52 protein-coding genes are annotated in these 55,723 nt (G+C 42.5%); 27 read left to right on the plus strand and 25 right to left on the minus strand.

Going from position 1 to position 55,723, the window contains the following annotated elements:
• Positions 1–152 precede the first annotated feature (152 nt).
• A complete protein-coding gene (purD, locus tag BCU91_RS01310; RefSeq protein WP_102530732.1) occupies positions 153–1,454 on the plus strand; it encodes a phosphoribosylamine--glycine ligase in 1,302 nt (433 codons plus the stop codon).
• A gap of 122 nt (positions 1,455–1,576) precedes the next feature.
• Here purD and BCU91_RS01315 read toward each other — a convergent pair whose 3' ends face one another.
• Together BCU91_RS01315 and BCU91_RS01320 are read right to left on the minus strand one after the other, a co-directional pair.
• Positions 1,577–2,584: a DUF2955 domain-containing protein gene (locus BCU91_RS01315; protein WP_102436944.1), complete on the minus strand. Its 1,008-nt coding sequence runs from the start codon at positions 2,582–2,584 to the stop codon at positions 1,577–1,579.
• Positions 2,574–3,638 carry an HlyD family secretion protein gene (locus BCU91_RS01320; protein ID WP_102436946.1) on the minus strand — a complete coding sequence of 355 codons (1,065 nt, stop codon included), beginning with the start codon at positions 3,636–3,638 and terminating at the stop codon, positions 2,574–2,576. The genes BCU91_RS01315 and BCU91_RS01320 overlap by 11 nt, the downstream gene beginning before the upstream one ends.
• 461 nt (positions 3,639–4,099) lie before the next feature.
• Here BCU91_RS01320 and nhaC point away from each other — a divergent pair, with 461 nt between their 5' ends.
• Positions 4,100–5,581: a Na+/H+ antiporter NhaC gene (gene nhaC, locus BCU91_RS01325; RefSeq protein WP_102530733.1), complete on the plus strand. Its 1,482-nt coding sequence runs from the start codon at positions 4,100–4,102 to the stop codon at positions 5,579–5,581.
• A gap of 64 nt (positions 5,582–5,645) precedes the next feature.
• Here the strand turns inward: nhaC and BCU91_RS01330 are convergent, their stop codons facing one another.
• Positions 5,646–7,037, minus strand: a complete 1,392-nt coding sequence (locus BCU91_RS01330; RefSeq protein WP_102530734.1) for an FAD-binding oxidoreductase — start codon at positions 7,035–7,037, stop codon at positions 5,646–5,648.
• A 105-nt stretch (positions 7,038–7,142) separates the two neighbouring features.
• Positions 7,143–7,733 carry a GNAT family N-acetyltransferase gene (locus BCU91_RS01335; protein WP_102436952.1) on the minus strand — a complete coding sequence of 197 codons (591 nt, stop codon included), beginning with the start codon at positions 7,731–7,733 and terminating at the stop codon, positions 7,143–7,145.
• A gap of 234 nt (positions 7,734–7,967) precedes the next feature.
• On the opposite strand from BCU91_RS01335, the gene BCU91_RS01340 reads away from it, so the two are divergent.
• From BCU91_RS01340 to BCU91_RS01355, 4 genes are all read left to right on the plus strand, one after another.
• Complete coding sequence (locus tag BCU91_RS01340) at positions 7,968–8,618, plus strand: spondin domain-containing protein (protein ID WP_241904015.1); 651 nt, start codon at positions 7,968–7,970, stop codon at positions 8,616–8,618.
• 10 nt (positions 8,619–8,628) lie between these two features.
• Positions 8,629–9,366, plus strand: a complete 738-nt coding sequence (locus BCU91_RS01345; RefSeq protein ID WP_198589304.1) for a spondin domain-containing protein — start codon at positions 8,629–8,631, stop codon at positions 9,364–9,366.
• 96 nt (positions 9,367–9,462) lie between these two features.
• Positions 9,463–10,191, plus strand: a complete 729-nt coding sequence (locus BCU91_RS01350; protein ID WP_102436956.1) for a response regulator transcription factor — start codon at positions 9,463–9,465, stop codon at positions 10,189–10,191.
• Positions 10,192–10,240: 49 nt separating this feature from the next.
• A complete protein-coding gene (locus tag BCU91_RS01355; RefSeq protein WP_102519942.1) occupies positions 10,241–11,695 on the plus strand; it encodes a HAMP domain-containing sensor histidine kinase in 1,455 nt (484 codons plus the stop codon).
• A gap of 119 nt (positions 11,696–11,814) precedes the next feature.
• Here the strand turns inward: BCU91_RS01355 and BCU91_RS01360 are convergent, their stop codons facing one another.
• Positions 11,815–12,024 carry a hypothetical protein gene (locus BCU91_RS01360; RefSeq protein WP_102519941.1) on the minus strand — a complete coding sequence of 70 codons (210 nt, stop codon included), beginning with the start codon at positions 12,022–12,024 and terminating at the stop codon, positions 11,815–11,817.
• Positions 12,025–12,314: 290 nt separating this feature from the next.
• On the minus strand, positions 12,315–13,379 hold the full coding sequence (gene hemE, locus BCU91_RS01365) for a uroporphyrinogen decarboxylase (protein WP_102436964.1): 1,065 nt from the start codon (positions 13,377–13,379) through the stop codon (positions 12,315–12,317).
• A gap of 468 nt (positions 13,380–13,847) precedes the next feature.
• Between hemE and rsd the strand changes: the two genes are divergently transcribed.
• A complete protein-coding gene (rsd, locus tag BCU91_RS01370) occupies positions 13,848–14,324 on the plus strand; it encodes a sigma D regulator (RefSeq protein ID WP_198590413.1) in 477 nt (158 codons plus the stop codon).
• Between the two features lie 110 nt (positions 14,325–14,434).
• Here the strand turns inward: rsd and BCU91_RS01375 are convergent, their stop codons facing one another.
• Both BCU91_RS01375 and BCU91_RS01380 read right to left on the minus strand, forming a co-directional pair.
• Positions 14,435–15,478 carry an MJ1255/VC2487 family glycosyltransferase gene (locus tag BCU91_RS01375; RefSeq protein ID WP_102530737.1) on the minus strand — a complete coding sequence of 348 codons (1,044 nt, stop codon included), beginning with the start codon at positions 15,476–15,478 and terminating at the stop codon, positions 14,435–14,437.
• 41 nt (positions 15,479–15,519) lie between these two features.
• Positions 15,520–16,032 carry a phosphatase PAP2 family protein gene (locus BCU91_RS01380; protein WP_102436970.1) on the minus strand — a complete coding sequence of 171 codons (513 nt, stop codon included), beginning with the start codon at positions 16,030–16,032 and terminating at the stop codon, positions 15,520–15,522.
• Between the two features lie 371 nt (positions 16,033–16,403).
• On the opposite strand from BCU91_RS01380, the gene rraA reads away from it, so the two are divergent.
• The 13 genes from rraA (at position 16,404) to BCU91_RS01445 (ending at position 28,078) form a co-directional block, all read left to right on the plus strand.
• A complete protein-coding gene (gene rraA / locus BCU91_RS01385) occupies positions 16,404–16,889 on the plus strand; it encodes a ribonuclease E activity regulator RraA (protein WP_076539310.1) in 486 nt (161 codons plus the stop codon).
• Between the two features lie 171 nt (positions 16,890–17,060).
• Positions 17,061–18,092, plus strand: coding sequence for a formimidoylglutamase (locus BCU91_RS01390; RefSeq protein ID WP_102436972.1), 1,032 nt, complete (start codon positions 17,061–17,063; stop codon positions 18,090–18,092).
• 279 nt (positions 18,093–18,371) lie between these two features.
• Positions 18,372–19,127 carry a bifunctional demethylmenaquinone methyltransferase/2-methoxy-6-polyprenyl-1,4-benzoquinol methylase UbiE gene (gene ubiE / locus BCU91_RS01395; protein WP_102436973.1) on the plus strand — a complete coding sequence of 252 codons (756 nt, stop codon included), beginning with the start codon at positions 18,372–18,374 and terminating at the stop codon, positions 19,125–19,127.
• Positions 19,127–19,747, plus strand: a complete 621-nt coding sequence (locus tag BCU91_RS01400; protein ID WP_102476025.1) for an SCP2 sterol-binding domain-containing protein — start codon at positions 19,127–19,129, stop codon at positions 19,745–19,747. Before ubiE ends, BCU91_RS01400 begins: the two co-directional genes overlap by 1 nt.
• On the plus strand, positions 19,744–21,393 hold the full coding sequence (ubiB, locus tag BCU91_RS01405) for a ubiquinone biosynthesis regulatory protein kinase UbiB (protein WP_102476026.1): 1,650 nt from the start codon (positions 19,744–19,746) through the stop codon (positions 21,391–21,393). Before BCU91_RS01400 ends, ubiB begins: the two co-directional genes overlap by 4 nt.
• Before the next feature lie 105 nt (positions 21,394–21,498).
• Complete coding sequence (gene tatA, locus BCU91_RS01410; protein WP_076539319.1) at positions 21,499–21,732, plus strand: Sec-independent protein translocase subunit TatA; 234 nt, start codon at positions 21,499–21,501, stop codon at positions 21,730–21,732.
• A gap of 6 nt (positions 21,733–21,738) precedes the next feature.
• On the plus strand, positions 21,739–22,137 hold the full coding sequence (gene tatB, locus BCU91_RS01415; RefSeq protein ID WP_102530738.1) for a Sec-independent protein translocase protein TatB: 399 nt from the start codon (positions 21,739–21,741) through the stop codon (positions 22,135–22,137).
• A gap of 12 nt (positions 22,138–22,149) precedes the next feature.
• A complete protein-coding gene (tatC, locus tag BCU91_RS01420; protein WP_076539321.1) occupies positions 22,150–22,908 on the plus strand; it encodes a twin-arginine translocase subunit TatC in 759 nt (252 codons plus the stop codon).
• Between the two features lie 52 nt (positions 22,909–22,960).
• Positions 22,961–23,479 (plus strand): hypothetical protein, encoded by a 519-nt coding sequence (locus BCU91_RS01425; protein ID WP_102476028.1) that lies wholly within the window; start codon positions 22,961–22,963, stop codon positions 23,477–23,479.
• A 3-nt stretch (positions 23,480–23,482) separates the two neighbouring features.
• A complete protein-coding gene (locus BCU91_RS01430; protein ID WP_102530739.1) occupies positions 23,483–24,280 on the plus strand; it encodes a TatD family hydrolase in 798 nt (265 codons plus the stop codon).
• The gene (locus BCU91_RS01435) at positions 24,280–26,184 is read left to right on the plus strand and encodes a diguanylate cyclase (protein ID WP_102436985.1); all 1,905 of its coding nucleotides are present in this window, start codon (positions 24,280–24,282) and stop codon (positions 26,182–26,184) included. Before BCU91_RS01430 ends, BCU91_RS01435 begins: the two co-directional genes overlap by 1 nt.
• Positions 26,185–26,210: 26 nt before the next feature.
• Positions 26,211–27,221, plus strand: a complete 1,011-nt coding sequence (hemB, locus tag BCU91_RS01440; protein WP_102436987.1) for a porphobilinogen synthase — start codon at positions 26,211–26,213, stop codon at positions 27,219–27,221.
• 305 nt (positions 27,222–27,526) lie between these two features.
• Positions 27,527–28,078 (plus strand): thioredoxin family protein, encoded by a 552-nt coding sequence (locus BCU91_RS01445; protein WP_102476031.1) that lies wholly within the window; start codon positions 27,527–27,529, stop codon positions 28,076–28,078.
• A gap of 101 nt (positions 28,079–28,179) precedes the next feature.
• Here the strand turns inward: BCU91_RS01445 and BCU91_RS01450 are convergent, their stop codons facing one another.
• Both BCU91_RS01450 and rhlB read right to left on the minus strand, forming a co-directional pair.
• Positions 28,180–29,106, minus strand: coding sequence for an exopolyphosphatase (locus tag BCU91_RS01450; RefSeq protein ID WP_241904014.1), 927 nt, complete (start codon positions 29,104–29,106; stop codon positions 28,180–28,182).
• Positions 29,107–30,402 (minus strand): ATP-dependent RNA helicase RhlB, encoded by a 1,296-nt coding sequence (gene rhlB, locus BCU91_RS01455; RefSeq protein ID WP_102436991.1) that lies wholly within the window; start codon positions 30,400–30,402, stop codon positions 29,107–29,109.
• A 153-nt stretch (positions 30,403–30,555) separates the two neighbouring features.
• Here rhlB and trxA point away from each other — a divergent pair, with 153 nt between their 5' ends.
• Both trxA and rho read left to right on the plus strand, forming a co-directional pair.
• Entirely contained in the window at positions 30,556–30,882 is a 327-nt protein-coding gene (trxA, locus tag BCU91_RS01460; RefSeq protein WP_055023577.1) for a thioredoxin TrxA, read from the plus strand.
• A gap of 345 nt (positions 30,883–31,227) precedes the next feature.
• Positions 31,228–32,493 (plus strand): transcription termination factor Rho, encoded by a 1,266-nt coding sequence (gene rho / locus BCU91_RS01465; RefSeq protein WP_076539336.1) that lies wholly within the window; start codon positions 31,228–31,230, stop codon positions 32,491–32,493.
• A gap of 99 nt (positions 32,494–32,592) precedes the next feature.
• Here rho and BCU91_RS01470 read toward each other — a convergent pair whose 3' ends face one another.
• From BCU91_RS01470 to BCU91_RS01485, 4 genes are all read right to left on the minus strand, one after another.
• Positions 32,593–33,330 (minus strand): fumarate reductase iron-sulfur subunit, encoded by a 738-nt coding sequence (locus tag BCU91_RS01470; RefSeq protein WP_102437003.1) that lies wholly within the window; start codon positions 33,328–33,330, stop codon positions 32,593–32,595.
• A complete protein-coding gene (locus BCU91_RS01475) occupies positions 33,330–35,321 on the minus strand; it encodes a fumarate reductase flavoprotein subunit (RefSeq protein WP_102437005.1) in 1,992 nt (663 codons plus the stop codon). The genes BCU91_RS01470 and BCU91_RS01475 overlap by 1 nt, the downstream gene beginning before the upstream one ends.
• A gap of 84 nt (positions 35,322–35,405) precedes the next feature.
• The gene (locus tag BCU91_RS01480; protein ID WP_102437007.1) at positions 35,406–36,146 is read right to left on the minus strand and encodes a fumarate reductase cytochrome b subunit; all 741 of its coding nucleotides are present in this window, start codon (positions 36,144–36,146) and stop codon (positions 35,406–35,408) included.
• Positions 36,147–36,358: 212 nt separating this feature from the next.
• On the minus strand, positions 36,359–37,264 hold the full coding sequence (locus tag BCU91_RS01485) for a LysR family transcriptional regulator (RefSeq protein WP_102437009.1): 906 nt from the start codon (positions 37,262–37,264) through the stop codon (positions 36,359–36,361).
• Between the two features lie 317 nt (positions 37,265–37,581).
• Between BCU91_RS01485 and prmA the strand changes: the two genes are divergently transcribed.
• From prmA to fis, 3 genes are all read left to right on the plus strand, one after another.
• Positions 37,582–38,463, plus strand: coding sequence for a 50S ribosomal protein L11 methyltransferase (prmA, locus tag BCU91_RS01490; RefSeq protein WP_102437011.1), 882 nt, complete (start codon positions 37,582–37,584; stop codon positions 38,461–38,463).
• A gap of 173 nt (positions 38,464–38,636) precedes the next feature.
• Positions 38,637–39,605, plus strand: coding sequence for a tRNA dihydrouridine synthase DusB (dusB, locus tag BCU91_RS01495; protein WP_102437013.1), 969 nt, complete (start codon positions 38,637–38,639; stop codon positions 39,603–39,605).
• Positions 39,606–39,623: 18 nt separating this feature from the next.
• Complete coding sequence (gene fis / locus BCU91_RS01500; RefSeq protein WP_011494902.1) at positions 39,624–39,929, plus strand: DNA-binding transcriptional regulator Fis; 306 nt, start codon at positions 39,624–39,626, stop codon at positions 39,927–39,929.
• Positions 39,930–40,058: 129 nt separating this feature from the next.
• Here fis and BCU91_RS01505 read toward each other — a convergent pair whose 3' ends face one another.
• The 7 genes from BCU91_RS01505 to BCU91_RS01540 all read right to left on the minus strand — a co-directional run bounded on the left by BCU91_RS01505 (position 40,059) and on the right by BCU91_RS01540 (position 44,979).
• Positions 40,059–40,403: a hypothetical protein gene (locus BCU91_RS01505; RefSeq protein WP_102530740.1), complete on the minus strand. Its 345-nt coding sequence runs from the start codon at positions 40,401–40,403 to the stop codon at positions 40,059–40,061.
• Positions 40,400–40,723: a hypothetical protein gene (locus tag BCU91_RS01510; RefSeq protein WP_102530741.1), complete on the minus strand. Its 324-nt coding sequence runs from the start codon at positions 40,721–40,723 to the stop codon at positions 40,400–40,402. Before BCU91_RS01510 ends, BCU91_RS01505 begins: the two co-directional genes overlap by 4 nt.
• An 861-nt stretch (positions 40,724–41,584) precedes the next feature.
• Positions 41,585–42,151: an inovirus-type Gp2 protein gene (locus tag BCU91_RS01520; protein ID WP_102530743.1), complete on the minus strand. Its 567-nt coding sequence runs from the start codon at positions 42,149–42,151 to the stop codon at positions 41,585–41,587.
• 254 nt (positions 42,152–42,405) lie between these two features.
• A complete protein-coding gene (locus BCU91_RS01525; RefSeq protein ID WP_102530744.1) occupies positions 42,406–42,834 on the minus strand; it encodes a hypothetical protein in 429 nt (142 codons plus the stop codon).
• 43 nt (positions 42,835–42,877) lie between these two features.
• Positions 42,878–43,054: an AlpA family transcriptional regulator gene (locus BCU91_RS01530; protein ID WP_102530745.1), complete on the minus strand. Its 177-nt coding sequence runs from the start codon at positions 43,052–43,054 to the stop codon at positions 42,878–42,880.
• An 88-nt stretch (positions 43,055–43,142) separates the two neighbouring features.
• Positions 43,143–43,745, minus strand: coding sequence for a hypothetical protein (locus tag BCU91_RS01535; protein WP_102530746.1), 603 nt, complete (start codon positions 43,743–43,745; stop codon positions 43,143–43,145).
• On the minus strand, positions 43,738–44,979 hold the full coding sequence (locus BCU91_RS01540; RefSeq protein WP_102530747.1) for a site-specific integrase: 1,242 nt from the start codon (positions 44,977–44,979) through the stop codon (positions 43,738–43,740). The genes BCU91_RS01535 and BCU91_RS01540 overlap by 8 nt, the downstream gene beginning before the upstream one ends.
• A 437-nt stretch (positions 44,980–45,416) precedes the next feature.
• Between BCU91_RS01540 and BCU91_RS01545 the strand changes: the two genes are divergently transcribed.
• Together BCU91_RS01545 and ftsZ are read left to right on the plus strand one after the other, a co-directional pair.
• On the plus strand, positions 45,417–46,424 hold the full coding sequence (locus BCU91_RS01545) for a WYL domain-containing protein (RefSeq protein ID WP_102530748.1): 1,008 nt from the start codon (positions 45,417–45,419) through the stop codon (positions 46,422–46,424).
• A 53-nt stretch (positions 46,425–46,477) separates the two neighbouring features.
• On the plus strand, positions 46,478–47,635 hold the full coding sequence (ftsZ, locus tag BCU91_RS01550) for a cell division protein FtsZ (RefSeq protein WP_102530749.1): 1,158 nt from the start codon (positions 46,478–46,480) through the stop codon (positions 47,633–47,635).
• A 49-nt stretch (positions 47,636–47,684) separates the two neighbouring features.
• On the opposite strand, the gene BCU91_RS01555 is transcribed toward ftsZ, so the two are convergent.
• The 4 genes from BCU91_RS01555 to BCU91_RS01570 form a co-directional block, all read right to left on the minus strand.
• Positions 47,685–50,735, minus strand: a complete 3,051-nt coding sequence (locus BCU91_RS01555; RefSeq protein ID WP_102530750.1) for a UvrD-helicase domain-containing protein — start codon at positions 50,733–50,735, stop codon at positions 47,685–47,687.
• A gap of 198 nt (positions 50,736–50,933) precedes the next feature.
• The gene (locus BCU91_RS01560; protein ID WP_102437021.1) at positions 50,934–53,333 is read right to left on the minus strand and encodes an ATP-binding protein; all 2,400 of its coding nucleotides are present in this window, start codon (positions 53,331–53,333) and stop codon (positions 50,934–50,936) included.
• A gap of 21 nt (positions 53,334–53,354) precedes the next feature.
• Complete coding sequence (locus BCU91_RS01565) at positions 53,355–54,557, minus strand: ABC transporter substrate-binding protein (protein ID WP_102476036.1); 1,203 nt, start codon at positions 54,555–54,557, stop codon at positions 53,355–53,357.
• A gap of 164 nt (positions 54,558–54,721) precedes the next feature.
• Positions 54,722–55,675 carry a LysR family transcriptional regulator gene (locus BCU91_RS01570; protein ID WP_102519929.1) on the minus strand — a complete coding sequence of 318 codons (954 nt, stop codon included), beginning with the start codon at positions 55,673–55,675 and terminating at the stop codon, positions 54,722–54,724.
• Positions 55,676–55,723 lie beyond the last annotated feature (48 nt).

Here is a 55,723-nt window from a genome sequence, read left to right on the forward strand (position 1 = left end):
TTTGAAGCAGAAATTGAGACCATGGACTTTTTAAGCATATTAGAGCAAGCCATTGTTTCAAGTTCAATGAAAACACGCGGAGCTTATAAGCATAAGTGAGCATGTTTGAAGCAGAAATTGAGACCATGGCGCAGCTATAAGAGGATTAAAAGATGCAAGTATTTGTTATTGGTGGCGGCGGACGCGAACATGCGTTAGCTTGGAAAGCAGCACAATCAGCTCAAGTTGAAACAGTTTTTGTTGCACCAGGTAATGCTGGTACAGCCTTAGAGCCAAAACTAGAAAACATCGACATTAAGGTTGAAGCAATTTCAGAGCTGGTTAAATTTGCTCAAGATAATAAAATTGAACTCACCATTGTTGGCCCAGAAGTACCATTAGCACTTGGCGTAGTGGATGCCTTTAACGAAGCAGGTTTGCCTATCTTTGGTCCAACTCAAGGCGCTGCACAGCTTGAATCTTCAAAAGCCTTCACTAAAGACTTTTTAGCACGTCATAACATCCCAACAGCTGACTACTCAAACTTCACTGAAATTGAAGCAGCAAAAACTTACTCAGTTGAGTTAACCAACAAAACAGGTTTCCCTGTGGTGATTAAAGCTGACGGCTTAGCAGCGGGTAAAGGCGTGATTATCGCGGCAGACCAAGCTGAAGCTGACGCAGCAATCGAAGACATGCTAGCAGGTAACAAGTTTGGTGAAGCAGGTTCACGGGTTGTTATCGAAGAATTTTTAAAAGGTGAAGAAGCCAGCTTTATCGTAATGGTAGATGGTAAAAACATTTTAGCAATGGCCACCAGCCAAGACCATAAAGCCCGTGATAACGGCGATAACGGCCCTAACACTGGCGGCATGGGTGCATATTCACCTGCACCAGTAGTGACCCAAGTTGTTCACGACTGGACCATTGCTAATGTTATCCGCCCAACGGTCGACGGCATGGCAGCAGAAGGCAATGTTTACACCGGCTTCTTATACGCAGGCTTAATGATTTCTCCAGATGGCAGCGCAAAAGTACTTGAGTACAACTGCCGCTTTGGCGACCCAGAAACGCAGCCAATCATGATGCGTCTGCAATCAGACTTAGTTGAGCTTTGTCTAGCCGCTACCCGGGGTGAGTTAGATAAAGTGACTGCTGAATTTGATTCACGCGCAGCAGTCGGTGTTGTACTTGCAGCAGGCGGATACCCAGATGCTTACCGTAAAGCTGACGTGATTGACGGTTTATCATTAGGTGATAACAACGCCAAAGTATTCCACGCTGGCACCGCCATGAAAGACGGCCATGTTGTCACTGCAGGCGGCCGCGTTTTATGTGCCACAGCACTAGGTAACACTGTGACAGAAGCACAAGCTAGCGCATACAAGCTAGTCGATGCTATCCACTGGGATGACGTCTACTTCCGCACTGATATTGCCTACCGCGCTATCGCACGTGAGCAAGATAAAGGTTAATTTTTTTAGCCTAATGCTGAATTAAAAAAATCCCTGTGATGGCAACTAATGCCAAAAGTCACAGGGATTTTTGTTTTAGCGTTCAAAATTCAATTCCATTAAAGTATTAGGAGCTTATTAAACTATTTATCTTCCTTTACTAAAGGCACCGCCGAGTGTTTGCTTAAATTCAAAATCAACACCCCAACCAGTATGGCAATAACAATCGAGATTAAACGGGTAAATTCAGACGACAGTGAATCTGCCGCTTGGTGCTTAATGATTTGATACGTTAATACGATAAAATTAGTAAACAATAACTGGTAAATACTAAAGCGACATTGTCGACGAATGCCAAAGCAAGCTAACTGCAGCCCGCAAAATAACGTCACCCCAATTAACATCCAAGTTGAAACCCCAAAGGCAAACAGTAGCATCACAGGTAAGGTAAATAAGATCCCAGTGGCGGTGGTGACAATTTTATTCTGGCTATAAATACGATGATCATTCGAGATAGGAATTTTAATCAAACTGCCAATGGTGATGGCAATCAGCATGGTTTGCGTACTGCCAATACTGATAAGTACCACCAGCGTAATACACATGGCGGTGGCTTTAAACATGATAAGCCCAATGTTAGTTTGCGCCCCTTCTTTAACGGTTTCATCCATTAAAATATCTTGCTCATCACCTGGGAATAATAAAAAACTGATGTAGGTGATAACGATGGCAATTAAAAAGGCTTCAAACATCAACCAAGGTAACACGTCCACTGGCGCACCCATTTGGAAATTCATCACTGTCATGATAATCACCACCATTAAGGCTAAGGTGGCAAGCATATCTTTAGGATCGTGATGACTGCGGTAAAAGCACCAAAAAAATAATCCCCAGCAAAATAGCGCATAACCTGTGGGAGTGTCTTTTAACACCCCAGCAAGAAACACCAATATAAAGCTAAGAAAGAATAATATGATAAGCAGTTTAAGTAACATACTCATAGGCGGCTTTGATGGCATGATGGTTAAAAATATCACCACAAACATCGGCGCTAAAATAGGCATAGCCGCCCCAGAGTATTGCAAATAAAACAGCAAAAAGACCGGGAAAAATACCAGCCTGATGATCGGATTCACCGCATTACGAAACATAGGTCCACACGCTCACAACTCGGATCCAAATTTTAGCTAACCATTCGCCAAAGCTGCTTTGCTCTGTAAAAAAGGCAACGGTAGCTTGGGAGCCATAACGAATGTTTTGCGGTATATCATCGTTTTCAAAAACAATGTTAACCGGATAACGCTGGGCATTTAACGAAGTGGTATCTGCGGTTAAAAAGCCTGTTGCTTGGTCAATATTATTACTGCCACCAGTCCCCCAACCTATGCTATCGACTTTGCCATTCAACACCCTCCCTGGCAGTGCATCGAGCACAATTTCAACTCGTTGCCCCTCACGAATATGCTCTAGAGAGTTTTCTCTAACCAGTGCTGAAATCCAAATACCGCGGGGATCAATAAAGGTCAGCATCGGCGTGCCAACCGTGGCTCTTTGCCCTAGAGTAAGTTGTAAATTGGTCACGACACCTTGTGAAGGCGCAATCACTTCGGTGCGCTGTAAGTCTAGCTGCGCTTGCTCAAGGTTGGCCATGGCCGCCAATAACTGCGGGTTATTTTCACCCTGTGGGCCTAAATTTTGTTTGGCTTGTACTAATGAGGCTTCTGCGGCGTTATAACTGGCTTGGGTTCGATCTCGAGACTCAATTGCATTGTCTAAATCAGATTGGCTTAATACCCCCTGCGCTGCTAACTCGGTGATCCTTACCGCTTGCTCTTTGGCGTTATTGCGGGCTGCTAACGCATCAATCACATTCGCTTGAGCAACTTCAACTGCTGCAGTATTGGCGCCAATACTTTGCCCTGTGATAGCAAGGTTAGCTTGGGCTGACTGTAAGGCAATTTGATAGTTGCGTGGGTCGATTTTAAACAGCACCTCACCCGCTTCTACCACTTGGTTATTTTTGACATTAACATCAACGATATTACCAGCCACTTGGCTGGCAACTCTCACCAAATAGGAATGGACTCTCGCATCGCCTGTCATAGGGGTGACTCTATCGGCCCATAGGCTATACAACCACACAAACAGGATCACGCCGATAATATAAAAACTTAACTTACGAGATGATTTTTCCGCTGCGGACATGATATTAACTCTCTAACTGATGATGAAATAGTGATGAAATAGTGCTGAAACTGAACTCTAAGCTCTCAATAATACAGTCTAGGATATAAGTGAAAATATACATACAAGTATTTGTAAGAGTGATAAAAGTTTATTCAAACAAAGACTATTTATTCAAACAAAGGCTAAGGTTTCGATAATAACTACATTATAAATATTACATAGTTATTCACTTTTATTAGCCTAAGCGAATAGCTATTTTACTCAGTTAACTTAATAGTCACAATCGCCTCATCAGCTCCAAAGAGCCACATTTTTTATCACTGCTGGTCATTGCCATAAAACATCGACTTACCCCTTAGACCTATGGCAGGATGTCACCCTGTCACAAGTTAATAACAAATAATACTGACAGCGCAACAGCCAGCATAAATATAAAAAATCTCATCACATCCCAAAAAAATAATAATAGAGATCACTCAATGTCTGATAAGCAAAAGCTAAACAAACACAAACAGCCCAGTTTGCTCGATGCCCTTGCACCCGTCTTTGCCCTCATCGCAATGCTAGGCACTGCGGTGTATCTTTTCTCTTCAGATAGTTCTTCTGGTGCAAATCAAATTGCCCTCATCCTAGCGGCCTGTATTGCCATTCTTATCGGTTATAAAAATGGTTATAGCTGGAATGAAATGGAGCGCGGCATCATTAAAAGTATTGGTGTTGCCACTGGCGCCTTGTTAATTCTATTTACCGTGGGCTCGCTTATCGGTACTTGGATACTTGCGGGTACTGTGCCGACAATGATTTATTACGGTATGCAGATCCTGCATCCACAATACTTTTATGCCGCTAGTTGTATTTTATGTGCTGTGGTGGCTATCAGTATTGGTAGCTCTTGGACTGTAGCGGGCACGCTCGGTATTGCCTTAATTGGTATAGCTTCCGCTATGGGATTAGATATTAATATCACCGCTGGCGCGATTATTAGCGGCGCCTATTTTGGCGATAAAATGTCACCATTATCAGACACAACCAACCTAGCGCCAGCGGTTGCAGGCTCTGATATTTTCAGCCACATCAAATACATGACTTGGACTACCGTCCCCAGCATTATCATTGCGCTAATTGTCTTCACTGTTTTAGGGCTATCAGCCGATGTTGCTAGCTTCAATTCAGATCTTGATAGCACCCTGTTGCTCCTCGAAGCAACTTATCAACCTGGCCTGCATCTGCTTATTCCTTTATTAGTGGTGTTATTTTTTGCTAACAAAAAAATACCAGCCTTTCCTACCGTAATTCTAGGGACAATTGCTGGGGCTATTTGTGCGGCGATTTTCCAATTTGATAATGTGCTCAGCTACGTTAATGAGGACAACTTATTACCGATAGTAGCACTCATTAAAGGTATTTGGATTGCGATGTTTGATGGTTATGTGGCCACCACAGGTGACACGGTTTTAGATAACTTATTAAGCCGCGGCGGCATGAGCAGCATGGTCACCACGGTTTGGTTAATCCTCTGCGCCATGACATTTGGCGGCGTGATGGAAGTGACAGGATCATTATCGCGCTTACTGGAAAGTATCTTAAGTTTAGTGACGGGGACTAGCAGCTTAATTATCACCACTTTGGGGGTTTGTATCGGCGCAAATATTATTACTGCCGATCAATATATTGCCATTGTACTGCCCGGTAGAATGCTAAAAATTGAATATCAAAAACGCAAACTAGCGCCAGTTAATCTAAGCCGTACTCTAGAAGATTCAGCTACAGTAACTAGCCCACTTATCCCGTGGAATACCTGCGGCGCTTTCATGGCCAGTACCTTAGGCGTAGCGACCATTGCTTATTTGCCTTATGCGATCTTTAACCTAGTTTGCCCATTCATCAGTGCATCCTATGCGTATTTCAATATCAAAATACAACCGCTAGATGAATCACTGCAACTCACAGAAGGTTTATAAATTTCAAAAATACGGACTTAGCCTGCTGCTATATAAGTGACTATATAAATGACTATATAAGCTGTTATCCAAAACGGTCTTTCAACCAGCCATAATGATAGTAACCCCATTGCCCTATTCGCCTTGCTTTAGCAAAGGGCAAACGGTGTAATGGGTTTTGATAAAGTGGTAAATTAGCTATTTCAGTTGGTGTTTCACCGGCAATACTTTGGGCTAATCGAAAAGCCGCTTGTGCACTAAAAGACACCCCAGCGCCGCAATAACCTAAGCTGTAACCCACGCCGTTTTTCTCAACTACATGGGGCATATCATCCATTGATGCCGCTATCCAGCCCGTCCAGTTATAGGCCACTTTTTTAGTCGCTAATGCAGGAAAGCATTTATTCATGGCCAGCTTGAGTCGCTGACCATAAATCGGATCTGCAGCGTCTTTTCCCCACACAGCGCCACGGCCGCCAAACAGTAATCGATTATCAGGCAGTAACCTGAAGTAATATTTTAAAATGCGGGTGTCCATGGTTACTTGATGGCTAAATAGACCAGCGGCTTGCAGCTCATCAGCACTAAGTGGCTCAGTGACGATAATATTACTGAGTATTGGCAAAAACTTTTCATCAATGCGGTGATTAAACGCTTTGGGCGTATAGCCATTGGCGGCCACTATCACTTTATTTGCACTTAACTCACCATGCTCAGTGAACAGACGGTGCTTGCCATTTTCCTCGATCCAGTCAAGCACGCATGAGCTTTCAGATAGGGTGACATCTTGATGCTCAACCATTGATTTATAGCCCAGCAATAACTTTAGCGGGTTTACCCCAAAGCCATCACTTAATCGCAGTGCGCCATAGGCTTGGTGATGATTTAAATAATCTCGGCGAAAGTCTGCAGCATTAATAAATTGCGCATGCTGATCCATATTTGCAGAGCCTGCTGACGAGGGTGATTTACTGTCTAATGGTGAAGGTATTAAATGCTGCTGAATAAAGTCAGCGGCTGTTTTAAGCTGCTGCAACGCCTTAGGGTTATGCGCCACCTTTAAGTAGCCTTTCTCCTGCGGATCACACTCTATATTGTATTTATGAATTAGTGATTCAACGCGCTCGACAGCTTGGCTAAACTCGCCATAAATGGCTTTAGTGGTGGCTAAATCCCAACGTTTTGCCATAGCGGCATAGCCCAATCTGCCCGAGCCCTTTAATACAAAACCTGCATTACGGGCGCTGGCACCAAAACCCACTTGGTTTGCCTCTAATACATGGCAATCTATATGGTATTTACTGGCGAGATAATATGCCGTCAGTAATCCTGTATAACCGCCGCCAATTATCGCGACATCCGTTTGCTGATGACCACTTAGGTGAGGTAAGCGTGGCGGCAAAGCTTGGGTACTTGCCCAATAGCTATTGGCCAGTGGTTGTGAAGCAGCATTCGGGGTTATTAAAGGATCATACATAGCAGCGGCTCTTTTTATTTTGGTTATATGAGTGCAAATGCGGGCACTAAAATCTGCAATAAAGCCTTTTAGTAAAGCCTTTTGATAACGTCTCTCTATAAATGGTTAGCTAAATTCAATCACCATTTCACAAGCTGTGCAGTGGCAATCATCGCCGCAAAGCACACAAAGATAATCGCTACCGTCTACTTTTTGGTTCCAACGGCTCGGATGTTGTTTAATTAATTGCCCACCAGCATGAGTAAAGTAACCTACCGCCGAGTTATTTGGGCTTTGTTGCCATAAGTGACTCACCCCCGCTTTGGCGCCCTGTTGCTTAACAGCCGCAATAGACGCTTGCAGTAATTTAGAACCAATCCCCTGACCGCGATATGCTTCTGCTACTGTATTACATTTGAAATAACACATGTTTTCAGCAGTAACAGGCCACTTTTCAGGAGTACACCATTGATCAACTGGCCACTTCCCAGCGGCATAAGTCAGCCTAAAACCGACAATATTAGCCGTCGAATTATGGGTATTTTTAGTTGGTGATAATTGTTCACTTTCTGCGATGAAGTGAGCATTGATATTATTTTTTATACCCATTCGATAAATTTTTTCAAGCGAAGATAGATTTAAATACCCTTCACCATGAACCAAGTTTCCGAGTTCAATAACTTGTTGAAAATCATCAGGAGTTAAGCTTCTTATCATTATTATATTGACTCCAGGTTGTCTTAATATATCGCCAAGATAGCACAATTATTTAGCAAAAATAACGATGTTAAACTTTTGTGATAATTTGGCGATAACACAGTGAGATCCCTTTGGCAGAATCGATTGCAATTAAACAAAAGGAGCTCCGTTATGAAATCATCTGTATTAAAACCTATCGCACAAAAAGCAAGCTTACTGACTTGTGGACTCATCGCCGCTGGCCTGTTCAGTATGTCAGCTAATGCTGCTGAAGTTGAAATCAGTGTTGTTAACCTAACCCACGGTAATCACTTCACGCCATTGTTTATTGCAGCACACGATGCTGACAGTCACCTATTCCAAGTAGGCGAAATGGCTACACCAGCATTACAAAAAATGGCCGAGGGCGGTGATATTGCTGATTTAGATGCCGCAGTTATGGGCGCAGGTGGCGTGACTGTTACCAACCCAGCCATGGGTTTATTAGCCCCCGGTGCTAATGTCAGTGATGTCATGCTTGATTCAATGGAAATGACGCACCTTTCTATCGTTGCTATGGTACTACCAACCAATGATGCCTTTATGGGGTTAGATGGCTGGGAGATCCCGACTGAGGCGGGTACTTACACAGTTTATGTAAACGCCTATGATGCGGGTACTGAAGCCAATGATGAAGTGGTTAATGGCGGCGGAATGTCCGGCGTTGCAGGTATTCCAGCAGCGCCAGGTGGTGACGGAGGTATGAATGGTACTGGTGTTATGGATGGTGCTACTAATGGTTATGTCCACACTCACCCAGGTGTGCTTGGTGATACTGATCCAGCCGGCGGCGCCAGTGATTTAGACAGCCGAATTCATCGCTGGTTAAACCCTGTTGCGAAAGTTGTTGTTACCGTTAAATAAGGGGCATGTGATGAAATATCCAATCAAAAATATCAATAAATATAGCCTGAGTGCTGCAGCATTAATTGCTGTGCTGGGCTTAAGTGGCTGTTCAGACAATAACAACTCACCGTCTCCTGAGCCGACTCCAACCCCAACGCCCGATACGGTAATGCAAACCTATAGCGTCACAGTGACAAACTTAACGGCTAATCAACCCATGTCACCGATTGCAATTGCCGTTCATAGCAATGATGTGATGTTATGGCAAGCAGGCGAAAGCGCAAATGTCGCCCTAGAGAAAATTGCTGAAGGCGGCGATTCAAGTGATGTAGCGGCTATTGAGGGTATCGAGGTTACGGCCAGTGGCGCTGGTATATTGATGCCAGGCATGTCAGAAACCATCACAATTACTTTAGATGAAGCCGATGTTGCCAACCTTACCGTAGCAACCATGCTGGTAAACACCAACGATGCCTTTACTGGATTAAACAGTTACGACATTTCGATGTTAGCAGTCGACACTATGGTCGCTATGAAAGGCATGGTTTACGACGCTGGCACTGAAGCTAATACAGAAGAAAAAGGTACCATGCCCGGACCTGCTGATGGCGGAGAGGGGTTTAATGCAACCCGTGATGATGTTGATTTTGTTCATATTCATCCAGGCGTGATCACCATGTATGACGGTTTAATGGACTCAGTCCTAACGCCATCACACCGTTTTGATAATCCGGCAATAGCCATATCAATCAGCCGCACACAATAGCAAGCATCAGCCTTTATGATTAAAAACCAAACAAGCTGAAAGTTTATCCGCCCATCTCAGGTCTGCTGGATAAGGACCTGAAATGGGAAATTCTGGATGAATGATTCTAATAAGCACCATCAGCACCAAATCAAGCCACATATTTTGTTGGTTGAAGATGAGCAAGATTTGGCAAGGCTCATCATGCTAAATCTAACCGCACTAAATTATGAGGTGTTTCATGCCACCACATTAAGCCAAGCGCTTAACATCATTAAATCTAGTGTAATAGATTTGATTTTGATGGACCGTATGCTACCAGATGGCGATGGCATTATGTTGTGCCAGCAACTTCGTGAAGCTGACAACTCGGTTGCTGTGATGATGCTAACTGCCAAAGATTCAGAAGCCGATATTGTATTGGGCCTTGAAGCCGGTGCTGATGATTACTTAGTCAAACCCTTTAGTGTGCTGGAGCTACGAGCGCGAGTAAAAGCCATGCTTAGGCGTAGTAAAACTCAACAAATCAGCTCTGAGCAACTGCAGTTTAATGGCGTTACCATTAACGCAGCAACCCGTGAGGTCATTACCAATGACTGCCCGCTGGAATTAACCGCTAGAGAATTTGATCTGTTGCTGTTTATGGCCAAGCATCCACTACAAGTATTTAGCCGAATGCAATTATTAGAGGCAGTGTGGGGTTACAACTATGACGGTTATGAGCATACGATTAACAGTCACATTAATCGCTTACGCAATAAACTCGCCCACAGCCCTGGGCATCCAGAATTAGTCAAAACCGTTTGGGGTGTAGGCTATAAGTTCTCTCCACCATCAGCAACTTAGCTGATATTCGTTTTAAGCATGTTATTTTTAAAGTGTATATGGGTCTCTAATGAACCGCTTATTTAACCGACTATTCTTATCTGCCACTTTAATGGTGTTGCTACTTTTTGTAGCCCTGTGGCAATGGTTACAACTCAACCATGAATTTAGCCGTAATCAAATTCAGCAATCATTACACTTACAACTTGCTGAACATATGGCGCACATTAATCCGTTATTGTCACAAGGGATTACCTCAGATGCAGCGCTAAAAGAAGCATTTCACGACTTTATGCTGCTGGGCCCAAGTTTTGAAATTTATACCTTAGATCCACAAGGTCGTGTCATTGCTTACGATGCCAAAGAAGAGAAAATCAAAACCACTCGAGTAAATTTAGCCAAGATAAAGCAATTTATTGCAGGTCGAGACCTACCGATTTTAGGCACAGATCCCCGCTCAAAAAAAACAGAAAAAATCTTTTCCGTCAGCCCGCTCATCACTACTGACGGGCTTCACAGTGGATACTTATATGTCATCATCGGCGGCGAAGATTATGATAGCTGGCAAGCACTAATAAACTCAGAAAATCAGCCCAAGCTTTGGGGCGCTACCATTGGCTTTTGGATTATTTTTGCACTGATGTTATTTGTGCTATTGCTGGGCTTTTTTACCCAACCAATTAAAAAATTAGCTAGCGATCTCAACCAATTAAAAGATTCGCCATTAAGCGGCACACTGGCTTTGCCTAACCGTTACAATGGCAGCGAAGAAATCAGAGTCCTCAGTGACAATATTAATCATTTACTGCATAAAATCAGCCAACAACACCAACAAGTCAAACGCCAACAACAAGCCAAACATGACTTCTTACTGCATTTGTCCCATGACTTAAAAACCCCACTCACCTCTTTGCTGGGATATATCGATACCTGGCTACTATTACCGCCAGCAGAGCGCCAACCAGAATTAATTGAGTACGCCGCTAATTCAGGGCAAAACTTACAGCAGTTACTGGCACAATTACTTGAATTAGCAGCACTGGAAAATGGTCAAATCAGTGCCCAAATAAGTCAAATTAATTTGCGAGAGGTATTACTGGATTTAAAACAAACTTTTGCACCCAGAGCGCAAAAACTTGGAATACTCTTAGACTTTAATATTGCCGATGAGCTGCAAGTGTATACCGACCCACAATTAATGCGTCGAATATTAAATAATCTTGTAGATAATGCCCTGAGATACACCCCAAAAGGTGGCACCATCAAGGTATACAGCGAAAGCTTAAATGGTCAAAGCTGGTTAGCCGTTAAAGATACTGGCGCAGGCATGCATAAGCATGAAGTCGAAGCCTTAAAACAATTATCCATGCAGCAGTTATCATTTGAGCCCAATCAAACATTGCCACAGTTGGGTGTTGGTTTAGCCATAGTGCGCCAATTGCTTGGACTCCTAAAGTGCCGTATTGATATTAAAAGCACTCCCGGCAAAGGAAGCCGTTTTATGATTGAACTAGCCACACACTAAATTAGACAAACACTAAAAATAACAAAGCCACCTATAATTAAGGTGACTTTGAGGGTCATAACTGAACACGCCCCTTTAGAGGGAGCGCCTATATTCAGCTACAGAAATAGCTATTAACTTTAGATAGATTGATAAAGTTTTTTAATTTTGTGGAAGAAAAGACTCACAAAACCAGCAAATAGACTTCCCCACATTAATAATACTGCCGCAACAGTCACAAATTGCCCCATATAATAATCGGCATTAGCCACATAAATGTAATGGGTACCTGGTAGTAGCGCAGCAAATACAGCAAAGAACATTAAAGCAACAATAATTTGAATTTTCATAATTAACTCTTTTTGGCAAAGGCTACTAGTTTTTGCCTCTGTTTCATCATGAAACAAAGCTAGTTAGCTAAATAATACTTAATTCTCAGAATGACGATAAAGTATCAAATAAACCCCACTAAGAGTTTTGTTAAGATCACAATTTAGAATATTCAATTGTCACTTTGTGATAGAGAGCACTCATTACCATTAAAACTATGATGAATAAAATATGGTAAAGCTCAGAGGTCGAAAACGAATTAAAAAAAAGACGAGCATTGCTCGTCTTTTTTTGTGCGCATCATTATCAATTACTTATGATATTTCGCTGATAGCTCATGTACTGAGTTAATGAATGAACCAGCATGTTCTGGGTTAACATGTTGATGGATACCATGACCCAAGTTAAATACATGGCCAGTACCTTCACCGTAAGAAGATAAGATTTGATCCACTTCTTGATGAATACGCTCTGGTGAAGCATAAAGTACAGATGGGTCCATGTTGCCTTGCAGCGCCACTTTATGACCAACACGGCGACGTGCATCACCGATATCAACAGTCCAATCTAAACCGAGCGCATCACAACCAGTTTCAGCCATAGACTCTAACCATAATCCGCCACCTTTAGTGAACAAGGTAACAGGAACTTGGCGACCGTCAGCATGGCGAGTTAGGCCATCAACGATTTTTTGCATGTAACGTAATGAGAACTCACGGTAAGCGTGGTGAGATAACGCACCGCCCCATGAATCAAAGATCATTAACGACTGAGCACCGTTAGCAACTTGTGCATTTAGGTACAAGATAACTGAATCAGCTAACTTGTCTAAAAGCATGTGTAATGCTGCTGGCTCTTCGTAAGCCATTTTCTTAATTTTTTCGAATGTTTTGCTTGAACCACCTTCAACCATATAAGTGGCTAGCGTCCAAGGAGAACCAGAGAAACCAATTAACGGTACTTCACCTTTTAGCTCGCGACGAATCGTGCTTACTGCACGCATCACGTAACCAAGTTCATCTTCTGGATCTGGAATGCAAAGCTTTTTAATCGAGTCAACGGTATCAGCTCGACGTTCAAAACGTGGACCCTCACCAGTTTCAAAGTATAAGCCTAAGCCCATTGCATCTGGAATGGTTAGAATGTCTGAAAATAAAATAGCTGCATCTAAATCATAACGACGTAATGGCTGTAAAGTCACTTCACAAGCCAAGTCTTGGTCTTTACAAAGCGACATGAAATCACCGGCTTGAGCACGGGTTGCTTTGTATTCTGGAAGGTAACGACCAGCTTGACGCATCATCCATACAGGCGTTCTGTCAACAGGCTGTTTTAGTAAAGCGCGTAAATAACGATCATTCTTTAATTCTGCCATTGGGCTTGATTCCTAAACATATATTGATATCCGCTGAACCGTAGTTTAGCGACTTAAGGTATTAATGTAACCAGTTCTGCTAAATTTATGTGAGCTGCCCCTCCTACTAGTATCAAAATTGCTAATATAAACGTTAATATGCTCACAAAAAGGGTGATTTTTGACTAGGTGTGAAGCTAACTCGACAAAAAAGTTGCACCTTCGCTGCACCTTTGATATAAAAAGTCTGCGCTAGCAAGAACAATCAAGAAGCACGATAAATCGAGCCCTTAAAAATCTATTTGCCCAGCGGTAGCATGCTATCGCTGGGCATTTTTCTTTAGATTACAATAACAAAGAATATTTCCCTCGTAACTCAGCCCATTCCTCTGGTCAATCCATTGCTTCTTTTGCAGAAAAGAGTTGATTAATCACTACTTTCTCTCATACATTAAGTGTTATGTATTGGTTACTAAATTGAGAATGATAATGCTGACAAAACTAGAAAAAGCCGAACAAAAATGGGGTGGCTCCAATAAGCTGGTTGATCAATGGCTGCAGCACCGCAGAGCATTACTGATCCAATACTTCAAAATTGCTGGCCTCGCCCCTTACTCAGTCCCAGCAAAAAGCTTACCTGAACTAGATACCGTTAAGCAGTTTTGCGCTCAATTAGTTGATTATGTCTCTGAAGGTCATTTTGAGGTATACGATCAATTGGTTAATGAGTGTGAAAAATCAGGTGAACAAAGTAAAGCCCGAGCACAACTGTTATTACCACAAATCAGTGAATCAACTGATGCCGCATTAGACTTCAATGACAAATATACTGAAGCAGATAGCGATTCTATGTTGCTAGAATTAGATAGCGATCTCTCTAATTTAGCTCAAGCAATGGAAGCGCGCTTTGCTTTGGAAGATGAGTTACTCGAGCAACTTCATCAGCATCATTCAAAAGTCAGCTAATGTGACTTATTACTTATTACTTATTACTTACCAAAGTAATTAGCAAAGCTAGCGGCTAACTGATTGATCTTGAGTCACAGACAAAGAAAGGCTCGATTTACTGATGCCATTTACTTGCGCCAGTTATCAGGTAGATCGACTTGGGACCATAAATCATGGCAAAGCGCTTGATGTTGATGCCAATTACCTTGTAGTAACCACCCCACCAAGGCATCACCAACTTGCGGATATGCAATAGGCTTGGGCGACGCCGCCTTTAACCATCGGGCTAACATTTTACTATCTAAGCTATCCATACTTTGTCCTGCAGCCAACAGCTCTAATGCTGCTACGTTTGATGATTGCTCAAATTGCCCCTGAAGCGGTTTAACCAGTAGCTTCTTACCTAATGTCATCGCCTCGCTGGCAAGCTCAAAACCTGCATTACCTATTACCCCACCACATTGCGACATGTGTTGTTTAAACCCACAGCGATCAAAGCTGAACCAATTAATATGATCTGGTAATGACTGCTTTGGCTTATTGCCATGGTAAACAAAAAATTGATAGTCAGGAAAAGGCCTTAAAAAAGCTGCTATCGCGTCGGCACTTTCAAAGGGTAAATACACCAAAATTTGATGACTGTGAGCACCACAACTTGGCTCAACTTCTACAAAGGGAGGTAAAATAGCAAAACCGAAATGATGCCAATGACAGCCTAATTTGATATCTGCAGGTGCAAAGTTGTTTAACAGTATTTCATCAAACCAGCTCATTCCCTGTTTAGGTACTGAGTATTGTAAGGACGCTTGATGACTGATCGCAATTGCGGTCACGCCCTGTTTTTTAGCAGCCCAAGCACTCACTGGCTCAAAGTCGTTTAACACTAAATCATAGCCGCTCAAATCAAGTTGTCTCACTTCAGACACAATGGGTGAAGTGATATTTCTTTTAATGGTTTTGCCAATGCTGACTCGCCCGTCTTCGGTAATAAAAGACATGCCCGTTCTAACTTGATAGTCGCCAAAACATTGCATATCAAAGTACTCATCTTTGGCGCGACCACTAAATAAAAAATCAACCTCGATATCAGTTTTACTTAACGCCTTTGCCATGACTCTGGCACGGCTAATATGGCCATTTCCCGTCCCTTGAACACCGTATAATATTTTCATGATTTACCTTGTTTAATGACCAATTTCAGCGCTATGACAAGCTAAATCAACGGCTCGGCTAAGATAACCACACCGACCCCCAACCCAATACCAGCAACAATATCCAATGGATAATGCACCCCAAGCGCTATTCGAGATAATCCAATCGCCACAGCCCAGGTCATTGCGATTGGCCACAATGCAGGAAAAGTCGAAGTGATAGCCATCGCCATAATAAAGGCCGCTGCAGTATGCCCCGATGGCAAACTAAATTTGTCTGATGCCTGAAAGCTGCTATCAAACCCTGCAAAAGCGGCGCAAGGCCTAGTGCGGCGAATGGCATTTTTAAAGACAAAATATAACGGCAGTTCAATGATAAAACTCACTAACATCAAATTAAAAAACTGACTGCCTTGAGGATGTAAAAACAATAAACCTACCGCCATATACACGTAATAATGGCCATCCCCACTTGCTGAGATTCTTTTCGCTAAAGGGGTTAACTCATGAGTTCGACAAAAAGTAATAATGTGGCAAAACACAAACTTATCCAGTGCGCTAATCGTCATAGCCATACAAAATCCTTATAGTTCAATTGTTCAACCTTAATAAGAACTGTAAATAGGGCTAATGACGCTTAGATGACAAGCTATCGAAACTTTTATGACAATCATAACTTACTCAAAGGAGTCACCACAGACAGGGCAACAATGCAGTTAATCATATAAAAACAAGAACTAAGGCTAATAAAGGGCTTATCACAGCGATAAACAACAGCCGTTTAAGTCATCCCGCCTTAAGACCAAAGACTGAACAACTAACTGATTATCTTTATCAAGTGATGAATATCGCTGTTATTTTCATAAAAAGCTCATATAATTCATATATTATTGCTTTGATAACTGGCGAAAACCTCTGTGAATCGCTAACCCCAAGGAGTGTCACTATGGAATACAACACCTCAGAATTGTGTGATATGTATTTAGATGTCGTTGATGTAGTAGAACCAATGTTCAGTAATTACGGCGGTTGTAGCTCTTTTGGTGGTTCGATTAGTACCATCAAATGTTTTGAAGATAACGGCTTAATTGCTGATGCGCTGCAAGCAGAAGGCGAAGGTAAAGTCTTGTTAGTAGATGGTGGCGGTTCAATGCGCCGTGCATTAATTGATGCCTCGATTGCTGAAATCGCAGTGGCTAACAAGTGGGAAGGCATTATTGTTTACGGCTCAGTACGTGACGTTGACACCCTTGAAGAAATGGATATTGGTATTCAAGCATTAGCTTCAATCCCGATTGGCGCTGACACTAATGGCGTTGGTGAAGTTGAAATCCCAGTTAACTTTGGTGGGGTAACATTCCTGCCATGCGACCATATCTATGCTGACAATACTGGCGTTATCTTATCGCCAGAGCCATTAGATATCGAATAATCGATTGATATTGCTGGTTACATATTACCAGTTTAAATATCGACTAAAGCCAGCTATGCTGGCTTTTTTATGGCCTATTTTTAAGTCATAAGCTCTAAGTATTTGACTCTAGATATGTGGCTCGACATATTAGCCTTAAAGCTAACCCCAATTGAATGAAATAGGTTCTTAATGTTGCAGATAATGACCCGCAGTGAAGTTAATCAATACCTCTCCAGCAGAGATGGCGAAAGCAAACTGGGCCAAACCGTCAAGCTTATCTCCGAATCAGCCCCCTCTTTAGCGGATCTTAAACAGGCACTTTGTGAGGCTAAAACCAATGGGGTGCAATTTGTTATTGTCGGAATTACCGAAGATGCAGGTCCAAGGGCTAACTTAGGCCGCGGCGGCTCATCTGCAGCCTTTAGTGCCACTATGCAACAATGGCTTAATTTGCAGTCCAACCGCTACCTTGATGGTAAACAGTGTCTTATTTTAGGGGAAATATCTCAGGCCCCACTGCCAGAAGCGGCATCCCTAGAAGAGTTAAGGCAAGCGACTAAAGAACTTGATAACCAAGTCATTAGTGTGATCAGCCAAATTATGGCAGCAGAGCTTGAGCCCATAGTGATCGGCGGCGGTCATAACAATGCATATGGCATGCTAATGGCGACTAAGGCTCACTTTAATCAGGCGGCTGCGGCAGTAAACCTTGATCCCCATAGCGATTTTCGCCCACGGGAAGGGCGCCACAGTGGCAACGGATTTAGCTATGCTGCAGCCAATGGCGCACTGGCTTATTACCATGTGCTAGGTTTACATGAGCTAAAAAACACTGAAGCCACCTTAGAGCAATTAAGCTTATTTGGCGGTCATTGGCACAGCTTTCAGCAAATTTGGGTCAGACGAGAAATCGACTTAAGCCAAGCGCTGCAACAAATCGCCAGCAATCTTAATCAAACTCAACTGCCAGTGGCCTTAGAAATTGATGTAGATGCCATCGCCAAAATGCCCAGCAGCGCATCCACTTTTGCCGGTGTGCCCTTGTTAGATGCCTGCCACTATATTCATCACATCGCTAAACACTGCCCTTGTGCTTATCTGCATATTGCTGAAGCCGCGCCTCAATGTCACGATGCGGGTGATATGGCTGGTAAGCGTGATGTAGGCCAAAGTGTCTGTGAATTAATGTACAGTTATATCCAGGCAAGAAAAGTAAGCTAGCTTAAGCAAGGGATATTTGAACTTCTCTCGCTTAAGGATCGTACAAACTTAAGCTGTTAAATTTATTGCACGCTATTACCTAATACTTTCACTATTCAATAACTGTGAATTTTATGCTCTAATGCAGGGCAATTTTGATGAGATAGAATAATACGCTGTCTTAACGCATTCTTAGCTATTTCAAGTAAACTTGATCACATTCTGGCTGATTGAAGTTTCTGCAAAGCAAGCAATGACATACACTCGCTGTTAATTACCGCACATTATAGGAATACACAGATGTCTGAGGGCGACCCAAAGAACACCCATTTTGGTTACAAAACCGTTGATTCAGAGAAAAAAGCGGATTTAGTTGCTGACGTATTTCATTCGGTTGCTGCTAAATACGACATCATGAATGATGTTATGTCATTCGGTGTACACCGTTTTTGGAAACGTCACACGATTGCGACCGCAGGCGCAAGACCGGGCATGAAAGTACTTGACCTTGCTGGCGGCACCGGTGATTTAACCGCTAAATTCTCACACCTTGTGGGTGAGCGCGGCCAGGTTATTCTTGCTGACATTAATGATTCAATGCTTAAAGTTGGCCGTACTAAATTGCGCGACAAAGGCATTGTTAGCAATGTCAGTTACGTACAAGCTAATGCTGAAGCACTGCCGTTTCCTGACAATCATTTTGATATTATTACCATTGCGTTTGGTTTACGTAATGTGACCGATAAAGACGCAGCATTACGCTCGATGCGCCGGGTACTAAAACCTGGCGGAAAGTTATTAGTGCTTGAGTTCTCAAAACCTCAACACGAAGTCATGCGTAAAGTTTATGACCTTTATAGCTTTAAAGTGTTGCCTAAAATGGGCGCACTAATTACCCAAGATGCTGACAGCTATGAATACCTAGCTGAATCAATTCGCATGCATCCAGATCAAGAAACCTTAAAGCAAATGATGCTTGATGCCGGTCTTGAACAAGTTGACTACACCAATATGACTGATGGTGTTGTCGCCTTACATCGCGGTTATAAATTCTAATGCTGCCGAACCACTGTTCATTACTTGCTTGTGCTGCAATGGAAACTGCTCTCGGGCAGTTACAAGCACAAGATCAGGGTGAATATGCGCGACTAAAGCCGTTGCACGGTAAAGTATTCAAAATTCAGTTAACCCAAGTTAGTTGGCCAATATACCTTATTTTTGCACCGCAAATTCAAGTCATGAGCGCTTATGAAGCCACTGTTGACGTCAGTATTACTGCTGATGTCACTACGCTTTATAAGGTGACTGAAGGGGCTAACCTTACCGAGCTCATTAAGCAAGATAAGCTGATCCTCGATGGCGATATCAACTTATTGCAAAGCTTTAGTCATTACTTAAAGCACATTGAGTTAGATTTTGCCGAGCCATTATCAAAGTATATTGGTGATGCCCCGACTCATATGTTGCTGACTAATACCAAACACTTAGCCAGTTCAATGAAGCAAGTGTTTGAAAAGTCGCTCTCTCATGTGGGTCAATTAACCACTGAAGAATATCGACTCGCCCCTCATCAAATCGACTTCATTCATTTTCGTGATAATCTGGAACAGCTTGTTGATAGAACAACAAGCATTGAGTCCAAGATAGCAAAATTAAGAGAAAAAATTACCCCATGACAATTGCAAGTATCAGGCGTGGTTACCAAGTCATAAAAACTGTACTCCATTACGGCTTAGATGATGTTTTACCCAAAAATAAAACTCCCTGGTACTTTTCACTTCTGCGAAATTGTTTCTTTTGGATCCGCAACCAACACAAAGACAAATCTTCTGCTGAACGTTTAAAGCTGGCGATGCAAGATTTAGGACCGGTTTACATCAAGCTGGGACAAATGCTGTCAACTCGCCGTGACTTACTCAATGATGAGTGGGCCAGTGAGCTGGCGATGTTGCAAGACCGCGTACCACCTTTTGATTCAACCCTTGCCCGCCAAGCTATTGAAGCAGAACTAAAAGCGCCGATAGACTCATTATTTGACAACTTTGAAGACATTCCCTTAGCGTCAGCATCCATATCTCAAGTTCACACTGCTAACTTGAAAGAAAATGGCGCAGAGGTGGTGTTAAAAGTTTTACGTCCCAACGTTGAAGCGCAAGTTAATGCTGATTTACAACTGATGTGCCAAGCGGCCAATTTACTTGAAAAGCTATTAGGTGAAGGCAATCGTCTGCGCCCTGCTGAAGTCATTGATGATTATCGCACCACCATTTTAGGCGAGCTAAACCTTAAACTAGAGGCGCTCAATGCCATCAAGCTACGTAACAATTTTTTAGACTCTGATAGCTTGTATGTGCCTTATGTTTATGAAGATTATTGCTACCCTCGCCTAATGGTAATGGAGCGTGTTTACGGCATTCCTGTTTCAGATATTGAAGCCTTAAAAGCCCAAGGGACTAATTTAAAGCTTTTGGCTGAACGCGGTGTTGAGCTGTTTTTCACCCAAGTATTTCGTGATAATTTTTTCCATGCTGACATGCACCCTGGCAATATTTTTATAAGCCGTGAACACCCTGACAATCCATTTTATATCGGCATGGATTGCGGCATTATGGGCACCCTTAATGATGTCGACAAACGCTATTTAGCAGAAAATTTCTTAGCCTTTTTTAATCGTGATTATCAGCGTATTGCCCAGCTTTATATTGAATCGGGTTGGGTATCAGAAAACACTGACGTACTGGCATTTGAGCAAGCGGTTAAAGTGGTTTGCGAACCCATGTTTAATAAGCCATTAGACGAAATCTCATTTGGCCATGTGTTACTGGAGTTATTTCGCACTGCCCGCCGATTCGATATCGTCGTGCAACCACAACTTGTTTTACTCGAAAAAACATTACTTTACATTGAAGGCTTAGGTCGTCAGCTGTACCCACAGCTAGACTTATGGTCAACAGCTAAACCGTTTTTAGAGCAGTGGATGTCTGAACAAGTCGGCCCGAAAGCCATTTTTGATAAAGTTAAAATGAAGAGCCCTTATTGGGCTGAAAAGCTGCCAGAATTTCCAGAACTTATCTATGACAATTTAAAAATGGGTCGAAAACTACTGGGCACCCAACAACAAATGCTTGATAAGTACCTAAAATTTCAACATAAAGCCCATAAAAGTAATTACTTATTAATAACAGCTGCTGTAATGTTGATCTGTGGCACAATATTATTAAACCAATACGCTACACTATGGCCTGCTTACATTTGTATCACATCAGGTATAGTGCTTTGGTTCACAGGATGGCGATCCAGACCAAAAAACCGTAAATTTTAACTAGCACTTATACATTAGAGGTTCATAATACTCTATGTATAAAGGTTACAATTGTGAATGTAAAAATTCCAACATCATGTTTTTATTCTTATAGAGGAAATGTTCATGGGCGGCATCAGTATTTGGCAGCTTCTAATTATTGCGTTAATTGTTGTGTTGTTATTCGGAACTAAAAAATTACGTTCTTTAGGTGGCGATTTAGGTGGGGCTGTTAAGGGCTTCAAAAATGCAATGAATCCTGAAGATGAAGAAAAGAAGTCTCTAGAAGACAGCACTGCGAAAAAGTCTGAACAGGCAACTGAGCAGAAATCCGAGTCAAAGGATAAAGAACAGGCGTAATTCATTATGTTTGACGGTATTGGCTTTATGGAGCTACTGCTGATTGGAATTTTGGGGCTTGTGGTTCTCGGCCCCGAAAGACTTCCGGTTGCAGTACGTTCAATATCTGAGTGGATCCGCTCATTAAAGCGGATGGCAAACTCAGTCAAAGATGAATTAGAGCAAGAGCTTAAAATTGATCAGCTTCATGCTGACCTTAAAAAAGCAGAAAGCAAAGGTTTGTCGAACCTATCACCTGAACTACAAGAGTCCATTGAACAGCTAAAAGATGCTGCAAAATCGGTTAATCGTCCCTATCAAGTTGACGAAGTAGCCAAAGATACCTCTGCAGCTACACCCGCTGAAAGTTCTACTGCCAAAAGTGAACAAGCAAACGACTCTGACAGTTCAAATACCAAAAGCTAACACGGGTAACCAATGTCACAACAGCTACCTCTTATCAGTCATTTGCTTGAGTTACGAAATAAGTTACTTAGAGCTATCGGCAGCGTATTGCTGGTATTTATCTGCTTAGTTTATTGGGCAAATGACATTTACCATTATATGGCAATCCCATTAATGCAATCACTGCCAGAGACCGGCAGTATGATTGCAACGGATGTAGCCGCGCCCTTTTTTGCGCCATTTAAATTAACCTTAGTGTTATCATTTTTTGTGGCGATCCCCTACGTACTATTTCAAGTATGGTCATTTGTGGCGCCCGGTTTATACAAACACGAAAAGCGCATGATTATGCCGCTGCTATTTAGCAGTACGGTATTATTTTACCTCGGTATTGCTTTCGCCTATTACGTGGTATTTCCGGTGGTATTTGCGTTTTTCACCAGTGTCGCACCAGAAGGAGTGCAAGTAGCAACCGACATTAGTAGCTATTTAAGTTTTATCTTAAAGCTATTTTTTGCTTTTGGTTTAGCCTTTGAAATCCCTGTAGCCGTAGTATTAATGTGCTGGGCTGGCGTGACAACACCAGATGAGCTTAAACAAAAACGCCCTTACATTGTTGTAGGTGCATTTGTGGTTGGCATGATGCTAACGCCACCTGATATTATTTCACAAACAATGTTAGCGATTCCTATGTTAATATTATTTGAAGGTGGTTTATTAGCAGCTAGGCTATATACCCCAAAAGAAGATACAGATAACGAAGAGCCAGAGAACGAGAAAGCTGATAGTTAAATTGCGCATCGCACTCATGGACTAGTTAACCAATAAAAAGAAGGATTCTGTAATGCGTTTAACTTTGATTGCCACTTTTGCTTTGGCTATCTCTTCTCAAGCACAGGCCAGTGTTGAGCAACAACTGGCGAGCTGTGCAGCTCAAACTGACAAACTTGACCGGCTAATGTGTTACGACACATTAGCCGCGTCAGTTAACACCTCCCTCACTTCAGCGACAACAGAGACTGCTACTGCGGTATCGACGCCAGCAGTAGTAACTGCATCTGCCGTAACAAAGGCTGCAGTTGCAACGTCTAACAATCCTACTGCAGAACAAGAGTTTGGTCTTAAAAAGAAGGTCGATGAGGATGTCACTCGCCTTTATGCTGACGTTGTATCGGTAAAAAAAGATCCTTACGGCTCATTAATTATTACCCTGTCTAATAATCAAACTTGGAAGCAATCAGGTACTGACCGCTATAAAGTGAAAAAAGATCAAACCGTCTTTGTTGAAAAAGGCGCTCTCGGTTCATTCCTACTGGGCAGCGATGATCGTAACTCCACTATTCGAGTGAAGCGTTTAAAATAAATCATGCCGCAGCATATCGACATAGCCGTTAATTTGCTTAGCAGCAGGTTAATCGCTGATATTGACAACATAGTGACTCAAGCGGCGCAACATCATGTTTCGCCGTTAATTGTTATTGGCAGTGATATTACTGAAAGTAGCGACAGCGCCTCGCTGTGCGCAAAATACCCTCAGCAACTCTATAGCACTGCAGGGGTTCACCCTCACCACGCCAGTAGCTGGAATGCTGCCAGTGCTGATGAGATAAAAACCTTAGCAGCATTAAAGCAAGTGGTTGCTATTGGTGAATGCGGTTTAGATTATAATCGCGACTTTTCTCCCCGTAATGCCCAGCGCCTTGCCTTTCACGCCCAACTTGAATTGGCAGTTGCATTACAAATGCCGGTACTGATGCACTGTCGTGACGCTCACGAGGACTTTATTGCAATAGTAAGTCAATATCGCCACAAGCTCCCTGCAGCGCTGCTGCATTGCTTTACGGGCAGCAAAGATGAGTTACTTGCTTGTCTTGAATTAGATTTACATATCGGCATAACTGGCTGGGTATGCGATGAACGTCGCGGCGCTGAGCTGGCGAGCATAGTGCCATTGGTCCCAAACAACCGCTTAATGGTTGAAACTGACAGCCCTTATTTATTACCTCGCAGCATGCGCCCTAAACCCAAATCTAGCAAAAATTTGCCACAATACTTGCCCTATATTGCCGAGTATATTGCTAATCTTCGTCAGCAACCCTATGCAGAGCTGGCAGCCCATTGCTACACCAACAGCCAGCGTTTTTTTAACCTAGGGCAGGATTAATGCAGCAAGTGCATTGGGCGTTTAAAGCATTTACTTTGTTTTTTATTATATTGCTAACTCAATTACAAGCAGCCCACGCGCTTGCCGTTGAGCACGCCAATACCCCGCTAAGATTAACCGCCTCATCCATTACAAAAATCAAATTAACGGATTGGATGTATATCAATCAGTCTCAAGATATTGAAGAGCTTGCCAGCTTAACACTGCTAAAAAATAGCCAACAAGATTGGCGCAAGTTAAGCCGCGGCGATATGCGTAAAATTGGCGCTAAAAATACTTGGTTGAGTTTTAGTATTTTTAGCCCTAATGACCATCTATCACGCATGATAGCGCTGAATAACCCACTGCTAGATAGCATGAAACTATATCATTTAGTCAATAACAAATTAGTAAAAGTGGAGCTAATGGGTGATAGCTATCCGTTTAAACAGCGCCCACTGCAAAGTAATTTATTTCTTTACCCCTTTGAATTACAGCCAAACGAAACACATACCTTTTACTTAAAAATCGATAATCGCGGCAGCTTAAATTTTCCATTGGTACTATGGAGTAAAAATGATTACAGCCATGCCATTGAGTCTCAAAGCCTTGCTAATGGCTTTCAAATTGGGATATTGATTGCCATTGGGCTATTTAGTTTGTTTATTGCCCTCGCATCAGGGTCTTTTAGTTATAGTTACTATAGTGGCTATGTACTCAGTTTAACTCTACTTGTGGCCACTATTCATGGTATTGCCTTTCAATATTTATGGCCCACACTGCCGGTGGTGCAAAACTTAGCCATTCCAATATTAATCCCGATAGCCTTAGCTTTTGCGCTGATGTTTACCGAAAAAGTGATGCTACTTAAATATCATAATAAACCGATGCTATTAGTCGGTCGTTACCTTGCGGTTTACTGCGTTTTACTGAGTCTGGTTATCTCGTTTATTGATTTTAAATTCAGCTTATATTTGCTCACTTTCTCGGTAATCGCCATTAGCTGTGTACTGATTACAGTATCTTTAATACAAGTAATTAAAGGCAGTAAAAATGCACGTTTATATGCTATTGCCCGTATCGGGCTATTTATTGGTGCCATTCTCAGCGGGCTCATTTATCTGGGCTATTTACAGTGGTATATGCCAGCGCATACTCCAATGATGATCGGACTGACCTTTGAAGTCATTGTCATGGCTGCAGTGCTAGCTGTGCGCTATAACGATGAACGAAAAGCCAAACTTCAAATGCAAAAAAAGGCCCTAGAGCAAGCCCAAAAACTACAACAAAACCGTGATGAAGCTTTAAAAGCAGAAGCGAGAACCAATGAACGTCTCGAACAAATGGTCGCTGAGCGGACTCTTGAGCTCGAAGTCACCTTACGTGAGCTAAATGATGCTAATCAAAAGCTGCAGCAACAAAGCACCACTGACAGTTTAACTGGGGTAAAAAATAGAAACGCCTTTGATAAACGCCTAACCGCAGAAGGACGCATTAGTCGTCGTCAGCAAACCTCACTTGCTATCCTAATGGTTGATATTGATAAATTTAAACAGATTAATGATCAATTTGGTCACCTTGCTGGCGACCTTGCAATTAAAGTGATTGCGACAACAATTTCTGAGTTTTTAAAACGACCAACCGATCTGGTGTCACGTTTTGGAGGTGAAGAGTTTGCTATTATATTACCAAATACTGATAGTGTAGGAGCGATGCTATTGGCTGAAAGAATTCGCCAAGCAATCTCCAATTTATCAATCGATTGGGATAATAACCCTATTTCCCTTTTCGTAAGTATCGGTGTGAGCGCTGCCATTATCGAAACCAATGAACAGCCAACTCAGTTACTTGAACAAGCAGATAAAGCGCTTTACCAAGCTAAGCGCAGTGGACGAAATCAGGTTTGTCTGTTTTCGTCTGATTAAGATCAGTCTAATTTCAGGAGTCGAATGTGAATATAATTACTAGTGCTTTTCCACAGCGCAGAATGCGCCGCATGCGTAAACATGATTTCAGCCGCCGTTTAATGTCAGAAAACAAACTGTCGGTGAATGACCTTATCTACCCAATGTTTGTTCTTGAAGGCAACAATCGCACCGAAAAAGTGGCGTCGATGCCGGGTGTTGAACGCTATTCAATCGACTTATTACTCAAAGAAGCCGCTGAATTAGTCGAACTTGGCATTCCTTTGATTGCCCTGTTCCCAGTTACACCTGCGGAAAAGAAAACCCTCATGGCTGAAGAAGCTTACAATTGTGACGGTTTAGTACAGCGCGCCGTACGTGAGTTAAAACAAGCTTTTCCTGAGCTTGGGATTATGACAGATGTGGCACTTGACCCCTTCACCACCCATGGTCAAGACGGCATTATTGATGACACAGGTTACATCCTTAACGACATCACCACTGAGATCTTAGTCAAACAAGCCTTATCACACGCTGAAGCCGGCGCTGACATTGTCGCTCCTTCAGACATGATGGATGGCCGAATTGGCGCTATTCGTGAAGCATTAGAAGCTGCAGGCCACGTTAACACTCAAATTATGGCATATTCAGCCAAATACTCTTCTAGTTACTACGGCCCTTTCCGTGACGCTGTCGGCTCAGCAGGTAACCTTAAAGGTGGCAACAAGCATAGCTACCAAATGGATCCAGCCAATAGCGATGAAGCCTTACATGAAGTCGCATTAGATATTCAAGAAGGTGCAGACATGGTAATGGTAAAGCCTGGCATGCCATACCTTGATATCGTTCGCCGCGTAAAAACCGAACTAGCAGTGCCGACTTTTGCATACCAAGTGAGTGGCGAATATGCCATGCACATGGCAGCAATTCAAAATGGCTGGTTAGCCGAAAAGGCTATCGTGATGGAATCACTGCTGTGCTTTAAGCGCGCTGGCGCCGATGGTATTTTAACTTACTTTGCTAAAAGCGCAGCTCAGTGGCTAAAAGAAGATAAGTAAATAAAAATGTTATTTATACAAGATGAATAACAAACAGGAGACCTATTGGTCTCCTTTTTTATAGCGCATTTTGCAGGCTAAATGATTCAAATTGATTATAAAGGCGACTAAAACACCCCCCAATAGTGACATTCATCGCCGTAGCAATAAACATTAACTCTTGCTAATGCACTATGAGCCAGTGCAAAGTTATCTTTGAATTTTACTTATATTAGTGATCTAGCTAACAGCTAGCTAATATTCAACTTCACTAACCTAAGGTTAAATGATTGAATTGTTTTATTGTTCTTTCTTGAGGCCTTATCATGCATAACACTGTTAAAACATTATTAGCTACAACCGCAATTTTCTTTGGCAGCCATTTGGTTGCTGGCTCAGCCATGGCTGGCAGTGGTTGTTCATTCGATGAAGAGCAAACAGGCTTCATGGCAACATGCAGCGAGGAGAAACAAGAAGTGATTATTACCGGACTTGTTGATATTTCAACACTTGAAAAAGACTTACCAGGTTACGCTGCAGAGTATGAGCAGTATAAAATTGATGCTGCCGCATTAACTGAATTAAAAGCGGTAACTACCCCAACAAATATCGTGGTAATTATTGGTACTTGGTGCCCTGATTGCCATCGTGAAACGCCACGTTTCATGCGCCTTATCGAAGAAGCGGCCAATCCGAATATTACCGTGACTTACATAGGTATTGATCGCAGCAAAGTTGATCCAGAAGGCCTAGCGGCAGCATATGAATTCACCCGAATCCCGACCTTTATCATTCAGCAACAAGATGAAGAAATTGGCCGAATCGTTGAACGTCCAACAGTGTCGCTGGAACAAGATTTAGTCAACATTCTGAAATAGTCTGTTTTGAAAGCCTCTTGAGTTTTTTCAGGCAAATAAAAACGGGATCAAATGATCCCGTTTTTTGTATTCGATGTTTACCTGCCAAAGACACTAAATTATTAAGCGACTCTTGCAGCCAGCATGCTTAGCACCCCTTCACGCAGCGCTCCACCCGATAGATTCAGCGATTCAATATCCAACAATTCAAATAAAGCGATTAAAATCGCAATACCAGAGGCAAATGTCGGTGCTTTTTCAGCAGATAAGCCTTGAATATGATGCAGTGACTCATTTTGCTGTGCCAAAACTTCGTCTCTAAAACGATGCAGCACTTTCAAAGTGATGATCTCAGACAGCTCGCGATGATGAAGTACTGACACCACAGACTGTACAGCCCCTGATGCGCCCACAACGCCTTGCCAACCCAATTGTGTCAGTTGTTGCAAGCAAGGCTTCAGCGCCATCAGTACCGCAGCTTTAGCTTGCTCAAAATCAGCCATTAGATAAGGCGTTTGCTTAAAAAACTGTTGATTAAAGCGCACACAGCCAAAGTCTAAACTGGTTTTAAACAGCACTTGATTACCATTTCCGATAATAAACTCAGTACTGGCGCCGCCAATATCAATCACCAAGCGTTGGCCGCCACCTTCTGTAGTGGCCGCCATACCTTGGTAAATTAATTCAGCTTCTCGCAAACCACTAATGACTTCAATCGGATGACCTAAAATCGGTAATGCCCGTTGGTGAAACTCATCAGCATTGCTGATCACACGTAAAGTTGCGGTGGCAAATACCGCCACATGCTCAGCTGCGACTTGATGTTTATCAAGCATCTCAGCAAACATTTGCAAACAATCTAGCCCGCGCTGTAATACGGCTTCATCAAGACGGTTATCAGCCCCAATACCTTCAGCCAAACGTACTTTACGTTTGTATTTTGCAATAATAGTGGGTTGGCCGTTCAGGGTGTGAGCGACCAACATATTAAAACTATTTGAGCCGAGTGTTATCGCGGCATATGCAGGCATTGCAGCTGTCACTGTCATTTACGAATGTCTACGTGCCCTTTGAGGTGGACGTCCACCACTGCGATGCGCACCACTTCTCGCACCATCACGCGTACGTGTTGTTGGGTGCTTACGATGGATACGAACCGGTGGCGGTAAATCGTCTAGCAAAGCTTCACGATCATAATTAGTGACTGGTATTGAGTGCTTAATATACGTCTCAATGGCCGGTAAATTCAGTGCGTACTCTTCACAAGCAAAACTCACTGACACACCTTTTTGTCCCGCACGACCTGTACGACCAATACGGTGAACGTAATCTTCACAATCATCTGGTAAATCATAGTTATAAACATGAGATACATCAGAAATATGTAAGCCACGCGCCGCCACATCAGTTGCAACTAACACATCAAGCGCGCCTGAAGTAAATTGCTCTAAAATGCGAATACGTTTTTTCTGCGGTACATCACCGGTTAATAACCCCACTCGATGGCCGTCGCCTTCTAACCATGACCACACCTTTTCACAGCTGTGTTTGGTGTTTGAAAATACGATAGCCTTTTCTGGCCAATCTTCTTCCATTAATGTCAGAAGCAAACGCATTTTATCTTCAGTCGAAGGGTAGAAAATTTCTTCTTTGATGTTCTTTGAGGTTTTTTCGCCAGGTGAGACTTCAACTTTTTCTGGATCATTCATATGATCGTAAGCTAATTCCTGAACCTTCATTGATAACGTCGCTGAAAACAACATATTTAAGCGTGACTTAGCATCAGGCATACGCCTAAACAAGAAACGAATATCTTTAATAAAACCTAAATCGAACATGCGATCAGCTTCATCAAGCACAACGGCTTGAATTGCATTTAAACTGATCACACCTTGGCGTACGTAATCGATAATACGACCCGTAGTACCAATTAAAATATCAACACCAGCATCAAGCACTTGGCGTTGAACATCATAACTCTCACCGCCATAAACAATACCGACTTTTAAACCCGTATGTCGTGCAAGCAATTTAGCATCTTTGGCAATCTGAATCGCAAGTTCGCGAGTCGGTGCCATGATGATAGCTCTAGGCTGATTAATTTGACGACCTTCTGGCTCAGCAACTGAGAGAAGGTGGTGAAAAGTGGCCACTAAAAAGGCCATTGTCTTGCCAGTTCCTGTTTGTGCCTGGCCAGCAATATCTTTTTGTTGTAATAAAATGGGAAGAGATAACGCCTGAATTGGCGTACAAAATTCAAAGCCATTTTCGTTCAAAGCCTGTATAACCTCTGACTTCAGAGGGAAGTCGGCGAATCTTTGTGTTGATAAATGTGTTTCGCTCATAGCGCAAGCATACCCGTTAGTGTTGCAAAAAAAGACTCGATCGTTTCAAATAGCTACATTAATAGAACGGTCACTTGAAAAGCTATTTAACCGTCCCAATATACATGGTAAGCCATTAATAAACTAGCAATGGTGCCAAATCTGGAGATCTACATGAGCGATAAAATTGTATACCTAAGCGATGACAGCTTCGAAAACGACGTCATTAACTCAGAATTACCAGTACTGGTAGACTTCTGGGCAGAGTGGTGTGGTCCTTGTAAAATGATTGCCCCAATCCTAGACGACGTGGCTGAAGAGTACGCAGGTAAGCTAACTGTAGCTAAATTAAACGTTGACCAAAATAATGTTTCACCTGCTAAGTACGGTGTACGTGGCATTCCAACATTATTAATGTTTAAAGGCGGCGAGTTAGTTGCTACTAAAGTGGGTGCTTTATCAAAAACTCAACTTAAAGAGTTTATTGACGCACAAGCTTAATCAAGTCTATTTATAAAATCGCGGCACTATTGATTAATGACATAACCTGCTAACCCCGTTAGCAGGTTATTGCTAAAAAAAACGCTATTTTAGTGTAATGAACAACAATCAATTTTAATAATGTTGCGTGTTTTACGTTTAAAAAGTGACAATCGGCACAATATATGAACAATTTGTGCCGTTTTTTCGCTAAAATTCTGGACGCACTGCCCATATAGTGCTAATTTATTCATCAGATTTTTCAACCAAACCCCTACTCGCTTATCAATCGACTATTTCAATTTCGTAAGACCCAAAGAAAGATTGATTGCAGTAAGCATCGTCGCGTAATACAAGACCCCCAACATGAATTTAACTGAATTAAAAGACACGTCTATATCAGATCTGGTTTCACTAGCAGATAGCATGAAATTAGAGAACATGGCCCGTGCCCGTAAACAGGACATCATCTTCTCTATTCTGAAATCCCACGCCAAAAGCGGTGAAGACATTTTTGGTGGCGGTGTGCTTGAAATCCTCCAAGATGGTTTCGGCTTTTTAAGAAGCTCAGATGGTTCATATTTAGCAGGCCCTGATGACATTTATGTCTCTCCTAGCCAAATCAGACGCTTCAATATGCGTACCGGTGATACCATCTTTGGTAAAATCCGCCCACCGAAAGATGGTGAACGCTATTTTGCACTCTTAAAAGTTAACGAAGTTAACTTCGATAAGCCTGAAAATTCTCGCACAAAAATCCTCTTTGAAAACCTTACCCCACTGCATGCAGAAGAACGTATGCGTATGGAACGTGGTAATGGTTCAACAGAAGACATCACCTCACGTATTTTGGATCTATGTTCTCCAATTGGTAAAGGTCAGCGTGGTTTGATTGTGGCTCCGCCTAAAGCGGGTAAAACCTTATTGCTACAAAACATGGCGCAAAGCATTACCTATAACAACCCAGAAGTGGTGTTAATGGTATTACTTATCGATGAACGTCCTGAAGAAGTAACCGAAATGCAGCGCATGGTAAAAGGTGAAGTTATTGCTTCTACCTTTGATGAGCCAGCAAGTCGTCACGTTCAAGTTGCTGAAATGGTTATTGAAAAAGCCAAGCGCTTAGTTGAACACAAAAAAGACGTGGTTATCTTATTAGATTCAATCACTCGTCTTGCCCGTGCATACAACACAGTAATCCCATCATCAGGTAAAGTGCTTACTGGTGGTGTTGATGCAAACGCATTACATCGTCCAAAACGTTTCTTCGGTGCTGCACGTAACATCGAACATGGCGGCAGCTTAACCATTATCGCAACAGCGCTTGTGGATACTGGCTCTAAAATGGATGAAGTTATTTACGAAGAATTTAAAGGTACTGGTAACCAAGAGTTACACCTTTCTCGTAAAGCAGCTGAAAAACGCGTTTTCCCTGCAATCGACTTTAACCGCTCTGGTACTCGTCGTGAAGAGAAACTAACCACGCCTGATGAGCTACAGAAGATGTGGATTTTACGTAAAATCCTTAATCCTATGGATGAAGTTACCGGCATGGAATTCCTTATCGATAAATTGGCAATGACCAAAACTAACGATGAGTTCTTCACTGCAATGAAACGCGCTAAGAGTTAATTCTCTTTATCGTTTCAGTACAGTAAACTGAATACAAAAATGCCGCTAACTGAGTTAGCGGCATTTTTATTTGTAAATTTAACCCTTATAACGTCTGAGTTAACAGCTCACGATAGTTTGCGCCATTTTACGGCGTAAATAGGCAATTTGCTGCATGTGCGGTAAATCTTTCGGGCAGGCATCTTGACAACCAAGTAAGGTCATACAGCCAAATACGCCATCTTGATTACCTATCACATGATAGAAATCTTCTGCGCTGCGAATATCACGGCTATCCATTTCAAAGCGGGCGATTTTCATCATCCCCACAGCGCCAACAAAACTGTCTTTCATTTGCTTAGTGGCACATGCAGACACACAAACACCACATTCAACGCAGCGTTCAAGCTCATATAACTTAGCCGCCTCAGCAGGGTCCATTGGCGTTTCTAAGCGATGAATATCAATATCGTTGGCATCAGGTTGCAACCATAACTGCAGTCGCTCAGCTAGCTCGCGCATGAATTTACCCGTGTTCACTGACAAGTCACCAATTAACTCAAAACCCGGTAACGGCATTAGGGTAATGTTACCGTCAGGGAAATTAGCGGTTAAGGTTCTACAAGCCAATGTAGGTTTGCCATTAATCACCATAGCGCAACTGCCACAGATCCCTGCGCGGCAGACAAAATCAAACTGCAGTGAAGGATCTTGTTGCTCACGCAGCATATTAAGCGCAATAAATACTGTCATTCCAGGCGCTTCAGTGAGCTCATATGTGACCATTTTAGGTTTATCGCTTGGATCTTGTGGATCGTAACGAAAGATATTAAAACTGATAGTTCGTGGGCTGGTCATTAGCTCTTTTCTCCTGACGCCAAAAAGGTGTCACTTAATCTTTCATTACGCGGACGCAAGCTTTCTGGTAAATCAAATGGCATAACGGCTGCTTGTTTTTCAACGCGGTCTGCATCGTCACCCAGCTCAGCGAGGATTTTTTCAATTTCAACTTCACGGGCAGCAGTATCAGGATGCGCAATGGCATTGTCGTTACCATAACCACGATAACCTGGCGGCAACTCCATCTTCATCACATCAAGTTGCTCGTAAGTTAGCTTGGGCTCAAGGGCGTTTTCGTCTGGCCAAGTTGATAAAGTGCGGTTGAGCCATTCTTTATCATTACGTTGCGGGTAATCTTCACGAGCATGGGCACCGCGGCTTTCTGTACGGGCATTGGCGCCGCACGCAACCGTTAAGGCAACCCGCAGCATACGCGGCACACGTAACGCTTCCACCAGCTCAGGGTTCCCATGACGTTTTTTACATTTAAGGCCAATACTTTTACTGCGAACCAGTAATTCTTTTAATTCAGCAATGGCTTTTTCAAGCTCAGGACCATTGCGGAAAATACCTACGTAATCCATCATGATGCGCTGCATTTCCAGTTTGATATCAAACACATTTTCAGTGCCCTTACCGACTAACAAGCCGTTGATTTCTTGCTGCATCTTAGCCATGCTGGCTTCAATTTCGGCTGTATTGATTTCAAGGGTGTTCTTTTCACAAAAATCAGCCACGTACTTACCGATGATCATACCGCCAACTACAGTTTCAGCCAGAGAATTTCCACCTAAACGGTTAAAGCCATGCATATCCCAACACGCAGCCTCACCCACGCTAAATAAGCCTGCTAATTGCGGGCTTTCACCGGTAGCATTAGTACGAATACCGCCCATTGAGTAATGCTGAGTCGGACGCACTGGGATCCAGTCTTTGGCAGGATCTATGCCCAAGAAATTTTCACAAATCTCTTTCACTTCTCTAAGGTTGGTTTCAACGTGTTTGCGCCCAAGCAAAGTGATATCAAGCCATAAATGCGGCCCATAAGGGCTATCAACGCCTTTATCTTTACGCATATGTTCAGTCATGCGCCGTGAGACCACATCTCGAGAGGCGAGCTCTTTCTTTTCAGGCTCATAATCTGGCATGAAACGATGACCGTCTTTATCTCGCAGTAAGCCGCCATCACCTCGGCAACCTTCCGTGGTTAAGATCCCCACTGGTACAATCGCTGTTGGGTGAAATTGCACCGCTTCCATATTGCCTAATGTGGCAACGCCAGTATCTAACGCCAATGCTTGGCCAATGCCTTCACAGATAATGGCATTGGTAGAGACTTCATAAATACGGCCATAGCCGCCTGTTGCAATCGTCGTTGATTTACCAATATAGGCACGTAATTCACCCGTAATGAGACAACGGGCAATGACGCCGTGACAACGTTTGCCATCATGAATAAGCGATAATGCTTCAATGCGTTCATGGACAGGAATATCCATTTCAATGGCTTTGTTGTCAACGGCATACAGTAGTGAGTGGCCGGTGCCGTCGGCGGTATAGCAAGTACGCCATTTTTTAGTCCCGCCAAAGTCACGGGCATTAATTAATCCGTGGGCTTGCTCGGCTTCAGTAATGGTGACCTTTTCGGCGTTCACCACCACTTCACGATCGCCAGCACTAATACGTGACCAAGGCACGCCCCAATTAGCAAGTTCTCGCACCGCTTTAGGTGCGCAATGGGCAAACATGCGCGCCACATCTTGATCGCAGCCCCAGTCAGAGCCTTTTACTGTGTCTTGAAAGTGGACGTCTTCATCGTCACCCATGCCTTTAACTGTATTACCAAGGCTGGCTTGCATACCGCCTTGGGCTGCAGCAGAATGGGAACGTTTGGCAGGTATTAATGACAGCACCACGGTATCTAAACCACGCTCTTTGGAGGCGATTGCCACACGTAAACCAGCAAGACCGGCGCCGACAACTAATGAATCTGTATAAATAATTTTCACTGGCATTCCTTTAATACGGTATTAGGCTTTGTATTTCTAAGCGATAAACTCAATGGTGCATGACTGTGCACAGTCACTGTGTCTTTAACTCGGTACAAAAGGCGTTACGGGTAACTCCAACGATTGCCCAATAAAGATGTAGGTCAATAAACTTGCGATACCAATAATCATTAAGTAAACCACCATTATTTTGGCAAGCTTAAGCGCCGCCATACGCTTTGTGGTCACGCCCCACTTTACCGCTAGGCGATAGAGACCAAACATGGCATGCAATACCACAGCAGGTAATAGCAAGACATACAGCATCCACACATCTTGGTGGTAAACACGCTCAGCCGATAAATGCGGGCCGATTTCAGGATTGGTGATCATGTCAAACAAGTGAACGGGGGCGAGAAAGAACAGTAAAAAACCCGTAATTAACTGCCAAAACCAAATTTTAGTATCTTGGTGAGGCATAATGGTCATTTGACTTCTAAGTGCCCGCCATTGCTTTATTTGTGCAGGAAAGCGACGTAAGGCAAATACAGCGTGGATTAATAAGACTATCAGCATAAATGCCGAAATGAATTTAGTCAGAACAGGAAAGCCATGGCCAGTTTCACTGAACATGCCCCCTTCTAAGAAGTGGCCTACATGATAAAAGGCTTCTTTACTGATCAAAATACTCGACTCAAAATGCAGATGCATAATGATGAATATGCCAAGTAACAGGCCAGTTGCACTTTGAAGCATATCGGCCCGAGCGGCCCATACAGGATGAGAGAATCCGCTGGTCTTTTTTGCTGCAGAGGTTAGCGCTTCAAGAGCGGGTTGATCAGCCATAAATTTGCACGTCCTGTAAATTCAATATGACTTATGACCATATCAAGTTCACAAACGGTAGCAATAACCAAAAACCAGCAAGTGACCCAGATCACCCACCGCAAGGCAAGAGTCAGACGCAGATCACACCAACGCGAATCGTGAGATGTTAGCAAGCCACTGCGCTTTGAGATAAAGATTTGAACTTGATATCAAACCCTCTAAACATAAGACTAAATAGCCACAGCTTGTTGTAATTGCAGGCAATGTTGCCGCAGTTTATCACGCATTAACAACATGGCAGGGCTGACATGCTGTCGCCCTGCACAAATGAGATTCAACGGCATCGCCTCACTGGTAAATCCAGGCAATATCTGTTGCAGTCGACCGCTATTTAAATCATCTACAACATCTAAAGCCGATTTAAATACAATGCCTTGGCCTGATACTGCCCACCGACGAGTGACATCAGCATCATTGCTACTTCGATCACCACTCACCCGTATTTTAAAGCTCTGCTGCTCGTTAATTAACGTCCACAAATCATAATTACGTTCATCAACCTTATAAATTAAACAATTGTGCTGCGCTAATTCAGCTGGGCTTTTAGGTTCGCCATGATGCTGAATATAAGCAGAAGAGGCACATAACACCCGTTGAGTATGACAAATATTAAACGCCACTTGGCTTGAATCAGGCGGTATGCCATAACGTAACGCCATATCAATTTTATCGTGCTGAAAATGGCTAAGGCTATCGCCTATATGCAGTTGAATGGTTAAATCTGGATACTGCAGTAGAAAACTATCTAACCAAGGTAAGAATACATTCCGGCCAAAGTCAGAAGAGACTGAGATATTGAGCTGACCTGAGATTTGACCTTTTTCGGTTAACAAGGCTTGCTGGCCTAATTGCAATTGCGCCAGCGCCTCGCGACAATGGATCAGATAATGCTCACCTTCGGCGGTCAGACGCAAGCTACGAGTGGTGCGAATAAACAGTACGCTATTTAACTGTTTCTCTAATCGTTTTAATGCTGCACTTGCCGCAGCAGCTGAAATATCTAGCTCAACTGCAGCAGCGCCAATACTGCCGCAATCAGCCACTCGCACAAACAGGTGTAAATCATTTATCTGCATTGTCTGGACCTTAATCTCACATCTTAATCATTCATTACTAAAATAATTTTGATAACGATACAAATATTACCCTCTAAATCATCATAGTCAATTTGACTCAAATACACTCATCGCGGTGAAATAGTCCCACAATCAGTCCACTTCTGAAGTGTAAAAACCAATGTTTCACAACAAATATCAGCCGCTAAATAGTTATCATTTGGCGCGTTTTTGCTTTTTGGCCGATAAACCCAAAGGAATATCTGCCACCTCGTTATGGCATCAGCTATAATAGCCGCCAATTCATGTTTAATTTTATTATCAGTTAGGAAAATCCCATGCCTTGGATCCAATTACGAATTCACACTCATCGCGATCATGCAGACATGCTAGGCGACTTATTGATGGATCAAGGTTCTGTGTCTATCACCTACGAAGACGGCCAAGATGAGCCAATTTTCGAGCCTAAACTAGGTGAAACACCTTTATGGCAAGACACCATATTAATGGCCTTATTTGATGCTGGCACTGATTTAGCACCGACCATAGAGTTATTAGAGTCAGTTCCCTGCTTAGGTAAAGGCTTTAACCATAAAATTGAACAAGTAGAAGATAAAGACTGGGTTCGTGAATGGATGGACAGCTTCCACCCCATCAAATTTGGTCAGCGTTTATGGATTTGCCCAAGCTGGCGTGACATCCCTGAACCAGACGCAGTAAATGTTATTCTTGATCCAGGTTTAGCCTTCGGTACTGGTACTCACCCAACCACCGCATTATGTTTAGAGTGGTTAGACAGCTTAGATTTGTCAGATAAAGAAGTTATCGACTTTGGTTGTGGCTCAGGCATCTTAGCCATTGCTGCATTAAAGCTTGGCGCGAAGAAGGTCACCGGGGTTGATATTGACTATCAAGCCATTGATGCATCGACAGCCAATGCCGAGCGCAACGGTGTTGTCGAGCAGTTGTCACTGTATTTACCCGAAAACCAACCAGAAAATTTACAGGCTGATATCTTAGTCGCTAACATCTTAGCCGGCCCACTGCGCGAGCTTGCCCCATTGATTGCAGAGAAAGTCAAAACAGGTGGTAAGTTAGCCCTTTCAGGCTTACTACAAGAGCAAGCAGAAGAAGTATCACAATTCTACAGCCAATGGTTCATCATGGATGAAGCGGCTCACAAAGAAGACTGGAGCCGCTTGACAGGCACCCGCAAATAACGGTAAAGGCAGCACACCCCTTATGACAGCTAGTTTTACGCCAAAAGGGGCGCTGACGACTCCACAACTAAAAGTCAAGCAAAAAAGTTATCTTTAGTTCATTTATTGACCTTTTCAGGACGGTAAAAAAGGGCTAATATAGCGCCCCTTTGACGAGCATGGTGAATAACTCAATGCAAATTGGCCCCTATCAACTGAAAAATCAGCTGATCGTGGCACCAATGGCAGGTGTCACCGATCGCGCTTTTCGAAATCTTTGTTTACGTTATGGCGCAGGCCTAGCGGTTTCAGAGATGCTTTCATCTAATCCCGAAGTTTGGGATACCGATAAAAGCCGCCAGCGCATGATGCATTCTGGTGAAGAAGGTATTCGTTCAGTACAAATTGCAGGTGCAGATCCTGATTTAATGGCTGCGGCCGCCCAGTTCAACGTTGAACAAGGCGCTCACATCATTGACATCAATATGGGCTGCCCTGCCAAAAAAGTGAATAAGAAGCTTGCTGGATCAGCATTAATGCAAGATCCCCAGCTAGTAAAAGCGATTTTACAGGCTGTTGTTAGTGCAGTTGATGTACCGGTAACGCTAAAGATTCGCACAGGCTGGCAACCTGAACACCGTAATGGTGTTGAAATTGCTCATATTGCCGAAGATTGTGGCATTGCCTCCTTAGCCGTTCACGGCCGCACTAGGCAGTGTATGTATAAAGGCTTTGCCGAATACGACACGATTAAAGCAATAAAACAAAATGTCTCAATCCCTGTTGTTGCCAATGGAGATATCGACAGTCCAGAAAAAGCTAAGTTCGTCTTAGACTACACTGGCGCCGATGCTGTAATGGTAGGACGAGGAGCCCAAGGCAGACCGTGGATTTTTAGAGAAATTCACCACTACTTGGAAACAGGTAACAAATTACCGCCAGTTGAGGCAAGCGAGCAACGAGAAATCATGCTCGAACACCTTAACGCTTTGTACGAATTGTACGGCGAGTACAAAGGTGTCCGATTTGCTAGAAAGCACATGGGATGGTACCTAAACCAAGAAGAGCAGCGTCAATTTCGTGCTGACTTCAATAGGCTTGAAACCGCTGAACAGCAATATTCCCTTGTGGAATGTTACTTTGATGAATTAGTTAATTTTTAATATAAAGAGCAGAATAGAATGTTTGATCAGACAACTAACACAGAAGTTCACCAGCTAACCGTAGGTAAGATTGAAACCGCTAACGGTACAATCAAGCCACAATTATTACGTGACGCAGTTAAGCGCGCAGTAACAAACTTCTTCTCTCAGTTAGACGGTCAAGAAGCGTCTGAAGTATATGAAATGGTATTAAGTGAAGTTGAAGCACCTTTACTAGACATCATCATGCAACACACACGTGGCAACCAAACACGTGCAGCGAACATGCTAGGTATTAACCGTGGCACTTTACGCAAAAAATTAAAAAAATACGGCATGAACTAGAGTTAAACCTCTAAGCTGTTGTATAAAAACGGGTTAACTAGAAATAGTTAGCCCGTTTTACATTTTGAACCCACAGTTAAACCCACATTTAATATATTACCCTTCATTTCGTTAGCGGAAAATAACGATTTAAATGACTTCTTTGAAAGTAAATGAACATGTTGTATTGGCCGTTCCTGTCACCCCATTGTATTCATGTGCAGCCACAGTAACCTCATTCCATAAAACTGGCTTATAGTTTTTAGCTACAGTATTCAGCACGTCACTGCACTCTTGATAATCTTTTTGAGTATCTGGTAGAAACCTGTGCACACTGCGAAACGCAACGACAAATAAACCTTGTTCGGTTTGCTTAGAGCTATACTCAGCATTCCCTTCATAGGTAATCGCCCCTACATGATTAACCATTTTTAAAGTTGGCGCTGCACAACCGCTTAGAAGCAATATAGAAAAAATAACTAAAATTCGACTCATAGCTCAATTCCCTTACAGATAACAAAATCGATATCTTCTGGTTTAGCCTTTACCGTCCATTCAGGTGTTACTTTTAAAGCTAAGTGATTTGTTGATGCCACAATTTCAGGGTCGCTATCCTTAATCATTTTGTAGTATGTGCATTCAACAGAGTAACCTCTGTTTATGTTTTTCGGTATTAACACTGTGATTCTAGAATGGCGTGAGTTTGCATAATGAGGCTCTTTATCCATTATTTTGACTGACTCTATTACAAACTCTTCCGATTGAGCTGATAAGCTAACAAGAAAAATAAATGCCAACCCTATAAACCTTTTCATTTTAATCCCTTAATCTAGGCTTTTGACTTAATTTATATAGTTACTTTTAACACCTTTTCATTGCTCAATACCAATAATTTATGTAGATCTGACCTCCCGCATTAGCTCCGTAATTCTAACCTCTAACTTAGAAAATCGTTTTTCCACCAATTCAAGGTAACGATCTTCAAGCTGGTTTAATTTAACAACATCATCAATAAATTGCTTATGCCTTACTAGCCTTGGCTTCCCGCAAGCATACGACCTATCAAAAGTATCCATTGAAGCGTTAGCCCCCCAGATTAAGCGCCTAAGTTTTCTAATACGTTTCCTTAACCTTTCCTCAGTAGTCATCGACTGCACGCTGTAATGAAGGTTTAAACACTTCCTACAAGCCCAACCATTTGATGCACCGTATAGATAAAGCCTTTTGGACTCACAGCATGGACAAAGGAATATCAAACGGGGGTATTTAGTGTTGTCCCATACCAAAGGCACTGGGAAATTTTCATTACCTTCTGATTCAAACCATAGGACTGTCAGTAACTCACTATGAGATTTAATGGTAAATTCTTGGGGATATTTATCGGGGCTATCTAGCTTGAACCTCTTGCTATGCTCTTTAATGAATGGCTTGAATGACTTAGCTTCTATGCGCTGTTTACTGTCAATATATCGTCTTGTTCTGTGCCCAGTGAAGCAACCAATCATACGAAAAACCTTTTCTAATGAACCATTAAAGCTGTTTATACGTAGTTGTCGAGCAACTAACCTTGCCGTTCTTATTTTGGTTCTGAACCACTATTGATCTAATAAGCCCAATGAGAACACGAAAAAAATCACCGATTGCCCATACACCTCCAATATAAACATACCAATCCATTAAGCCGCCTTAATTCTACTCGAACCATAATCCTTAGTTTGGTCGGGTCTGTAACCCTTCCCCCTAGATTTAGCTAAATAACTCATTCGCTTTGCAGCTTCCTGCACTGACTGTTTATCACCTCGCTTTACTAAGTAAAATGGGTTCTTTGGTATGTGCGGGTGAATGCCTGTTAACCTCTCCCAAACCCCCACCGCAGCATCAGTAACCACGTTCGAATGAGGAATCCGATTAGCGTCTACCATCAATACAAAGTGGTAGTGTTGATTCTTAGCTTTCTCATGCTCCCTAACCCACAAGTGACCGATTAATAGCTCAGGATAGCGCCGCCTTAACTTCCTCTTGAAGCGCCTTATAAACACCTCTATTTGGCTGTTGTTCGTTGAAAAGCCAGATGGGTGACAATCCATCCGAATAACAAAAATTCTATCGGTATGAGTTAAAAGGCTTTCAATCTGCCCCAATCCAGCCAACATAATTTTCCGATGCCAACCTAACGACCCGCTCAAAATCTCAATCACATAATCACCATGTTTCAACGTGAGCTTTTTGGTTGAATAAGCCATTAAAGCACCATCATTAAAAAGTAGGTGCTATATAGATAATATTTAAACGGGTCGGAAACCTGCAAATGGCAACCCGCTACCCACCAGCAATATAGGTATGTCTTATTTTTGGAGGGGTCGGAAACCTTCAAATTCTTAGGCGCTAGGTTAACGCTTGAATGAATGCTCATTGTTAAGCTATCCTTGGATGATGGTTAACGGTCGCTCCGCCAAGATTGAGCCGCTAACCATGTTCTAATGAAAGGGGTTTGAACTTATTGTTTAGGCTCCTTTTGCCTTTCTGGGTCATCGTTGGCCGTTAGCTCGTTTAGCACTTCGTAGACCATGCTTAATATTCGGCTCTTTGATGCCTCGTTTCTTCCAGATATCTCATGCAGCTTCTTCTTAACTTTTACATGCTCTTGCGCGTAGTATTTACTTCTTTGCTTTTTCTCCTGAATCTTACGCCCACACCCATCAAAATATCCTTGTATCTCTTCTGGCATAACCCTATATATGCGCCCTTTTCTAGCATCTGGGACTGGAACCCATAACGGCTCGTATCTAACAACATCAATCAAACGGCTTCCTCCATAACCATACTGATCTGATATCTCCTTTTCAGTGAACTCCTCACCGTTAAGCAGTCGCGTTAATAGGCACTTTGCAGCGGCCAGCTTTTTAGGGGTAATACTCTTTTTCATCTGTAATCCTTTTTATGTTGGCGGGTTAGTTTTAATAGATTGTTTAAGAGAATTGACCTTGCTCGAACGCTTCTACTTGCTCAATTGTCCAGCCAAGTAAAACCCCATTAATACGAGTAGGTGCAGGAAAGCGTTTATCGACTTTCCACCATCGCCAGATAGATTTACTTGAACGGTTATAGCGGGTTTCTAGATCACTGTAAGAGAGATATTTAGTCATGTTAGTTACCTTGTTTGAGAAGACAACCAACATACTAAGGAGATTTAAGATAATAATTTAGGGAATAAATTGCGGTAGTTTTGTCGGGTTAATGACGACTTGATTTATTAAACCTTTCTGCTATTTCTGGGAATTGCTTAATAAATTTTTCTTGGTCTGCCGCTGACCATTCAGGAGTTGTTTTTTTAAGGTTATTGATAAATGTTTTTGAAACAAGTTGAGGGTGCCTCTTTTCTAACGTGCTAGCCTCGAAAGATTCCATTGTAGGGAATTTAGCAAGTAACAGTGTTGCTGCCATTTTACTTGCTTTGTGCTTAGTTATGCCACAATAAGTGTTCAATAACGTAATCCAATGCATAGCCTGATTAAGAGCTAATTCAGTCATTGCATTACGCATACTCTTTCCTGATTCAGAAGGTTTATAATCACCATTCAGCCTCCCCCAAGCTACTTTTGCCAATTCTTTCGTAATCATCGGCGGTATTGCTACCCCATCAGTGGACAGTAGAACAATAGCTAGGTCTAAGTAACTAGGATCATTATTTACTCTCCATTCGCGAAGCCTGTCCATCACATTATTAACAATTTGGGATGAGGAGCCAACCGCATATAGTTCAGCCCTAAACTCATCAAACTCACAGTAATAATTATCGTCATCATCAAAATAACTTTCGAAGGGAAATTTACTCATTACCAGCACTCATCACTATTACATTGTTAGCTTCTTCATTAGCGAGCAGGTTTCGCCATGTATCCAAAGCAATGGATTTATCTCTTAATCTGTCAGCATGAACGTAGTGGCTCATAGATCCCTGCAATGAGTGACCTAACAAGCTTTCTACTGTTAGCGGGTTTACTCCATTTTCATTTAACACAGTTGCAAGTGTTCTCCTTAAATCGTGCCAGTTCCATTTTTCATGACCTAATTTTTGGGCTAGTGTTGGCGCAAAACTACTGACGGCTGGAGACTGTTTTAGTTCTCCCAGTATATATTCACAATTGCTATCGATAGCCCGTTGCTTTAGCTCTGTTATTAACGGTATTAGATGCTTGGGTATTGGTCTTAGGATCTCAGCGTTTAGCCCTTTACTGTCGAGCTTTTTTTTATTCTTATTGTGTTCTTCTGGCACTGTCCAGAGGCGCTTATCAAGATCCCATTCATCTATTTTTGATAATCTAACTTCTTGAGTTCTCGCACCAGTAGCAAGAAGTATTGCGGCAATATTTGCATAATATTTATGGGGGGATAACGAATCTATCCATTGAATTAATTCGGATAACTCGTCAAAGTTTAACACTCGTTTCTTAGCCTTTTGGACACTTCCAGCATCTGCCATTGAAAGATCATCCAAAGCATTGCTAACCGCATACTTCCTCACTCGACAAAACTTTAGCGCCTGTTTAGCCGCTTGGAAAGCATAACCAGAACCCACAGGGTGAACGGCTTTATACTTATCAAATACCGCTATCCAGTTGCTAGTACCACAATCTGCAAGAGGCAGTTCTCCGATTTTTGGGTAAATCCATTTATTAAACTGAGATTGAACCTTAGACCAATTAACTCTGTTCTTTTTGGCGTGGTTATCTATCCAGTGCTCTAAAGCATCCTTCACAGTCACAGGTTTTGCGTTACCACTCTTGATAAGCTTAGTCCTAACAGAAGGGTTATAGCCGTCATTAAGCCATGCCTTGCACTCGGCTGCCTTACTTCTAGCAACCGACAACGCCATTCCTTGTGGCTTGCCAGTATATTCACCAAGTGTAAGGGTTTGTTGCTTACCATCAAATCGGAACCTAAACACAAATGAAACCTTACCAGATGGACGACATAAGGCTATCAACCCGTCTCTATCGGCTAGTTTCTTAGGTGTCCTACCTTCGAACCCTTTTAACATTTTATCCAGTTTAGAAGCGACTAGAGACATTTTAAACCCACACTTAAACCCACAAGTAAGTTGATACCTGTTAGAATACTCCGAGATAAAACGAGATGCAATATTGAAGGTAAACCTTTTGTGACAATAAGTTAGGAAGGCAAACCAGGAATTAGTAAGATATAAAAAGATAACTATACAGTCCATACGGCATGAACTAAGAAGCAATTCTTAAGCTGTTGTATTGAAACGGGCTTTCCAGCAATGGAAAGCCCGTTTTTGTTGATATGTCCCCCCATATGTACCCCCGTTGTTTTGTTGCCCCTTCCTGTATTCGATTCCGCTTTCCTTCAACGTAATTCCGAAGCTAAAACTTTAACTTTTACTCATGGTTAAATATCAGATAATGATACAAAAAATGCTTAGTGCGTCAGATTCTGTCGCAGGGTAGTATTATGCTCATGGCATAGATAATCGGGAGAACATCGATGCAAATCAATATCCAACGCCAAATTGCCATGCTGGAACAAATACCTGCTCATCCAAGGCGCATTACCGCTAATGACATCACTGCAAGACTGCAAAGTCGTGATTTTGATATTGGATTAAGAACCGTGCAGCGGGAATTAAAAGCCATGTACGACATGGGACTGTTTGGCATAGTGCTCGATGACAGAAGCAAGCCTTTTGGCTGGTCGATTGCCGCCTGTTGGCGTGGTCTTAACTTGACCTTGATGGATAATCACATGGCATTGGCATTTTACACCCTAAAGCACAGTGCTAGCCAACTGCTGCCTCCCCAAAGCCTTAAGCAGTTGACCCCTTATTTTGACCGTGCAGATCAAATATTAGGAAATGATCCTGATAACCCTTGGCTTTACTGGGCCTGCCGCGTGGCGCAGTTACCTAAACCTTTTCCTTTTATAATTGAGCAGCAAGATCCACAAATATTTGAAGCTGTGCAATCGGCACTGCTTAACAAGCGCCAGATTGCCTGCCAAATAAAGCGAGTGATCCAAGGGAAAAGCTATTGGCTTGATTACACGCCCATTAATCCTGAAGGTATACAAATATCAGATGGTGTCGCACTACTGACCTTTACCATTGGCACGGTTGAGCCAAAACTTTTTGCCAAATCCATCGACTTACTACGTAATGTGCGAGTGCTGGACACCCCTTCCATTACTCGAAGTGAAGCTAATATTGCCCGTAGAAAAATGGAAAACCAAGCGGAGTTGATTGATATTGAATTGCTTTTTTCTGCATCAGCAAACTTTATCATGCGCAATGCCAAGCTCAGTGACAATCAAACTGTTAAGCAGTTAGAAGATAAACGCTATCTGGTTGAAGCAACCGTTGAAGACACCTCAGGATTAAGAACATTGTTGTGGAGCATGGCTGACAATGTCGAAGTGCTAGCACCGGCCAAATTAAGAGCCCATTTCACTCGATTAATTAACAAGGTCAATGCGCGCTACCAAAATGCTGCGTCTTAGGCTGTCGCATCCTTAAGTTACCCTGCATAGCATAACTTCAAGGAGATGAATCGATGTTTGACTTACTGACGCAAAACAGCCCATCACCTCGCATTGCCGTTTTCGGTGTGGGAGGCTGCGGCTGCAATACCATAAATCAACTTAGCCAATCGCCATTCAATGACAACGTCCTGCTGATTGCCGTCAATACTGATGCACAATCACTGCAGGCCTCTCAATCTAGCACTCGATTACAAATTGGCATTGAAGCCACTAAAGGATTAGGTGCGGGCGCTAAGCCCGAAAAAGGTCAAGCTGCTGCGCAGGAGTCTGAAGCACAAATAAAAGAGCTTATTGAACTCGCCGACATCATTTTTATTACTGGCGGTATGGGCGGCGGCACTGGCACTGGCGCCATCCCGTTCGTGGCTTCAGTCGCCGCAGCGCTAAATAAACCATTAATTGCCGTGGTTACCACCCCTTTTAGTTTTGAAGGCCAGCAAAGGAATCTTCTGGCCAATAAAGGCGTCGATAAATTAATGCAGCACGCCAATGCTGTAATCGTGTTACCTAATGACAAACTGACTAAAACTCTGGATAAGAAAGTCAGCCTAGTTAACGCCTTTTTTGAAAGTAACCGTATTTTGCAAGATGTATTGCTGGGGTTAACCACCACCATTAGCCAATCAGGTTTGATTAATATCGATCTCAATGATTTCATTGCGGTGGTAAATCACCATGGACGAGCCGCTATGGGAGTGGCGAAGCAAATGCCAGGTGCAGATATCCAAGTGACGATTAATAGCGCCCTTAAAAATCCATTACTGGAAGACGTTGAGCTGACTCATGCCAAAGGAGCGATTGTCAGTGTGATGGCATCTGAAAATATTGAGCTCAGCCAATATAATATGATTGGCGAAACCCTGCAGCAGCAACTCGACCCTAGTGCATTGGTGATAATTGGATTAACCATAGTGCCTGAGCTGGATTGCGAGCTGGAATTGATGGTGATTGCCACCGGTATTCAAGCCGCAACCGACCAATCAGTAATCATTATGGATGATGTTAAAGTACCGCCTTCAACAGACCGCTTTGCATCAGTAGAGCTGCTTAATCTTCACGATTTTCTAAAAGAAAAGTCTGTAGGCAGTAACGATGATAATCATTGCTTAGCTGAGCTCGATGTCCCGACTTATACCCGTAACTTAAATCAAAAAACAGCAGGGCAATAATATCGGCCCCTAGGGTGAGCCGCTAGCTGCTGCTATATCTTTGATAGCATCAGAGAAGGCTCACTCCTTTCAAGTCGATCGACTTCGGCAGTACTAGCTTGGCTTTATCAACTGCATGGGTGCAACTTTGCCTGCTGTTAGCCTTGCTACTTTGACGATGACTACCACGATAATTTTTACAGCCCCAGAATTCCCCCCGAGCGCTTTTTCTTAGCACCATATCAGCGCCGCAAACGCTGCATAACGGTGTGGTATGGGCGCATTGATCATTAAGACAGACTTTAAAGCCTGCAAAGCGTTTACGGGTCATGGGGCTTGCACAAAGCTCGCAGCCTGCTTCTTTGTGGTCGCACAAAGGAAAGTGGCAACAGGAATAGAATGATTTAAAGTTACCGGTTCTTTGCTTTAATACTCCTGTGGTGCAGCGAACACAGTTAATATCTTCAAACAGCCTTTGCACTATAGAGGTCGTAAATTCTGCTTGCTCAATGGCATAACCATCTTGAATAAGCTCTGTGACAAACGGGCTGACGTCGGTCATATCGGCCAGCACATAGGCGCGATGCTTAGCACGGGTTAACGCCACATAAAATAACCGTCGCTCTTCAGCGTACTTAAAGTCTTCTTCTTTTGCTAAAAAGGCATCTAACAAAGGCGGGATGATTTTATTTGATGGAAAGCCATGCTGGCCGGTTTTCATCCCGATGATCACCACATAGTCAGCCTCTTTACCTTTAGCGCCATGAAAGGACTGACACTCAATGGTTATATTGGAGTATTGCTGATTCAGTAGTCTTAGGGCATTACTATCTGGCAGCTGAAACCAAAAGCGGGCCAGTAAGTACACTGTCGGTTGCTTTGCGCCAGCTTTAAGCTTATTGATCCTAGCACTAATCGCCGACAATGCTTGCGCTAACGCATTAGGGCTTGGGTTGTCAGCTGTGGCGGCTTCATGTTCGCCGCGCTTAATCACTGATACCGCCGCTTGGGTCACTGTCACGTTGGAGCGAATCTGTTTTTTAAGCTGCGCCGGATTTTGAGTGACAAACTGGGTAGCAACATCGCCAATGCTGCTATTAAATCTAAATGTTTGGTCAAGATAGCTTGTCGCAGCTGCGCCAAAATAGTCACTAAAATGGGTCGTTAGGCTGACATCTGCGCCACTAAAACGATAAATAGCCTGCCAGTCATCGCCAACACCAAACAGTGACACTGTTGTTTTACTCTGTGTTGGGTAAGCCTGTGTTAATGCTTTAACTAAACGCGCTCTAGGCTCGGAGATATCTTGAAATTCATCCACCATAATATAACGCCACGGGCTAATGAATTGCCCTGTTTGTATATAGTTAAGCGCCTTGGCAATCATGTCTTCAAAATCGATATCGCCATTTGCAGCTAACTGCTGTTGGTAAGCGGTTAATATGGGCTGGAGCAATTCAAATGCCTTACGGCTTTGCTTGGGATCAGTAGCTTGATTAAATAGCTTGTCTAGGCCTTTATTATCAAGGCAAGCCGCTTTGTATAAACCAATAAGCTGACTAAATAATTTGGCTAATTCAGTCACCCGCCCAAGCTCATTAAGGGTTGCCAGTATCGCGTCATCGGGCAGCGGCGCATATTGCAGTTCAAATGCCGTTAATGCCTGTTGCAATTCTGCCGTTAACTGGCCCTTTTTATGCTGATAGTAAAATAGCTCAATACAGGCAGTATCATGCTGTTGATGTAACTCGCGTTTCCACTGTATCGACTCAAGATAAGCCTGATTATCGATATAACTGGCGGTATTATTAGCCTCATCAATGCCGTAATATTCAATATAAACATCATATTCTGGCAGGTAAAAATCAGGCTGGTACTGGCGAAAATCAACACTACTAACATCATGCTCATACTTGGCTTCATAGCGATATTCAATGCCGTTTTTAAATAGCCAGTTAGCAATATACAGTTCGCCGAAACTCTTAACCCGCTCGCCTTTAAGCGTGCGAATATCATTGTCAGTTAAGTATTGGAAGTACTCGCCTTCGGATTCAAAATCAAATGGGCTTTTTTCCACATAATAATATTGGCTAAAAAACTCACACAGCCGTTTGCGGTAAACCTCATCTTTAAGCAAGTAATCAAGCTGGAGTTGTAACCATTTCTCTTTGGCTTGGTCATCTTCTGCCAATGGTGACAAACTGGGCTGCTTGCCTTCCACTGCTGCAATAATCCTTAAACCAAGGCTGTGAAAGGTGCTGGCTTTGATATCATCAGTGCCGAGTTTTTGTTTGATGCGGTCATCCATTTCATCAGCGGCTTTGCGGCCATAAGCTAACAATAAAATATCCGCTGCTTGCGCTTGACCGCTGGCAACTAAATAGCCTGCACGCCCCACCATTACACTGGTTTTACCGGTGCCAGCCCCTGCCAGTAATAAATTGTTATCATCATCTATAACGCAAGCGCGGCGCTGTTTATCGGTTAATGGCTTTGATTCAACATTATCAAAAAAGTCTGCATATTTGACTAATTGCCTGTCAACATAAGCCGAACGAATTTGCGCTATCTTGGCGTTATTCCAATGATAAAAGCCAGATAATTTCACTAACGCAGCGTTAAGCGTTACCGATAACCCCGCCGATTTACACCATGGAAACCAGCGGCGATATTCACGTTTAATGCGAGGCTGCATTTGCCCAAGTAACGACTGACGTAAATACTTATTCGCTAAGGTATGCTCAATGCGGGCAACTAACTCACACAGCTGCTGCTCATGAGCTTGCGCCCAATATTGTTCAATCTCTTGTTTGAATTTGGCTTTAGAAAAGTAGCCCAGAAATGGCACCTGATAAAACTGGCCTTGGGCTTGAAATCGAAGCAAACTGCCTAAAAAGCTTGGGGTAAACTCGGCTGGCGCAGCCAGTTGCTGCCAAGTAAATTGTTGCAGCTGAGGTACAGGTTTTGCTGTAAACCAATGCCTAAATAAACGACCTTGCTGAGCACGAAACTCAATGCCATTAGCCGATAATTTAATGTCATCTGCAGCGCCTAAATACAGGCGCCCAAACCAACTATGCTTGATCGTTTTTTCTGATTTTTTAAATTTTTCTGGTAACAATTTACAACCTACGACTTAATGGCTGAACAGCAAACTATTGATATTTAGGCGTCACTATAGCTTAATCTTAAGCGCCTAAGCATGATCTTTATCTGCTAATGATTTAGCGATGGGCAATTGAGTTAACCGCAACTGGGGTTAATGAGATAGACAGGCGTTTTATGTAAGCAGGCTTGCGGGCTATCGCTATGAGTAAGCTCAAAAGATAGCGATTAAGATCTCGTCTAATTTAGAGCTATGAATAGGCTTAGTGACAACCTCAGTACACCCCATGCTGATCATATCGATACGGGTTTGCTCAAAAGCATCTGCGGTACAGCCAATAATTAACGGCTCATTAGCCAAGTTTAACGCTTTAATTGCCTTGGTCGCGGCAATGCCGTCCATCACCGGCATATGATTATCCATGATCACCAAGTCAAAGTGTGTTGCTTGCACTTTATCGACACCAATTTGACCGTTTTCAGCGACCTCACAATCAAAGCCGCGTTTGTTGAGGAACATCTTCATCACTTTTACATTGATTTTATTATCTTCAACAATAAGCACTTTTAAACCTGAGCCATCAAACATAGAGCTATGATGACCTGTGACCTGTTGCGGTTTGGCATCTAATTTAATCGGTATACTCACTCTAAACTGGCTACCTACCCCCAGCTCACTATTGAGTTCTATGCTACCTCCCATAACATTCACCAGCTCAGAGATAATCGCCAGCCCTAGCCCAGTGCCGCCAAACCGACGGGTGGTATCCGCTTCAGCTTGAGAGAATGCCTGAAAAACATAATCTTGTTTATCTTTATTAATACCAATACCGCTATCAGACACAATAATTTCTAATAACGGCTCAGCCTCATTATTGATGACGTTAATTGACGCGGCAATATGGCCTTGAGGGGTAAACTTCCACGCATTATTGAGCAAGTTTTGTAGTATTTGTTGAATTCGGATCTTATCAGCGACACAAACTTTATCTTGCTCGCCAGCCGACTCAAAGCTAAATGCCAAGCCTTTTTCATCGCACAAGGCTTTATAAATCGGTTCAACTTCCGACTTGAGTTCGTTGATGGTAAAACGGGTTAAATTTAAGGTTAATTTCCCCGCTTCAATTTTTGAAAAATCCAAAATATCATTGAGCACAGATAGCATGTGCTTTCCTGATCTCAATAAGGTATTGACCATCTCTTCTTGTTCAACATTAAGAGAAGTGTCTTTAATCAGTTCTGTCATACCTAACACGCCATTCATTGGAGTGCGAAGCTCATGACTCATTGATGCTAAAAACTGCGATTTTGAGATATTTGCGGCATCGGCTTTTTTGGCAGTGAGTTTTAACGAGTCTTCCAATTCTTTGCGCTCAGTAATATCACGCTCAACCGCCATAAAACCTTCTAGCTCACCTGAATCATCATACAGCGGCCCAATTTGCACCTCTAACCAATAGGCTTCGTTACTCTTGGTGTAGTTAATTATCTCAAAAGTACCAAAGCCTCTATTTTTTATTAGCTCACCAATTTTACGAGCCGTTACTTTGCTAGTCTTTGGCCCTTGCAGTAAATCTGCGGGTTTCATGCCCAACACTTCATGTTTTTTATAGCCTGTCATCTTCTCAAATGCACCATTGACCCAAATTATTTTGATATCAGGATCGGTAAATACCACCGCATCTCGCATATATTTGACAACCCGCGCAAGTCGAGTTGATTCAGCCTCTTTATTTTTTAAATTTTCCGCCTGTTGCTCAAGTAATTGCTGTGAGCGAGCTAATGACTGAAAGGGGGATACTAAGATTTTTCTACCCAAAAAATACAAGAGTAAAATGGTCATACTGGTAGCAAGCAGCATTCTAAGAAATAAGCTTCGTAAGAAGTCTGACTCTATTTTTTCAACAAATTGTGGCGATGATGCATACAGAAGATAAATATCAAATTGGGGGATCATTTTCGCTTGAGTCTGCCAGCCACCCTGGGGAGACATAGCCCAGTTAAACCTGTCTTGTCTGATCCCAAACCAATGATTTTTATCTGCAATTAATCGACCTATTAATTGCGAGTCATTTAACTGGATAATATAAGCAGTCAAGCCCTCAGCTAATGCGTGATATCGTATCGGCTCAGTGATTAATAAGTAATCTTGGCCACGCTCGTTAAAAAAGATATAGTTGTTATCATTAAGAATTGACTCATCATTAATCCCCTCAACCAGGTAATGTCTTAGTTGCTCCCCAAGCTCAAATTCAAGATAAATGCCCTCGCCAGCAAAGTCATACAGGTTCACAAAAGTATCTACATCATGTGGTTTTATCAGTGATAGTTGGTCATGTAAGGTATGTTTATCATCAACACCTTCTAGCGTCGCGCTGATAACATCAGGGTAAGTGGATATTTTATTAACATCCCTTTCATGGGCGCCGATGAACTCGGCAACGTATTGTTCAATTGCAGAAAATTTACCTTTTAAATTCTCTTCATTGATGAGTTTTGCAGTTTCAGCGGCCTGATTGGACACAAAAATATAACTGGACGCCATAAAGGTAATGGCCCCCAACAAAATAAACAGCGAAAATAAATGCATTCCATTTTTTTTATCAAACCACATAATAAATTCGACGCCTTAGGCTTACTGCTCAATCAATTTAACCGCATTAATATCATCGTATATCGCCATACATAAATCGTTTTCATCTAGCGCCTCATGGGCATCTGGGGCGCTATGGCTAAATACACTAAATGGTGCCTGATATTGTTTTATTAATCCGTCAACCGGCGCTGTCATCGACTCCAGTGCCTGCTTCATTGCGATGCGATTAGTGACTATATTGTCAGTAAAACTGACATTATTGGCGGCTGCGATAAAAATTTTACCGAGATCATAACCATGAACAAAGCCTGCCGGCGATTTGATGTTTTTATCAACAAACTGCTCTGGAAACATAGCTTTAGCATCATTAAAAACCTGCTGATTAAAATCAGTTACCTCTGAGCTATAAAAATTAAAGCATGATTGTATGAAGTGTAAATTTGCTTTATTGCGGATCTCAAATGGCACCACAGTGGCAAAATCCCCACCGGTAATCCCCCAGTGACTGTATATTGAAATATCCAAACCCAGCTCAGCCACAGCGGCTACGATTAACGCCCCTTCTGTGGCCCCTGCGACCATAAATAAGCAGTCAACTTGTTCTTTTTGGGCGGTTGCTAATAATAATCTTGCTTGCGCTGGGTTTATCCCCCAAGCAAACCAAGTTTCCCCCACTTCAGTCATGCCATAAGCCTCAAGGGCAGAAGTCATACTGCGATAATTAGATTTACCCCAAGCGGTATTTTCGAGCATCATGTGTGGTTTTTTACATTGTTTTTGCATCGCAAAATCAACTAAGTGCTTGCCAACTTTTTGATCATCTACCGAAAGCCGAAAAACAAAATTATCTTTTGAGGGGTATCGAGTAATTGGTCCACCAGCAGCCCAAGGGACAAGGGTGAGCAATTGTGACTCATTAATAAAATCTCGATATTTTATTAATGGCGGGGAATGCAGACCGCCTATAAACACTATCCCATTAGGATCTTTCAAAAAACGGTCCATATTCTTTTTGCTTCTGCCGACATTACCTCGATGATCTAAGGTGACAAATTCCACACCAAGGCCACCAAGTTTATTATCTGCCTGTTCAAATGCGACTTTAAAACCCTGTTCAATTGCTAATGACGATTCAATATGACCCGTTCTATCGGCATCAAAGTAAACTTTAAAAAACTTAGGAGAGGCGAGTATCTCGAGGGAATAACTAAATAATAGAAGCAAAAATACAATTTTAAGCATACTGACAATCCTTGGTTGGCATGCGGCAATTTTAGTCAAGCATCTTAGTTATAGCCTACCCTCTGAAAATAACCATATAAATTGTGATGCTATTTGTGCCAGTAACGCAGTCATGCCAAGCTAAGTTAGTTTGATACTCGTTAGGTTTGCCCTACTTTTCAGCCTTACGCAATTTGTATATCTAAGTTTTCAAGCTCATTAACTGAGTCCTTAACTGAGTTAGCTCGCTGCACAATAAACTCGCTAAACACCTTAATCGATTGGCTTTGTTGGTTTTCTGCTAGGCTAACAATACTGAACTTAGCATTCAGTTTCGGCATCAATTGCGGGCTAAGCTGCACCAAGGTGCCCGCTAATAATTCATCACGTACTGCTATTTCTGGAGTTAGCACTACTAAATCTGAATGAAAAATAGCGTCTTTAATTGAGTGAAGCTGATCAAAACGAATTAAACCGGCAAAATCATCTCTTTGTAATTGAAATAAGTCTTCAAATTGATTGGCGATGGTAATGGGCAATTTCAATGGGATCGCCAAAGGATAATCTCTAAATGTCGCTAAATATAATCTCGGCAGCTTAGTAAGCGGGTGATCAGGACGACAACAAAATATCACCGGAAATGGTGGCAGCGCTTGTAAGTGAAGTAATGGGTTATCTTCAAGCTCAGTCACTTTGGCTTCCGCAACAAACAAATCCAACTTTCCTTGAAGTAACAGCTCTGTTAATGATTGCCAATGATCCACTTTAAAATCAATGGTCATTTTGGGACAAGCCTGAATAAACTGCCCCAATATAGGGCCCACTAAACAGTTTGATGGAATAGGGCTGGCGCCAATGCTAATTTCATGCTCATTTTCACCATGAAAGCTGGCGATATCGCGTTTTAGTTTATCGTGCTGCTTTACAATGTTTTGGCTATGAGCTAATACCATTTCCCCCAAAGGGGTTAGCGTCATATTTTTAGAGTCGCGCTGAAATAGCTTACCACCAACTAATAATTCGAGTTTTTGCAAGCTTTTGGATAGTGACGGCTGAGTAATATTTAACTCTGCGGCAGCTTTATGAAAGTGTTTTAATTCAGCCAATACAACAAAGTATTTAATGTGACGTAATTCCATATCAATCCTACTTATATTTAAACTGAATTATTTAAATTAATATTTTCG

Source organism: Shewanella sp. 10N.286.52.B9 (assembly GCF_002873635.1).
In the GTDB taxonomy this organism is placed as follows: Bacteria; Pseudomonadota; Gammaproteobacteria; order Enterobacterales; family Shewanellaceae; genus Shewanella.

Bases quoted from the DNA above. Each gene is read 5' to 3' on its own strand.
- purD (WP_102530732.1), top strand. From the start codon at position 153: ATGCAAGTATTTGTTATTGGTGGCGGCGGACGCGAACATGCGTTAGCT.
- BCU91_RS01315 (WP_102436944.1), bottom strand. From the start codon at position 2,584: ATGTTTCGTAATGCGGTGAATCCGATCATCAGGCTGGTATTTTTCCCG.
- BCU91_RS01320 (WP_102436946.1), bottom strand. From the start codon at position 3,638: ATGTCCGCAGCGGAAAAATCATCTCGTAAGTTAAGTTTTTATATTATC.
- nhaC (WP_102530733.1), top strand. From the start codon at position 4,100: ATGTCTGATAAGCAAAAGCTAAACAAACACAAACAGCCCAGTTTGCTC.
- BCU91_RS01330 (WP_102530734.1), bottom strand. From the start codon at position 7,037: ATGTATGATCCTTTAATAACCCCGAATGCTGCTTCACAACCACTGGCC.
- BCU91_RS01335 (WP_102436952.1), bottom strand. From the start codon at position 7,733: ATGATAAGAAGCTTAACTCCTGATGATTTTCAACAAGTTATTGAACTC.
- BCU91_RS01340 (WP_241904015.1), top strand. From the start codon at position 7,968: ATGTCAGCTAATGCTGCTGAAGTTGAAATCAGTGTTGTTAACCTAACC.
- BCU91_RS01345 (WP_198589304.1), top strand. From the start codon at position 8,629: ATGAAATATCCAATCAAAAATATCAATAAATATAGCCTGAGTGCTGCA.
- BCU91_RS01350 (WP_102436956.1), top strand. From the start codon at position 9,463: ATGAATGATTCTAATAAGCACCATCAGCACCAAATCAAGCCACATATT.
- BCU91_RS01355 (WP_102519942.1), top strand. From the start codon at position 10,241: ATGAACCGCTTATTTAACCGACTATTCTTATCTGCCACTTTAATGGTG.
- BCU91_RS01360 (WP_102519941.1), bottom strand. From the start codon at position 12,024: ATGAAAATTCAAATTATTGTTGCTTTAATGTTCTTTGCTGTATTTGCT.
- hemE (WP_102436964.1), bottom strand. From the start codon at position 13,379: ATGGCAGAATTAAAGAATGATCGTTATTTACGCGCTTTACTAAAACAG.
- rsd (WP_198590413.1), top strand. From the start codon at position 13,848: ATGCTGACAAAACTAGAAAAAGCCGAACAAAAATGGGGTGGCTCCAAT.
- BCU91_RS01375 (WP_102530737.1), bottom strand. From the start codon at position 15,478: ATGAAAATATTATACGGTGTTCAAGGGACGGGAAATGGCCATATTAGC.
- BCU91_RS01380 (WP_102436970.1), bottom strand. From the start codon at position 16,032: ATGGCTATGACGATTAGCGCACTGGATAAGTTTGTGTTTTGCCACATT.
- rraA (WP_076539310.1), top strand. From the start codon at position 16,404: ATGGAATACAACACCTCAGAATTGTGTGATATGTATTTAGATGTCGTT.
- BCU91_RS01390 (WP_102436972.1), top strand. From the start codon at position 17,061: ATGTTGCAGATAATGACCCGCAGTGAAGTTAATCAATACCTCTCCAGC.
- ubiE (WP_102436973.1), top strand. From the start codon at position 18,372: ATGTCTGAGGGCGACCCAAAGAACACCCATTTTGGTTACAAAACCGTT.
- BCU91_RS01400 (WP_102476025.1), top strand. From the start codon at position 19,127: ATGCTGCCGAACCACTGTTCATTACTTGCTTGTGCTGCAATGGAAACT.
- ubiB (WP_102476026.1), top strand. From the start codon at position 19,744: ATGACAATTGCAAGTATCAGGCGTGGTTACCAAGTCATAAAAACTGTA.
- tatA (WP_076539319.1), top strand. From the start codon at position 21,499: ATGGGCGGCATCAGTATTTGGCAGCTTCTAATTATTGCGTTAATTGTT.
- tatB (WP_102530738.1), top strand. From the start codon at position 21,739: ATGTTTGACGGTATTGGCTTTATGGAGCTACTGCTGATTGGAATTTTG.
- tatC (WP_076539321.1), top strand. From the start codon at position 22,150: ATGTCACAACAGCTACCTCTTATCAGTCATTTGCTTGAGTTACGAAAT.
- BCU91_RS01425 (WP_102476028.1), top strand. From the start codon at position 22,961: ATGCGTTTAACTTTGATTGCCACTTTTGCTTTGGCTATCTCTTCTCAA.
- BCU91_RS01430 (WP_102530739.1), top strand. From the start codon at position 23,483: ATGCCGCAGCATATCGACATAGCCGTTAATTTGCTTAGCAGCAGGTTA.
- BCU91_RS01435 (WP_102436985.1), top strand. From the start codon at position 24,280: ATGCAGCAAGTGCATTGGGCGTTTAAAGCATTTACTTTGTTTTTTATT.
- BCU91_RS01445 (WP_102476031.1), top strand. From the start codon at position 27,527: ATGCATAACACTGTTAAAACATTATTAGCTACAACCGCAATTTTCTTT.
- BCU91_RS01450 (WP_241904014.1), bottom strand. From the start codon at position 29,106: ATGACAGTGACAGCTGCAATGCCTGCATATGCCGCGATAACACTCGGC.
- rhlB (WP_102436991.1), bottom strand. From the start codon at position 30,402: ATGAGCGAAACACATTTATCAACACAAAGATTCGCCGACTTCCCTCTG.
- trxA (WP_055023577.1), top strand. From the start codon at position 30,556: ATGAGCGATAAAATTGTATACCTAAGCGATGACAGCTTCGAAAACGAC.
- rho (WP_076539336.1), top strand. From the start codon at position 31,228: ATGAATTTAACTGAATTAAAAGACACGTCTATATCAGATCTGGTTTCA.
- BCU91_RS01470 (WP_102437003.1), bottom strand. From the start codon at position 33,330: ATGACCAGCCCACGAACTATCAGTTTTAATATCTTTCGTTACGATCCA.
- BCU91_RS01480 (WP_102437007.1), bottom strand. From the start codon at position 36,146: ATGGCTGATCAACCCGCTCTTGAAGCGCTAACCTCTGCAGCAAAAAAG.
- BCU91_RS01485 (WP_102437009.1), bottom strand. From the start codon at position 37,264: ATGCAGATAAATGATTTACACCTGTTTGTGCGAGTGGCTGATTGCGGC.
- prmA (WP_102437011.1), top strand. From the start codon at position 37,582: ATGCCTTGGATCCAATTACGAATTCACACTCATCGCGATCATGCAGAC.
- dusB (WP_102437013.1), top strand. From the start codon at position 38,637: ATGCAAATTGGCCCCTATCAACTGAAAAATCAGCTGATCGTGGCACCA.
- fis (WP_011494902.1), top strand. From the start codon at position 39,624: ATGTTTGATCAGACAACTAACACAGAAGTTCACCAGCTAACCGTAGGT.
- BCU91_RS01505 (WP_102530740.1), bottom strand. From the start codon at position 40,403: ATGAGTCGAATTTTAGTTATTTTTTCTATATTGCTTCTAAGCGGTTGT.
- BCU91_RS01510 (WP_102530741.1), bottom strand. From the start codon at position 40,723: ATGAAAAGGTTTATAGGGTTGGCATTTATTTTTCTTGTTAGCTTATCA.
- BCU91_RS01520 (WP_102530743.1), bottom strand. From the start codon at position 42,151: ATGGCTTATTCAACCAAAAAGCTCACGTTGAAACATGGTGATTATGTG.
- BCU91_RS01525 (WP_102530744.1), bottom strand. From the start codon at position 42,834: ATGAAAAAGAGTATTACCCCTAAAAAGCTGGCCGCTGCAAAGTGCCTA.
- BCU91_RS01530 (WP_102530745.1), bottom strand. From the start codon at position 43,054: ATGACTAAATATCTCTCTTACAGTGATCTAGAAACCCGCTATAACCGT.
- BCU91_RS01535 (WP_102530746.1), bottom strand. From the start codon at position 43,745: ATGAGTAAATTTCCCTTCGAAAGTTATTTTGATGATGACGATAATTAT.
- BCU91_RS01540 (WP_102530747.1), bottom strand. From the start codon at position 44,979: ATGTCTCTAGTCGCTTCTAAACTGGATAAAATGTTAAAAGGGTTCGAA.
- BCU91_RS01545 (WP_102530748.1), top strand. From the start codon at position 45,417: ATGCAAATCAATATCCAACGCCAAATTGCCATGCTGGAACAAATACCT.
- ftsZ (WP_102530749.1), top strand. From the start codon at position 46,478: ATGTTTGACTTACTGACGCAAAACAGCCCATCACCTCGCATTGCCGTT.
- BCU91_RS01560 (WP_102437021.1), bottom strand. From the start codon at position 53,333: ATGTGGTTTGATAAAAAAAATGGAATGCATTTATTTTCGCTGTTTATT.
- BCU91_RS01565 (WP_102476036.1), bottom strand. From the start codon at position 54,557: ATGCTTAAAATTGTATTTTTGCTTCTATTATTTAGTTATTCCCTCGAG.
- BCU91_RS01570 (WP_102519929.1), bottom strand. From the start codon at position 55,675: ATGGAATTACGTCACATTAAATACTTTGTTGTATTGGCTGAATTAAAA.